At 62.7% G+C, this 56,574-nt stretch carries 52 protein-coding genes (1 of these 52 only partly in view); 25 read left to right on the top strand and 27 right to left on the bottom strand.

Going from position 1 to position 56,574, the window contains the following annotated elements:
* Together JNB89_RS03735 and JNB89_RS03730 are read left to right on the top strand one after the other, a co-directional pair.
* On the top strand, positions 1 to 550 hold the 3' portion of the coding sequence (locus JNB89_RS03735; protein WP_220361310.1) for a response regulator. It extends 98 nt beyond the left edge of the window; 550 of the gene's 648 nt are visible here — the last part of the coding sequence; its start codon lies off the left edge, out of view; its stop codon occupies positions 548 to 550.
* A 42-nt stretch (positions 551 to 592) separates the two neighbouring features.
* Positions 593 to 1,162, top strand: coding sequence for a hypothetical protein (locus tag JNB89_RS03730; protein WP_013342684.1), 570 nt, complete (start codon positions 593 to 595; stop codon positions 1,160 to 1,162).
* Positions 1,163 to 1,197: 35 nt separating this feature from the next.
* On the opposite strand, the gene JNB89_RS03725 is transcribed toward JNB89_RS03730, so the two are convergent.
* From JNB89_RS03725 to JNB89_RS03715, 3 genes are all read right to left on the bottom strand, one after another.
* Entirely contained in the window at positions 1,198 to 1,683 is a 486-nt protein-coding gene (locus tag JNB89_RS03725) for a hypothetical protein (protein ID WP_220361309.1), read from the bottom strand.
* Between the two features lie 22 nt (positions 1,684 to 1,705).
* Entirely contained in the window at positions 1,706 to 2,566 is an 861-nt protein-coding gene (locus tag JNB89_RS03720) for an H-NS family nucleoid-associated regulatory protein (protein ID WP_220361636.1), read from the bottom strand.
* Positions 2,567 to 2,822: 256 nt separating this feature from the next.
* On the bottom strand, positions 2,823 to 3,161 hold the full coding sequence (locus tag JNB89_RS03715) for a hypothetical protein (protein ID WP_135891276.1): 339 nt from the start codon (positions 3,159 to 3,161) through the stop codon (positions 2,823 to 2,825).
* Positions 3,162 to 3,410: 249 nt separating this feature from the next.
* On the opposite strand from JNB89_RS03715, the gene JNB89_RS03710 reads away from it, so the two are divergent.
* On the top strand, positions 3,411 to 3,719 hold the full coding sequence (locus tag JNB89_RS03710) for a hypothetical protein (RefSeq protein WP_135891275.1): 309 nt from the start codon (positions 3,411 to 3,413) through the stop codon (positions 3,717 to 3,719).
* A gap of 146 nt (positions 3,720 to 3,865) precedes the next feature.
* On the opposite strand, the gene JNB89_RS03705 is transcribed toward JNB89_RS03710, so the two are convergent.
* The 3 genes from JNB89_RS03705 to JNB89_RS03695 form a co-directional block, all read right to left on the bottom strand.
* Positions 3,866 to 4,939: a DUF6765 family protein gene (locus JNB89_RS03705; protein WP_220361308.1), complete on the bottom strand. Its 1,074-nt coding sequence runs from the start codon at positions 4,937 to 4,939 to the stop codon at positions 3,866 to 3,868.
* Between the two features lie 218 nt (positions 4,940 to 5,157).
* Complete coding sequence (locus JNB89_RS03700) at positions 5,158 to 5,508, bottom strand: FKBP-type peptidyl-prolyl cis-trans isomerase (RefSeq protein ID WP_218741235.1); 351 nt, start codon at positions 5,506 to 5,508, stop codon at positions 5,158 to 5,160.
* Positions 5,509 to 5,644: 136 nt separating this feature from the next.
* The gene (locus tag JNB89_RS03695) at positions 5,645 to 6,499 is read right to left on the bottom strand and encodes a carbon-nitrogen hydrolase family protein (RefSeq protein WP_220361307.1); all 855 of its coding nucleotides are present in this window, start codon (positions 6,497 to 6,499) and stop codon (positions 5,645 to 5,647) included.
* Positions 6,500 to 6,714: 215 nt separating this feature from the next.
* On the opposite strand from JNB89_RS03695, the gene JNB89_RS03690 reads away from it, so the two are divergent.
* From JNB89_RS03690 to JNB89_RS03675, 4 genes are all read left to right on the top strand, one after another.
* Positions 6,715 to 9,414 (top strand): ligase-associated DNA damage response DEXH box helicase, encoded by a 2,700-nt coding sequence (locus JNB89_RS03690; protein WP_220361306.1) that lies wholly within the window; start codon positions 6,715 to 6,717, stop codon positions 9,412 to 9,414.
* Positions 9,411 to 10,073 (top strand): ligase-associated DNA damage response endonuclease PdeM, encoded by a 663-nt coding sequence (pdeM, locus tag JNB89_RS03685; RefSeq protein ID WP_220361305.1) that lies wholly within the window; start codon positions 9,411 to 9,413, stop codon positions 10,071 to 10,073. Before JNB89_RS03690 ends, pdeM begins: the two co-directional genes overlap by 4 nt.
* Before the next feature lie 366 nt (positions 10,074 to 10,439).
* Positions 10,440 to 11,828, top strand: a complete 1,389-nt coding sequence (locus tag JNB89_RS03680) for an FAD-binding oxidoreductase (protein WP_013342674.1) — start codon at positions 10,440 to 10,442, stop codon at positions 11,826 to 11,828.
* A gap of 209 nt (positions 11,829 to 12,037) precedes the next feature.
* Complete coding sequence (locus JNB89_RS03675; RefSeq protein ID WP_220361304.1) at positions 12,038 to 12,628, top strand: BPSL1445 family SYLF domain-containing lipoprotein; 591 nt, start codon at positions 12,038 to 12,040, stop codon at positions 12,626 to 12,628.
* Between the two features lie 190 nt (positions 12,629 to 12,818).
* On the opposite strand, the gene JNB89_RS03670 is transcribed toward JNB89_RS03675, so the two are convergent.
* Positions 12,819 to 13,358, bottom strand: a complete 540-nt coding sequence (locus JNB89_RS03670; RefSeq protein ID WP_013342672.1) for a YbaK/EbsC family protein — start codon at positions 13,356 to 13,358, stop codon at positions 12,819 to 12,821.
* A gap of 199 nt (positions 13,359 to 13,557) precedes the next feature.
* On the opposite strand from JNB89_RS03670, the gene JNB89_RS03665 reads away from it, so the two are divergent.
* Together JNB89_RS03665 and JNB89_RS03660 are read left to right on the top strand one after the other, a co-directional pair.
* The gene (locus JNB89_RS03665; RefSeq protein WP_220361303.1) at positions 13,558 to 14,889 is read left to right on the top strand and encodes a YihY/virulence factor BrkB family protein; all 1,332 of its coding nucleotides are present in this window, start codon (positions 13,558 to 13,560) and stop codon (positions 14,887 to 14,889) included.
* 407 nt (positions 14,890 to 15,296) lie between these two features.
* Positions 15,297 to 16,469 carry a porin gene (locus JNB89_RS03660; RefSeq protein WP_220361302.1) on the top strand — a complete coding sequence of 391 codons (1,173 nt, stop codon included), beginning with the start codon at positions 15,297 to 15,299 and terminating at the stop codon, positions 16,467 to 16,469.
* Positions 16,470 to 16,596: 127 nt separating this feature from the next.
* Here JNB89_RS03660 and JNB89_RS03655 read toward each other — a convergent pair whose 3' ends face one another.
* The 7 genes from JNB89_RS03655 to JNB89_RS03625 form a co-directional block, all read right to left on the bottom strand.
* Positions 16,597 to 17,469: a proteasome-type protease gene (locus JNB89_RS03655; protein WP_013342669.1), complete on the bottom strand. Its 873-nt coding sequence runs from the start codon at positions 17,467 to 17,469 to the stop codon at positions 16,597 to 16,599.
* Between the two features lie 265 nt (positions 17,470 to 17,734).
* Entirely contained in the window at positions 17,735 to 18,535 is an 801-nt protein-coding gene (locus JNB89_RS03650; RefSeq protein ID WP_220361301.1) for a transglutaminase family protein, read from the bottom strand.
* A 10-nt stretch (positions 18,536 to 18,545) separates the two neighbouring features.
* Positions 18,546 to 19,496: an alpha-E domain-containing protein gene (locus JNB89_RS03645; RefSeq protein WP_135891265.1), complete on the bottom strand. Its 951-nt coding sequence runs from the start codon at positions 19,494 to 19,496 to the stop codon at positions 18,546 to 18,548.
* Between the two features lie 139 nt (positions 19,497 to 19,635).
* Positions 19,636 to 21,045 (bottom strand): circularly permuted type 2 ATP-grasp protein, encoded by a 1,410-nt coding sequence (locus JNB89_RS03640; protein WP_013342666.1) that lies wholly within the window; start codon positions 21,043 to 21,045, stop codon positions 19,636 to 19,638.
* 428 nt (positions 21,046 to 21,473) lie between these two features.
* Complete coding sequence (locus JNB89_RS03635) at positions 21,474 to 21,926, bottom strand: HU family DNA-binding protein (RefSeq protein WP_013342665.1); 453 nt, start codon at positions 21,924 to 21,926, stop codon at positions 21,474 to 21,476.
* 314 nt (positions 21,927 to 22,240) lie between these two features.
* A complete protein-coding gene (locus JNB89_RS03630) occupies positions 22,241 to 23,716 on the bottom strand; it encodes a PLP-dependent aminotransferase family protein (protein WP_220361300.1) in 1,476 nt (491 codons plus the stop codon).
* A 278-nt stretch (positions 23,717 to 23,994) separates the two neighbouring features.
* Positions 23,995 to 25,563, bottom strand: a complete 1,569-nt coding sequence (locus JNB89_RS03625) for a peptide MFS transporter (protein ID WP_220361635.1) — start codon at positions 25,561 to 25,563, stop codon at positions 23,995 to 23,997.
* 390 nt (positions 25,564 to 25,953) lie between these two features.
* On the opposite strand from JNB89_RS03625, the gene JNB89_RS03620 reads away from it, so the two are divergent.
* The 7 genes from JNB89_RS03620 to JNB89_RS03590 all read left to right on the top strand — a co-directional run bounded on the left by JNB89_RS03620 (position 25,954) and on the right by JNB89_RS03590 (position 33,990).
* Positions 25,954 to 26,526 carry a cupin domain-containing protein gene (locus JNB89_RS03620; RefSeq protein WP_013342661.1) on the top strand — a complete coding sequence of 191 codons (573 nt, stop codon included), beginning with the start codon at positions 25,954 to 25,956 and terminating at the stop codon, positions 26,524 to 26,526.
* Between the two features lie 169 nt (positions 26,527 to 26,695).
* Entirely contained in the window at positions 26,696 to 28,324 is a 1,629-nt protein-coding gene (locus JNB89_RS03615; RefSeq protein ID WP_220361299.1) for a peptide ABC transporter substrate-binding protein, read from the top strand.
* Between the two features lie 15 nt (positions 28,325 to 28,339).
* Positions 28,340 to 29,278: an ABC transporter permease subunit gene (locus JNB89_RS03610; RefSeq protein WP_013342659.1), complete on the top strand. Its 939-nt coding sequence runs from the start codon at positions 28,340 to 28,342 to the stop codon at positions 29,276 to 29,278.
* A 2-nt stretch (positions 29,279 to 29,280) separates the two neighbouring features.
* The gene (locus tag JNB89_RS03605; RefSeq protein WP_220361298.1) at positions 29,281 to 30,195 is read left to right on the top strand and encodes an ABC transporter permease; all 915 of its coding nucleotides are present in this window, start codon (positions 29,281 to 29,283) and stop codon (positions 30,193 to 30,195) included.
* Between the two features lies 1 nt (position 30,196).
* Positions 30,197 to 31,207 (top strand): ABC transporter ATP-binding protein, encoded by a 1,011-nt coding sequence (locus JNB89_RS03600; protein WP_220361297.1) that lies wholly within the window; start codon positions 30,197 to 30,199, stop codon positions 31,205 to 31,207.
* Entirely contained in the window at positions 31,204 to 32,244 is a 1,041-nt protein-coding gene (locus JNB89_RS03595) for an ABC transporter ATP-binding protein (protein WP_220361296.1), read from the top strand. Before JNB89_RS03600 ends, JNB89_RS03595 begins: the two co-directional genes overlap by 4 nt.
* Positions 32,245 to 32,403: 159 nt before the next feature.
* Complete coding sequence (locus tag JNB89_RS03590) at positions 32,404 to 33,990, top strand: OprD family outer membrane porin (RefSeq protein ID WP_220361295.1); 1,587 nt, start codon at positions 32,404 to 32,406, stop codon at positions 33,988 to 33,990.
* Positions 33,991 to 34,101: 111 nt separating this feature from the next.
* Here the strand turns inward: JNB89_RS03590 and JNB89_RS03585 are convergent, their stop codons facing one another.
* The gene (locus JNB89_RS03585) at positions 34,102 to 34,992 is read right to left on the bottom strand and encodes an IclR family transcriptional regulator (protein WP_220361294.1); all 891 of its coding nucleotides are present in this window, start codon (positions 34,990 to 34,992) and stop codon (positions 34,102 to 34,104) included.
* Positions 34,993 to 35,268: 276 nt separating this feature from the next.
* Between JNB89_RS03585 and JNB89_RS03580 the strand changes: the two genes are divergently transcribed.
* Genes JNB89_RS03580 through JNB89_RS03550 form a run of 7 tightly spaced genes read left to right on the top strand, consistent with a single transcriptional unit; the run spans position 35,269 to position 42,134 of the window.
* Positions 35,269 to 36,360: an ABC transporter ATP-binding protein gene (locus JNB89_RS03580; RefSeq protein ID WP_220361293.1), complete on the top strand. Its 1,092-nt coding sequence runs from the start codon at positions 35,269 to 35,271 to the stop codon at positions 36,358 to 36,360.
* Positions 36,353 to 37,267, top strand: a complete 915-nt coding sequence (locus tag JNB89_RS03575) for an ABC transporter permease (RefSeq protein ID WP_220361292.1) — start codon at positions 36,353 to 36,355, stop codon at positions 37,265 to 37,267. Before JNB89_RS03580 ends, JNB89_RS03575 begins: the two co-directional genes overlap by 8 nt.
* A 27-nt stretch (positions 37,268 to 37,294) precedes the next feature.
* The gene (locus tag JNB89_RS03570; RefSeq protein ID WP_013342651.1) at positions 37,295 to 38,089 is read left to right on the top strand and encodes an ABC transporter permease; all 795 of its coding nucleotides are present in this window, start codon (positions 37,295 to 37,297) and stop codon (positions 38,087 to 38,089) included.
* A 23-nt stretch (positions 38,090 to 38,112) separates the two neighbouring features.
* Positions 38,113 to 38,493, top strand: coding sequence for a (2Fe-2S)-binding protein (locus JNB89_RS03565; RefSeq protein WP_220361291.1), 381 nt, complete (start codon positions 38,113 to 38,115; stop codon positions 38,491 to 38,493).
* Complete coding sequence (locus JNB89_RS03560) at positions 38,490 to 39,923, top strand: NAD(P)/FAD-dependent oxidoreductase (protein ID WP_220361290.1); 1,434 nt, start codon at positions 38,490 to 38,492, stop codon at positions 39,921 to 39,923. Before JNB89_RS03565 ends, JNB89_RS03560 begins: the two co-directional genes overlap by 4 nt.
* A complete protein-coding gene (locus JNB89_RS03555; RefSeq protein ID WP_220361289.1) occupies positions 39,916 to 41,055 on the top strand; it encodes an NAD(P)/FAD-dependent oxidoreductase in 1,140 nt (379 codons plus the stop codon). The genes JNB89_RS03560 and JNB89_RS03555 overlap by 8 nt, the downstream gene beginning before the upstream one ends.
* Before the next feature lie 32 nt (positions 41,056 to 41,087).
* Positions 41,088 to 42,134, top strand: coding sequence for an ABC transporter substrate-binding protein (locus JNB89_RS03550; protein ID WP_013342647.1), 1,047 nt, complete (start codon positions 41,088 to 41,090; stop codon positions 42,132 to 42,134).
* A 76-nt stretch (positions 42,135 to 42,210) separates the two neighbouring features.
* Here JNB89_RS03550 and JNB89_RS03545 read toward each other — a convergent pair whose 3' ends face one another.
* The 11 genes from JNB89_RS03545 to JNB89_RS03495 form a co-directional block, all read right to left on the bottom strand.
* Positions 42,211 to 42,510 (bottom strand): hypothetical protein, encoded by a 300-nt coding sequence (locus JNB89_RS03545; protein WP_013342646.1) that lies wholly within the window; start codon positions 42,508 to 42,510, stop codon positions 42,211 to 42,213.
* Positions 42,511 to 42,559: 49 nt separating this feature from the next.
* On the bottom strand, positions 42,560 to 43,495 hold the full coding sequence (panE, locus tag JNB89_RS03540) for a 2-dehydropantoate 2-reductase (RefSeq protein ID WP_220361288.1): 936 nt from the start codon (positions 43,493 to 43,495) through the stop codon (positions 42,560 to 42,562).
* A 175-nt stretch (positions 43,496 to 43,670) separates the two neighbouring features.
* Positions 43,671 to 44,636 (bottom strand): nucleoside hydrolase, encoded by a 966-nt coding sequence (locus tag JNB89_RS03535; protein WP_135891251.1) that lies wholly within the window; start codon positions 44,634 to 44,636, stop codon positions 43,671 to 43,673.
* The gene (locus JNB89_RS03530) at positions 44,633 to 45,022 is read right to left on the bottom strand and encodes a cytidine deaminase (RefSeq protein WP_220361287.1); all 390 of its coding nucleotides are present in this window, start codon (positions 45,020 to 45,022) and stop codon (positions 44,633 to 44,635) included. The genes JNB89_RS03535 and JNB89_RS03530 overlap by 4 nt, the downstream gene beginning before the upstream one ends.
* 15 nt (positions 45,023 to 45,037) lie before the next feature.
* Positions 45,038 to 46,315 carry a NupC/NupG family nucleoside CNT transporter gene (locus tag JNB89_RS03525; protein WP_135891249.1) on the bottom strand — a complete coding sequence of 426 codons (1,278 nt, stop codon included), beginning with the start codon at positions 46,313 to 46,315 and terminating at the stop codon, positions 45,038 to 45,040.
* 75 nt (positions 46,316 to 46,390) lie between these two features.
* Entirely contained in the window at positions 46,391 to 46,600 is a 210-nt protein-coding gene (locus JNB89_RS03520; protein WP_013342641.1) for a hypothetical protein, read from the bottom strand.
* 273 nt (positions 46,601 to 46,873) lie between these two features.
* On the bottom strand, positions 46,874 to 47,506 hold the full coding sequence (locus JNB89_RS03515; protein WP_013342640.1) for a response regulator: 633 nt from the start codon (positions 47,504 to 47,506) through the stop codon (positions 46,874 to 46,876).
* Positions 47,503 to 49,134 carry a hybrid sensor histidine kinase/response regulator gene (locus JNB89_RS03510; protein ID WP_220361286.1) on the bottom strand — a complete coding sequence of 544 codons (1,632 nt, stop codon included), beginning with the start codon at positions 49,132 to 49,134 and terminating at the stop codon, positions 47,503 to 47,505. The genes JNB89_RS03515 and JNB89_RS03510 overlap by 4 nt, the downstream gene beginning before the upstream one ends.
* The gene (locus JNB89_RS03505) at positions 49,131 to 51,293 is read right to left on the bottom strand and encodes an ATP-binding protein (RefSeq protein WP_220361285.1); all 2,163 of its coding nucleotides are present in this window, start codon (positions 51,291 to 51,293) and stop codon (positions 49,131 to 49,133) included. Before JNB89_RS03505 ends, JNB89_RS03510 begins: the two co-directional genes overlap by 4 nt.
* A 156-nt stretch (positions 51,294 to 51,449) precedes the next feature.
* Positions 51,450 to 51,770, bottom strand: coding sequence for a hypothetical protein (locus JNB89_RS03500; RefSeq protein ID WP_013342637.1), 321 nt, complete (start codon positions 51,768 to 51,770; stop codon positions 51,450 to 51,452).
* A 144-nt stretch (positions 51,771 to 51,914) separates the two neighbouring features.
* Positions 51,915 to 52,817 carry a hypothetical protein gene (locus tag JNB89_RS03495; RefSeq protein ID WP_220361634.1) on the bottom strand — a complete coding sequence of 301 codons (903 nt, stop codon included), beginning with the start codon at positions 52,815 to 52,817 and terminating at the stop codon, positions 51,915 to 51,917.
* Between the two features lie 352 nt (positions 52,818 to 53,169).
* Here JNB89_RS03495 and JNB89_RS03490 point away from each other — a divergent pair, with 352 nt between their 5' ends.
* Positions 53,170 to 54,504 carry a class I SAM-dependent methyltransferase gene (locus JNB89_RS03490; protein WP_220361284.1) on the top strand — a complete coding sequence of 445 codons (1,335 nt, stop codon included), beginning with the start codon at positions 53,170 to 53,172 and terminating at the stop codon, positions 54,502 to 54,504.
* Positions 54,505 to 54,565: 61 nt separating this feature from the next.
* Here the strand turns inward: JNB89_RS03490 and JNB89_RS03485 are convergent, their stop codons facing one another.
* Positions 54,566 to 55,069 carry a universal stress protein gene (locus JNB89_RS03485; protein ID WP_220361283.1) on the bottom strand — a complete coding sequence of 168 codons (504 nt, stop codon included), beginning with the start codon at positions 55,067 to 55,069 and terminating at the stop codon, positions 54,566 to 54,568.
* A 256-nt stretch (positions 55,070 to 55,325) separates the two neighbouring features.
* Here JNB89_RS03485 and JNB89_RS03480 point away from each other — a divergent pair, with 256 nt between their 5' ends.
* Positions 55,326 to 56,492, top strand: coding sequence for an HPP family protein (locus JNB89_RS03480; protein ID WP_220361282.1), 1,167 nt, complete (start codon positions 55,326 to 55,328; stop codon positions 56,490 to 56,492).
* Positions 56,493 to 56,574: the final 82 nt, after the last annotated feature.

Here is a 56,574-nt window from a genome sequence, read left to right as displayed (position 1 = left end):
TCTCGAGGTGGTCGGCGAAGCAGGTAACGCGCAGGAGGCCCTCGCGCTCGCCGCAAGTCACGAACCGCATCTGGTGCTGATGGACGTCGGTATGAACGGAATGAACGGCATTGCGCTAGCCGGCATGTTCCATGAACGCTTTCCCGCCATCCGCGTGCTGATGCTTTCCATGCACGACAACCTGCAATACGTCACCCAGGCCGTGCGCGCAGGCGCCAGCGGCTACGTGTTGAAGGACTCGCCGGCAACCGAGATCATTCAGGCGATCAGCGCGGTGCTCGAGGGCAAGACGTATTTCAGCGCCGGGCTCGGCGCACGATTGATTCAGGCGTCGGCGATGCAGTCGCCGCTTGAACGGCTTACGCCACGCGAACGCGATATTCTTGATGCGCTAGCAGACGGCTTGTCCAGCAAGCAGATCGCGCAGCGCACGGATCTGTCAGTGCGTACAGTGGAAACGCATCGCCTGAATCTGAAGCGAAAGCTCGACATTGAAGGTCAGGCCGAGCTCATCAAGTTTGCGGTTGAGAACCGGCGCACGAGTCGCTAATGCAAAGCATGTCTCGCTGCGCAGTGAGTGGAGACAATCACGATGACACGCTTCATGCGGGCTCAGGCACGTACTCTGGAATGCGCCGCCTTAGGGTTATGTCTGTCGCTGACTTTCGTCGTGTCTGCGGCACAAGGCGAAGAACAGCGGATTAATCGTGGACATGATCCGTTCTTCCAGATTTCCAAAGCGATAGACGACTGTCCGGTTCCTTTGGGGCCGCTCGAAACGGAACAGGAATGGCTTGCCGACAGCCATTACCGCATTGAACGCGGCAACAGTTGCTGGATTGAAGGCCGTTGCCGCTTATCGAACGCATACTTGTACGATAAGGAAATTGCAGAAGCGGTGCAGCGTCGTCTTGCCAATATCAATGCCGCGACTCACTGGCGCGAACAGTCGACATTGTGGCTAACGCTGCAACGCCGGTTCATTTATGTGCAAGGCTGCGTTGCGTCAGGCTTCGACAAGCAGACGTTCCTCAGCGAACTCGCGAAGACCGCGGACGTGGAACGCGTGATCGACGACACCACAACGCAGCCGCGTGCCGCGCAACTGCCTTATAAAACGCGTGAAAACCCGGATCGGCCAGTAGTCGATCCGGGCAACTAGCTCACGGCAAAGATAGAGTCCAACAGCAAACAGAACTACCGTACGAGTGCAAATGCCTCGCGACTCGCTATTTCGGCAGCGCCATACACGCCCACCACCGTGTAATCCGACGCAACACACTCGAACGTGGATTCCATGAACGTAATGACGAAATGTCGCTTGCCCAACCCCGGCAACGACACGGTCGAGAGTTCATCCACGAGAGAGGAATGAATCACTTCATGCGCGCAGTAAGCCGTCAGACCGTTCGACGCCAGCGGATGAATCTGAAGATCGCGCTCCCCAGGCGGGCCGAGCCGGTGAAATACCGCGTCGGGAAATAGCACTGCACAGAAGGGATCATCGTCGGGATCAAATGGACCGAAGCGCTCGAAGTCGGACTCCGCTATCGGATAAGCGAGAATCACGCGGCGGTCGCTCGCGACAATGAATGGCTCGGCAGCGTCGGCTGCCGGATGAGGAACCGGCTCCAGCAGGAGAATCTGGTCCTCCTGCCGGGATGATTCAAGCGCGCTCGTCATGTGCTTCGCAATTTCCGTACGATTACGCGCTCGCCGCGGTCGAGGCCAGCGGAGCTGCCGCGCTCGTGGCAGGTACTGGAGCCGCGGCTTTTCTGCGGCCCGGCGCCTTAGTTGTGGCTTTAGTTGCGGCCTTGGTTGCAACTTTGGTTGCAGCCTTCGTTGCGGCTTTTTTAGCGCTGACCTTTCGCACTACCGCTTTCTTCGCAGCGGATTTTACTGCGGCCTTTCCACTTCCCACAGTTTGCTTGCCCGCCCTCGCCTTTTTCGCCACCGCTTTTTTAACGGCAGCTTTCTTGCTGACCGCGCCACTCGCAACGGAAGATTTCACGCTACCGGCCTTGCCCGCGGATGACGCCGCGCTCACGTCGATCAGAAACTTGCTGCGATCTTTCACCGATGCTAGCCAGGCAGGCGCCGGGCCACGTCCGCTCCACGTCGCGCCGGTAGTCGGGTGACGGTACTTCGGCGGCTGGGCGCCTTTCGGCTGGCCTTTGCCTTTCGCGCGCGTGGCGAGAATGCTGCTAGACGGCATGGACTGGCTCGCGCCATCGATCAGAAACAGGTTACGGTCTTTCGCAGCTGCGATCCAGCCAGGCGCGCGGCCGTGCCCTGTCCACGTTGCGCCGGTCTTCGGATCGCGATACTTCGCTAGCTTCTGCCCGCCTGCCGCGACCTTCGCCTTGCCGACTCCTGCATGGCCGTTCACACCATTGGCCGCGCGCCGCGCTTTTGCTCGTGCTTCGATATCCGCGGTGGTCAGGCCATGCTTGAGCATCAATTCGCGAATCTGGTCGATTGCGATTTGGGCTTTCCTTGCAATTAGGGCGTCAGCTTGCGCCTGAAGCTTCTTAAGCTTTGCCTGGATCTGTTCTAATGTGGACATTGGATTGCTCCTTATGTGGTAAGCGGTCGAACTATGCCATGAATAGCGAAAGAAAGGCATAGGCCATTGGCCGGAAAAACGCCAGTTCGTTTGCACAACGCATGCTGGAGTACGAGTTTTTTCTTTGATGCCTTGCATAGACGCCTTTTACCTGCCGTCGTTCTCTGCTGGTGCTTCTTTATGTCGTCTGTATTGCGCGTCGCTTCTTTCAGGCTATTTGCCTTCTCTCGTGTATTTCCAATTGTTGCAGGCCCGCTCAGGTCGGCGTAAAAACCGCAACCTGCCGATCGGCAATGTACCGGACACTGCGCAAGAAGCGGTATTGCTGGTCGTCGGCGGTTATCCGGTTGAGTCCTATGCGGGTCAGCGCCAGAATCTCGTCGGCCTGGCGGGAGTCGATTACGCCCTCGTCGCGCAGATCTTCGAGAGCGTGCGACGGATCGCCAACATAGACGCTGCGCACGTGTGCGCCGATTCTCATCAGAACCACGCTTGCACCCATGTCGAGCGCCAGTTCCAGGTAGACCGCCAGCGTTCGTAAAGACTCCGGCGTGCAAGTCTGGGCCTGATAGATCGCGGCATTCGATGGCGTCATGTCGGTTCCCCGTCACCTGTAGAGAAAAGGCGGCCACTGTGCATTGCGGCAATAGCCGCTTCTACTATAGGCAAGCATTCGGAGATTCAAAGCTTTCGGGTTCATTTTTTAACGCCGCATTGGCCGGTAATCCTGCGTTACCGATCTCGCAATGCTGTTTCACCTGTGTCGCAGGTGCCCTCCTACACTTCAGACGTCCATCGGGACAAAGAGCTTTGGTACCGCACATCAAGTGCAAGGAGAAGGGAAATGAACAAGAAGATCGTTGGCGCGGCACTCGGTCTGGCAGCTTTGGCGGTATCGTCGCTAGCTTCGGCACACGTGAACCTGGCCATCGGCGTGGGCGTTCCGGTCGGCGTGTATGCACCGCCGCCGCCCGTCTATGTTGCCCCTCCGGTTGCCTATGGCCCGGCTCCGGTCGCGGTGGCTTATGGCGGTTATCGGGCTTACGACGACCGCGGCGCGTGGCGCGAGCGGCGCGAATGGAGGGAGCGCGAATGGCGCCGCGAGCATTGGCGCGAACAGCAATGGCGCGAGCATGGGCGCTGGGGATATTGAACTAGTTGAACTAGTGCTAGCGGTTTTTACCGCTGACCGGTGGGTACTTGCAACTGAAAGTCAGGCTATAACGGAGCCGCCCAATGGCGGCCCGTTATCGTGGCCAGTTCCGGCCGGCCACGCGCGAGGCTTGCGCACGCAAAAAGTCATGCGATTCGCAGGCCATATGCCGGCAGAACTTCCTGAGTCGTCACGAAACGGTGCTGTTTCACCGCGTCGTGAAAAAGCCGGTAATCGCTTTTCTCGAATGCCTCGGTCCATACAGGTTTCTCGCCGGAATCGTCTTCTGCGCGAAGCCCGGTGGCTTTGTACTTCCAGGAGCCCACTCCTTTGGGCACATAGTCGGCAATGGTCTCTTTCAGACCGGGAATGCCGCCTTCCCGCACAAACTCGCAGATCGCGCGCAAGCGCTCGTTGTCGTCCATGATACGGTTCGTGTCGAGCAGTTCGGTGAGCGCCGCTTTTACGTTGTCCGGCATTCCCTCTTCGTTTTCGAAATCTTCGCGGCCGGCCACGTAAGCGCGCACCGCGCGGCACGCCATTTCGGCAGCCTCGACGAATTCGGGCAGGTTGTGCCTCTGTATGAACATATTCCTGCCGTCAATGTAATGCCACTTTGCCCACGGCTGATCCGGATAATGCAAAGCGGCCCCATGACCGACGGGTAGTGCGAGAGTGATCACGTCTTCCTCGACGTGCTGGATCAGGTGCTGCATCGCGAGCGTGAGGTTCTCCAGCCAGCCCGTGGGCGTGCAGTCTTGCGCCTCCAGAGAATGGACCCGGTTGCCTGGACTTTCTATGCCGGCGAACCCCTGGTGCGCCCACGTATCCACATACGTATGCAGCGTCACGCCGAGGCGGTGCAAACCGGTGTCTGTGCCGCGCTGCCGGATGGCGCGCCGCACGACCTCGCGCGCAACCGCGCTGTCCGCCCGGCATACGGCTTTTTCTTCGAGCGTCGCGCCTTCTCCTGCGGGCAGAAAATGAAACGGCGCCCACACGAGCCGGTTCTGGTCGTTCTCGGTATTCGCGTAGTCGAAGGTCTTGTGCGCTGTGGCAAAGCGCTCGAAAGTTTCGCCGCCCTGGAACCGCAAGATGCCCGGCGTCGTCGCGTCGTCGACATACTGGCACGCGTGGGCGACGGTCAGCGCCTCACGCTCTGTCATTCCGGCCACCCGCGCGACAATGTAGATCACGCCGTAATGGAAGTCGATATTCATGGCAGACGCTCCTCATGCACGTTGAATGACAACATCAGCATTGGTAAACGAGCGGGTGCGCGGCGAGTTGAAAAAGATGTTGTTGTGGGTTGCCGTACGCTCTGCTCTTCCGTCCTATTCCATCTTCCATTTGGGTGGCGGAAAACGCCACGGTCATAAAAAAACCCCGCTGCGTTGCTTCGTAGCGGGGTTGCATTTCAGCGCACGTGGGCGGCGCCTTATTTCACGATGTCGAGCAGCTCGACTTCAAACGTCAAGTCGCTGTTCGGCGGAATGGTGCCCACGCCACGGCTGCCATAAGCGGTGGCGGCCGGGCAGGTCAGTTTGGCCTTGCCGCCCACTTTCATGGTCTGCACGCCCTGAGTCCAGCACGGAATCACGCGGTTCAGCGGAAACGTTGCCGGACCGCCGTGTTTCGCGGACGCGTCGAATTCAGTGCCGTTGGCAAGCGTGCCGCGATAGTTGACCTTGACGACATCCGTGGCCGCCGGCTGCGCGCCAGTGCCTTGCACCAGATGTTCGACCACCACGCCCGAAGGCAGCTTCTCAGTAGTTGAAGCGGCAGCCATGGCCGTCGAGGAAAGTACAGTAGCGGCGAGCAGAGCAACGATAGATTTCAAAACCAGTCTCCAGATGGGTAGGACAGCTCATTCTAGCGCACCGCTCAACGCGCGCCGCTCAAAGCGCACCGCCCAATGCGCGCCGTCAATTCAGCCGCAGCACTGAGACGGTGCTCGTGGCCTCGCCACGCGCGAGAAAATCGGCGAGTGCGGTTTCGCGTTCGCGGACCTCGGCGAGAGCGGCTGGATCGAGCAGCGCGGTAATCACTTCCTCCCGCTCGCGGCTTGCCTGCGCGATCACGTCGCCATAGGGGCTCCAGATCGCGCTTGCGCCGCAGGTGTCCCAACCGCCGGTCGTGCCGACGTGATTCGACAGCAATACATACAGCGTGTTGTCGAACGCGCGTGCGGGGAACCAGATGCGCGACTGGTGATAGCCGGACTTGACGCTGAAAAGTCCGCTGACCAGATAGGCGTGAGCACCGTTCACTGCGGCCGTTCGTGCATGCTCGGGAAAGCCCGAGTCGTAGCAGACGCCCAGCGCGAGCCGCCATCCGTCGAGTTCCAGCATGCAGCCTTGCGTGCCTGGCCGGTAGATCTGCGCTTCGCTTCTATATAGATACTGCTTGTGATACGGCGCGCCGTCTTCGCCGCGGCAGTCGAATATCAGCGAAGAAATACGCAGGCCGTCCGCGCCATGCGTGGCCGCGCCGACGACTGCTGCAATGGAGTGCCGGCGGCATGTCTCCCGAAGCGGATCGAGGCGAGCATCCAGTGCTTCGAACGCGTATTTTGCAGGGTCGCCGGAAATCAGGCCGGGCTCATAGCCGCTCAGGAATTTCTCGGGAAAAACCACCAGTCTTGCGCCGCGCTCAGCCGCAATAGCGGTCAATTCGACCGCCCGGGCGATGTTCGCCGCCGTATCCCCGCAAACCGGCTGTGCCTGCGCGGCCGCGATCTGCAAGGGCACTTGGGGCAACGCCGAGAGCTTGTTATCCACGTAAACTCCTTTATCTATCGAAGCGCGACGCCGTGCGCCGACGCGATAGCCGATGGCGTCGAGCCAGGGCGGGTGCAAAGCTCCGGCATTTGAACACGGCGCGTTGCGACCTGTCAGTGCAATTCTTGTGAACCCGCGCTTCGCGCACGCGGTCCATAGGGAAGATGCAGTGACTAGTCGCCGTGCGCGAACCCCGATGCCAACGAACGCTTGCAATGAACGAACCGCTAGACCCCGATGACCCGGACGTTGCGTTGCCGGCGGCCGCGCCAGAACGGCGCCGCGCGCCGCGCCCGCGACGCATTCCGCGCAGCCGGGAGCAGCAGGCGCGGCTCGACGCTCGTGAGCCGGGTTTCGAACCGCTGCCGTTTTCGATCGACCAGGACGAGGCGCGCCGCCCGTTCGCCGCGAAGCTCAAAGAGTGGTTCGAGACACGCCGCTGGCAACCGTTCGATTTTCAGCGCGAAGTGTGGCGCGAAATGGAAAGAGGCGCGAGCGGCCTGTTGCATGCCACCACGGGTGCGGGAAAAACGTGGGCGGTGTGGTTCGGCGCGCTCGCAGCGTTTACGCGAGCCACGGGCGAGATCGCCGGCAATGAGCCGACCGCCCGGTCCACGCCTGCGCCCCGCTCCGCGCTCGCGCGCAAGCGGCCCGCTGTCGTGCAGCCCGAGCCGCTCACCGTGCTCTGGATTACGCCAATGCGCGCGCTCGCAGCCGACACGGCCCGCGCATTGCAAAGCTCGGCCACGGAACTCGCCGTGCCCTGGACCGTGGGCTTGCGAACCGGCGACACCTCCACGGCCGAACGCGCGCGGCAAAACCGGCGCATGCCGTCCGCACTGATTACCACGCCGGAGAGCCTGTCGCTCATCCTCACGCGGCCGGACGCACGGGACGTGCTCTCGCACGTGAGGCTGGTCATCGTCGACGAATGGCATGAACTGCTCGGCAACAAGCGCGGCACGCAAACGCAGTTGGCGCTCGCGCGGCTCGCGCATTGGCGGCCCGATTTGCAGGTATGGGGTTTGTCGGCGACGCTCGGCAATCTTCCTTTCGCCGCCGACGTGCTGCTCGCGCCCGTCAGGACACCGCGCGTGAGCGTGCACGGTCAGTTGCCGAAAGCATTGATCGTCGACACGGTCATTCCCGACACTATCGAACGCTTTCCGTGGGGCGGTCACATGGGCATGCGCCAGGTCGAGGCAGTGGCGGATGCAATCGGCGAGGCGCGCACATCGCTCGTCTTCACCAACACACGCTCGCAATGCGAAGTCTGGTATCAGGCTCTGCTCGAAGCGCGGCCCGAATGGGCCGGATCGATTGCGCTGCATCACGGCTCGCTCGATCAGGAGGTGCGCGAATGGGTCGAGCGCGGCCTGAAAAACGGTCTGCTCAAAGTCGTTGTGTGTACATCGAGTCTCGACCTCGGCGTCGACTTTCTGCCTGTAGAACGGGTCTTTCAGATTGGCTCGCCCAAAGGCGTCGCACGTTTGATGCAGCGCGCGGGCCGCTCGGGTCACGCGCCCGGGCGGCCGTCGCGCGTGACGATCGTGCCCACGCACGCGCTCGAACTCGTCGAAGCGGCAGCCGCGCGCGAAGCGGTCGACAAGCGCCAGATAGAAGGCCGCGAAACGCCTGAGAAACCCTTCGATGTTCTGGTGCAGCATCTGGTGACCATAGCGATTGGCGGCGGCTTCGAGCCGCATGATCTGTTCGACGAAGTGCGCAGCGCTTACGCATACCGGCAACTGACGCAGAGTGAGTTCGACTGGGCATTGACCTTCGTTGAAGGCGGCGGCACCGCGCTGCGCGCGTATCCGGACTATCACCGCGTGGTGCGCGAAAGCGACGGCCTGTATCGCGTGCCTCGCGAAGATCTCGTGCGCCGGCATCGCAACAACGTCGGCACGATCGTCGCCAACGGCACGCTGAACGTCGCGTATCTTGCCGGCGGCCGCATAGGCGCAATCGAGGAGTCGTTCATCTCGCGACTCAAACCCGGCGACATCTTTACGTTCGGCGGACGCACGCTCGAACTGATCCGGGTGCAGGACATGACCGCCTGGGTCAAACGCGCAACGTCCTCGCGCGGCGCGATGCCGCAATGGGCAGGAAGCCGCATGCCGCTCTCGTCCGAATTGGCGGACGCCACGCTCACCATGCTCGCGCGCGCCGCGGGCGGCATCTATGACGAGCCCGAAATGCGCGCGGTTCGACCGCTGCTCGAATTGCAGCAGAAATGGTCGGCGCTACCCGCTCCCGGCGTGCTGGTCGCCGAAGTACTCAAATCGCGCGAAGGGCATCACTTCTTCTGTTATCCGTTTGCGGGGCGCACCGCGCATATCGGTCTCGGTGCATTGCTCGCATGGAGAATTGCGCGCGACAAGCCTGGCACTTTCTCTATTTCAATGAACGACTATGGCTTCGAGTTGTTGTCCGCGCAACCATTCGACTGGGCTGACAAGCTTGAGAGCGGTTTGCTCTCCGAGGAGGAACTGGATCACGACATACTGGCAAGCCTGAATTCGTCGGAGCTATCGCGGCGCCGCTTCCGCGAAATTGCGCGCGTGTCGGGACTCGTGTTCCAGGGGCACCCCGGGCAGCAGAAAAGCGCCCGGCAACTCCAGGCTTCCAGTGGCCTCTTCTACGAAATATTCCGCAATCATGACAGCGGCAATCTGCTGCTCGACCAGGCCGACACGGAAGTCCTGCTGCAAGAACTCGACGCCAAACGCATTCGCACCGCGCTGCAACGGATGAACGCCAGCCGCCTCGTTCTCACGCACCCTAAAAAGCCGACGCCGTTTGGGTTTCCGCTGATTGTCGGCCGTCTGCGCGAGAAAGTCAGCACTGAAAAGCTCGCAGATCGCGTAGAGCGGATGCTCGCGGAACTCGAGAAGGCGGCTCGCGTATGAAGCCAGTTTCGTTGGCAGTCGATATTGCGGGCCACGCGCTTGTGCTGTCGAGCCTGCGCGCGGCTTTCGATCCCGCGCTGCGCTGCCTATTCGTCGCCGATGCGCATTTCGGCAAGGACGCGGTATTTCGCGCGCGCGGCGTGCCCGTGCCGGTCGGCTCCACTGCCGACAACCTGATGCGTCTGGACATACTGATCGCCACGTTCGAACCCGCCACGCTGGTTTTTCTCGGCGATCTGCTGCATGCACGCGAGGCACACGCGGAGGAAACGCTCGACGCGTTGCACGTCTGGCGCGCCCGGCATGCGGGTCTGCGGACCGTGCTCGTGGAAGGCAATCATGACCGGCATGCGGGCGCATTGCCGCCGACCCTGCGCGTCGACTACGTGCAGGAGCCGTGGCGGATTGGCCCGTGGGCGCTATGTCATCATCCGCAGACGGTTCAGGGTGCCTACGCACTCGCCGGTCATCTGCACCCGGTCTATCGCGTCGCGACGCGCAACGACTCGGTCCGCGTTCCGTGCTTTCGTTTCGGCCCGCAATATGGCGTGTTGCCCGCGTTCGGCAGCTTTACCGGCGGTGCACGCGACGACGGACGCGAAAGCGACGAACGAGTCTTTGTCGTGGCTCACGACAAGGTCATTGAAGTGCCGCGCTAGATCCATATACAGCATCTGGGCAGAGCGCTTTCGCCATACTTTTGGCGGCACGGCTGCTGCCCCAGCGCATTTGCGCATTTGCGCATCTACGCATCAACCAACACTCCCCACACGAACTTTTCCGCAAGCACATGCACCATTCGCCGCGCTAACGCCGCGAATCGCGCAACTGACGCGCGCCGAAGCCCGCCCCGCAAGGCTCACAGGAAACGGCTAGCAGTACGCGGGTTTACGTGTGTTTGACTCCGTTGAACAGCTTCGTTTACTGGACGCTGAATCAGCCTGTCGAATTTCTTTCGGTCTGCTTCGGTTATTCAACGGTGCTCGCAGAGCGCCTCTCCCCTCACAACCTCCAGGAGACAAGCCATGCCTCAAGTGTCGAGCAGCGCCATCGACGAACTGAAAAGTGCCATACGCGGACAACTCGTGCTTCCCGAAGATGCCGGCTTCAACGAAGCGCGCAGCATCTGGAACGCGATGATCGACTGCCGTCCCGCGATGATTCTGCGCTGCGCTGGTGTCGCCGACGTGCGTCGCGGTGTAGCCTTCGCGCGCGCTCACAATCTGCCGCTCGCGCTGCGCGGCGGCGGTCATAACATTGCCGGCAGCGCACTGTGCGAAGACGGCCTCGTGATGGACTTTTCGCGGATGAAATCGGTGCGTATCGATCCCGTGGCGAGACGCGCGTACGTCGAGCCTGGCGCGACGCTGGCCGATTTCGATCATGAAGCACAGGCCTTCGGGCTCGCGACGCCGCTCGGCATCAATTCGACTACCGGCGTCGCGGGTTTGACGCTGGGCGGCGGCTTTGGGTGGCTCAGCCGCAAATATGGCATGACCGTAGACAATCTGATTTCAGCAGACGTGGTGACGGCCGAAGGCGAGCTGCTTCGCGCCAGCGCCGAATCGAATGAAGATCTGTTCTGGGCGATTCGCGGCGGCGGCGGCAACTTCGGCGTGGTGACTTCGTTCGAGTTCGCGCTGCATCCGGTGGGCCCGATGGTGTACGGCGGACTCGTGGTCTTTCCGTTCGCTCAGGCAAGGGAGGCGCTCGTCAAATATCGCGCGGCGTCCACGCAGATGCCCGACGATCTGAGCGTGTGGGCGGTTCTGCGGCTCGCGCCGCCCCTGCCCTTCCTGCCCGCCGAGGTGCACGGCCAGCCGGTGGTCATCTTCGCGAGCTGCTACACCGGGCCGAGCGCGAACGGTCCTGCGGCACTCGCGCCAGTGAAGACATTCGGCACGCCGGTGGGCGAACATCTGGGCGAAATGCCCTATGTAATGTGGCAACAGGCATTCGACCCGCTGCTCGCGCCAGGATCGCGCAACTACTGGAAGTCGCACAACCTCGCCGGCATTGACGATGGGCTGATCGACGCGCTGCTTCAGTCGATTGAAAACCTGCCTTCGCCACAGTGCGAGATTTTCTTCGGGCAGATCGGCGCCCAGACACAGCGCGTGCCCGTCAATGCAACTGCCTATTCGAGCCGCGATACGCAATATGCGATGAACGTGCACGGTCGCTGGGACGATCCTGCCGACGACGAACGTTGCATCGCCTGGGCTCGCGCATTCTTTGCCGCGGCAGCGCCATATTCGCTCGGCAGTGTGTACGTCAATTTCATGACGCAGGAAGAAGCGAGCCGTGTGGCCGACGCTTATGGCCCGAACTACGAACGGCTGGTCGCGGTGAAAGGGCGCTACGACCCGCAGAATCTGTTTCGCCACAACCAGAACATTCGTCCGTCCATGTGAGTGTGATGCGAGTTTGAACAGCGAGGAGTGGGCGCGCGGGCTCGCGCCCACTCCTCGCCTCATGCGCTCATGTGCCTCTGCGCGGCCGGCATGAGTCAGGCACGGCAAATGCTGCCTTATCATAGACCTCGGTCATTATGGCCGGCGTCACAGCATTACCTTTATTCGATAAAGAAAAACCGCCTCGATAACGTAAAAGGATAACTATCATGCGCAGACGACAATTCATCACGACGGCCGGCGCGGCTTTCGCAACGGCAGGCCTTGGCCTCGCAGGTTGCACCACCACGTCCCCGTCTTCGAGCGCATCGGCGTCCGCCAACGCCAACAAGCGCGACACGATCAATGCGGGAGTCGACTCCACGCTTTCGCGTTTGTACGCCAATGTCGGCGGCTCGCGCGAACTCGTGGCCAAAGCGCGCGGCGTGCTGGTGTTCCCGTCAGTGATTTCGGCGGGCTTCTGGGTGGGCGGCCAATACGGCGAAGGCGCGCTGCGCGTAGGCGGTCGCATCACCGGCTACTACAGCACGGTGGCAGGATCGTTCGGCTTGCAGATCGGCGCGCAATCGAAGGCGCTTGTTTTCCTGTTCATGACGCAGGAAGCACTCGACAAATTCCTCAATAGCCAGGGCTGGGCAGCGGGCGCCGACGCGACCGTCGCCGTGCTGAAGGTCGGCGCGAACGGTGCAATCGACACGTCGACGGCAACGAGCCCCGTGGAGGCATTCGTGCTGACCAATGGTGGGCTGATGGCCGGCGTGTCGCTGGAAGGCACGAAGGTCTCGCGCCTCATCATCTGACCTTCGTGTAAGCCGCGCGGCGGCTTGTCCGACCGCGTGGCGTGGCGTGGATTGGCTCGCGGGCGCGCTCAATGCGGCGCGTTCGCTTCCGCGGTCGTCGCTGCATCCGCTGCTGCGTCTGCCTTCCCAGCCGATGCGCGAGTCAATGCGCCAACCGCTGCGCAAGTAACCACAACAGACACTGCGCAGCTCATTGCGCCGCGAGTGTCATCTGTGCGACTTCGCAACGCGGCCACTGACGCAACACGTCCGGCGCCAGCAGCAGCTTGGCCGCGCGAATGCCGGCCCCCATCACGATCTGCGTGCGCTCCATCACGGCCGTATCGACAAGAATGCGCCAATCTTCAGGCAAACCGAATGCCGTAATGCCGCCGAACTCCATTGCGCTCAACTCGACCGCCTGTTCGCGCTTCGCAAACGAAAGGCGCTGCGCGCCGAGCGCCGCCTTGACCGCGCCGTTGATGTCGAGCCGCAAAGAGCCAAGCGACACGAGCGCCGCGTAGTGCTCGGCACCGTCCTTCTTGTAGCGCACCACGATAGTATTCGCGCAGTCCTCGAGACCGAAGCCGTAGCGCGCGCTGAAGGCGGCGGTGTCCGATGCGTCGTCGGCGACGGAAAAAACCGTGACGCCCTGTTGCGGCAACTGCGCGAGCACTTGCGCCGGCAAACACGCGGCGAGTTGTTCAGGGGGAATCACGTCCAGCTGTTTCAAGGCTTCGTGCGAATGCATGGCTGTTATTGGATGAAGACGATAGAAAGGGCCATCGCATTCTAGCGGCCCGCACGGCTCGCCGCACGGGCGCGCCGGTGGCACGCTTGTTATAGTCACAGGCACAAGGTTTGCGAAAGACTCATCACGAAGGCTGCGTCTGGCCAGCCGAGCGGCCTGCGCACGCCGACCGGCGCCCATTCCCATCGAGACTTCGACCATGGACATCGATACGCTTTCCGCCGAGAACCTCCAGCACGTGGCGCGCACGCAGGCCAATTGGGCGATCGGAGCACTCAAGCAGTTCTCCGAAAACCGTTGCACCGCGATGGCGGCCAGCATTGCGTTCTACGCTGCCTTTTCTCTCGCGCCGACACTCGTCATGGTGATCGCGGTGGCCGGCTGGTTCTTCGGCGCCGAAGCCGCGCGCGGCGAATTATTCGACCACATCCACGGACTGCTCGGCGACCAGGCCGCGGCAGGCGTGCAGACCATTGTCGAAAACGCGCATCACAGCGGCAGCGCAGGCGGCGTTGCGGCCATCATCTCGTTCACGATGCTGGCGATCGGCGCGTCGGCCACGTTCTCGTCGCTCAACAGTGCGTTGAACGTCGTATGGCCGTACACAGGTCCGCGCACCTCGAGCGTGATCGCGCTCGTGCGGGTGCGGCTCATCTCGTTCGGGCTCGTACTCGGCGTCGCCTTTCTGCTGATCGTTTCGCTCGTGCTCGACACGGTGATCACGTTTATCGGCAAGTGGCTGTGGGGCGACTCGCCTTATGTGGTGATCGGCAATCTATTGCAGCTTGGCGTCGGCTTGCTGGTGCTTGCGTTTGCATTTGCCGGGCTGCTCAAATTTCTCCCCGATGCGAAGGTGCGGTGGCGCGATGCGCTGGTGGGGGGCGCGGTCGCAGCCGTGCTGTTTTCAGCAGGCAAGAAACTGTTCGCGCTCTACCTGGCGCACGCCGGGATGGCGAGTTCGTTCGGCGCGGCGGGGTCGCTCGCCGTGCTGCTGATGTGGCTGTACTTCTCGGCCGCCGTGTTGCTGCTCGGCGCGGAGTTTTCGGCAGCGCGCGGCCGGCTCAACGATCCGCGCGGCGGTTGGGGCGTGCAGGCGGATTCGCCGCCCGGAAGCCGCGCGAAACTCGCGTCGGTGCTCGCGGCGTCCACGGTTCCGGCGAGTGCCGCATTGCATGCAGGCGAGCCCAACGTGCATCCGTTCGGGCACGTGCAAGCTTCCGACACGGGCAGCGCCGTTTCCACGGAGAAGCGCGGCGCTTCGTCCGTCTTCGCGCTGCGGCGAACGCAAGCACGCAAAAAAGCGTCCGTCGTGGCGACGGCGGCCAAAGTCGGGCGCTCGGTAATCTCCGCGGAAGCCGAGGCGACGCATCTGGCAGCGCTCACGCTGCTCGGCGCGAGCCGCAAGGCAGTGGCCGCGGACCGCTATGTGCGCAAGCACCCGTGGAAATCGGTGGCGCTGGCCGCAGCCGCGGGCCTCGCGGCTGCGAGCATGGCGCGGCACGCGCGCTCGCACGACACCGCGCAGGACTAATTACACGAGGACTAACTTACACTGCAATCGCACCGCACCTTCCTGGTGCGTGTGGATCACAATCGCCGAAGCATGTCTAGTCTGCTTATCGGCCAATCTTCATCGCCTTGCTCTAACGCAACGCAGCCGACGCATCGCCGGTTAGACGACTACATTACATATTCATTACAAATAAATGCCGAAAACGCGCAAGCTGAAACGTTTACAATCAACAAAACAACAATAATGCGAATGCAACGAATCAATATTGCAAAAACAGAAACAATCGGCAATCCGCTTTAAATACAAGGCTTAGCGGCGAATGTAGGTTTTTGGCGACACTCTTTTTTTTCCAGTTCTTACCGATTGACGCGTGAGCTATTCTCCCTTCCGCAACAAGTAAACTAATCATCTGCGTGGAGAAATGGATGAAACGAATCGCACTGTCTACCCTCTCGCTGGCGCTGCTGGGCGCTACCGGCGTCGCACACGCTCAAAGCAGCGTGACCTTGTACGGCTTGATCGATGAATCGATCCAGTTCGCGCACAACACCGTCGACGCAACGGGCGCCAACAAGAACCAGGTTGGTCTGGTCGCCGGCAACCTGCAAGGCAGCCGTTGGGGCTTGAAGGGCACGGAAGATCTGGGCGGCGGTCTGAAGGCGATTTTCCAGTTGGAAAACGGCTTTGATCCGAACAACGGCCGTCTGGGCCAAGGCAGCCGCATGTTCGGTCGTCAGGCATATGTCGGTTTGACCGGCGACCAGTGGGGTACGGTCACGTTGGGTCGCCAGTATGACCCGCTCGTCGACCTGGTCCAGCCGCTGACGGCAGACAACTACTTCGGTTCGACGTTCACGACGCCGGGCGACGTGGACAACAACGACAACTCGTCGCGTACGAACAACGCCGTCAAGTACACCTCGCCGGTGTGGGGCGGCTTCCAGTTCGAAGGCATGTATGCATTCGGCGGCGTCGCAGGCCAAACGGGCGCAGGCCAGACGTGGTCGGGCGCAGCAACGTATGCAACGGGTCCGTTCAGCATTGCTGCCGGCTACTTCCGCGCAGAGAACCCGCACACGGCCGCCCCGACCCGTGCGGCCTTCGGCAGCAGCAGCACGTCTGACGGTACGTTCGACAACCAGATCAACGGCGCGTACGCCGCTGCCAAGTCGATCGGCATCGCTTCGGTTGCTATTCAGTACGTAGCAGGCCCGTTCACGGCTAACGCACGTTACAGCAACGCACAGTACAAGCCGGACGCACAGTCGGGCTTCGGTTCGACCGAGAAGTACAACGTCGCAGGCGCGTACCTGGGCTACCAGGCAACGCCGGCACTGCTGGTTGGCGTGGGCTACACGTACACGAAGGCTAGCGGCGACGCGAGCGCAACGTATCACCAGGTTTCCCTGGGCGGCGACTACAACCTGTCGAAGCGCACGGACATCTACCTGGTCGGCGCATACCAGCACGCAAGCGGCGACCAGCGCGCTGCAAACGGCGCACTGGTCAGCGCAGGCGCAGCAGTCGGTTCGTACAGCTACAACTCGGCTTCCAGCTCGCAAGAAGTGGTCAGCTTGGGTATCCGTCACAAGTTCTAATCGGACTTGGCGAACTGCTGAAGCTCAAGCAGTTTGAAAACAGCCACGGGCGCAAGCCGGTGGCTGTTTTTTTTCGCCCGTCGCTTTTGCCCGCCGTACCTTGCGGCAACGGCGTACGAACTCGATCCTAGCGCCGCTGCGCCTTGCCTTTTTCAGCCTCGGCGAGTGTCTGCGCCGGCTTCACATCGAATTCATGCTCGACGCCGTCAGCGCCCACCGGCGCGCGATACAGCACGAGCGCCCGCTCGCCGTGCAGCGTCGGCACACGAGGCGACTCCTGCCAGTCCGGATCGGGAATCTCGCCGAACACCTGGCGCAGCCGCTCGCCCCACGTGCGATGAATCATCTCGAAGTAGGCGTTATCGTGATCGATCGAAACGAAACGCGTGACGCGCAACGCGTCCTTCTCGTAGACCAGCAGATCCAGAGGCAGCCCGACCGAGAGATTCGAGCGCAGCGTCGAATCCATTGAGATCAGCGCGCACTTTGCGGCTTCGTCGAGCGGCGTGGAGGGCGTGAGCACCCGGTCGATAATCGGCTTGCCGTACTTGGCCTCGCCAATCTGGAAGTACGGGTTGACCGCCGACGCCTCGATGAAGTTGCCCGCTGCATAAATCATGAAAAGACGCGGCCGGTTGCCCGCGATCTGCCCGCCAAGAATGAAGCTGCAATTGAAGTCGACGCCGAATTCCTGCAGCGCCGCCGCCTCGCGCTGATGGACCGAGCGCACCGCGCGGCCTATCACGCGGGCGGCGTCGGCCATGGTAGGTGCGTTCCACAGCGTGGGCTGCGACGCATCGCCCGGCTCGGACAGCTCGTGCAGCACGGCTTGCGTGAGCGACAGGTTGCCCGCGCCGAGGAGCACCAGCATGCGCTCGCCCGGCTGCTCGAACACCGACATCTTGCGTGCGGTGCTAATGTGATCGACGCCCGCATTGGTACGCGTGTCCGAAAGAAACACGAGACCTTCGTCGACGGTCATCGCTACGCAGTAGGTCATAGGGAAGGGTCCCGCAAAAAACAACTGAACGGCGCTATTGTAATGCGGCGCGGATACGCCTCTTTACCGTATTACGGCCGCTGCGGGACGGTTCTTGATAGCGCTTTGCCTGCGGCCGCAGCGAGGCCGCGGCAAGACCGCAGCGGGTTACTGCCAGCAGGTTGCTGCCAGCCTGTCGCCAGCGGTGCAGCCTCTGCGTGACCTGTCGCGCCTTGTTATGGGATATGCGGAGGACTTCGCGCCCCACCGCGCCCCTACTCGCGAGCTACTGCCCCATCTGCGCGCTGACGGTCACCGACACGTCCAACTGCTCTTCCATGCCACCGATCCGCCGCCCGCGCACCGGCGCCGCGGCCTCGTAATCGCGCGCGACGGCGAGCCTGCAGTAAATCTCGCTGGCGAAAGCGGCATGCGTGACGTCGACCGAAACCCAGCCCGTGCCGTCGAGCCAGACGTCCACCCACGCGTGGCTCGCCGCATGCGGCACGTCCCCCGGTTCGATGTAGCCGCTCACGTAGCGCGCCGGCACGCCCCGCGTCCGGCAACAGGCGAGCATCAGGTGCGCATGGTCCTGGCACACGCCATTGCCGAGCGCGAGCGCCTGCGTCGCGGTACTGGTCACTTCGGTAATGCCGGGGTTGTACCTGACCTTTTCGACGATCCGCTCGGACAGCGCGATCAGACTCGAGGCGCTGGCAAGCTCGGGCACCGATGCGGCGAGTTCGCGAATTGCAGCGTCCGCTTCGGTCAGACGCGTCGCGCAAGTGAAGTGCTCGAGTGGAATCGGACCGGCGTCGTCGGGCAGGAGGCCGTCTTTCAGCGCAATCGTGTCGACTTCACCGGCTACATGCAGGCGGATTTCGCGGTGCGGCTTGTTGATGACGAGCGTGTGCAGCGCGTTGCCATACGCGTCGAAGGCGGCGTCGAGCTTGCCCGGCGCGTCGATGCTCCAGCGCCGCACGACCTGCGAAGCGCCGCTTGCCGGCGTGAGCCGCAATTGCTGGATCGAGTAATGGACAGTCGCTTCGTAACGATAGGACGTCTCGTGGCGGATCGTCAGGTACATAGGAACTCCGTCAGGCGACTGGCAGCATGAGATAGGTACGCGCGACGAGATTGCCAAGCTCGAACACGCGAGCAAGGAATTGCGTCAGATACGCGTGCAGACCGGCTTCGAAAATCTGCCGGATGTCGGCATACAGAAGCTCCGCGCGCAGTTTGCCGGCGAACCGTTCGCACTGGTTCGAGCCCGAAGTGCGCAGCATCGCCAGATTCGCGCAGACGCCTTCGAGCGAAGCCAGCAGCGAGCGCGGCATCTGCTGGTTCAGAATCATCAATTCGACGACGCGCGCCGGCGTGACGACATCGCGATACACCTTGCGGTAGATTTCGAGCGCCGACACCGAACTCAGAATCGACGTCCAGTAATAGAAGTCCTCCAGTTGACGCGCGGCGTCGCGCGAATTCGGCTCCACGTCGGCAAAGCGCACGTCGAGAATGCGCGCCGTATTGTCGGCGCGCTCCAGAAATGTGCCGAGCTGCGTGAAGAAAAACGCGTCGTCCTGCAACGCGGTGCCGATCGTCACACCGCGCGAAAGGTGCGAACGGAACTTCACCCATTCGAACAGCGCGCCAGGATTGGCCGCCGCCTGGCCGGACGAAATGCGCTCGTTGAACTCGAGCCACGTATCGTTGATGGTCTCCCACCATTCGGTCGTCAACGTGCCGCGCACTGCACGCGCGTTTTCGCGCGCCGCGTGCAGGCACGAGTGAATGCTCGACGGATTGGCCGCGTCTGCCACCATGAAATCGAGCACGTGTTCGCGGGTCGGCTCGTCATAGCGCTGTGCGAAGGCGGACTCCAGTTCGGAGATGCGCAGCACCGAACGCTGCGCGCGCGCCTCCTGCTCTGGCGTCTGCGGCAGCAACAGCGCCTTCAGGTTGATGTCGAGCATGCGGGCGGTGTTCTCCGCGCGCTCCATGTAGCGGGCCATCCAGAAAAGGTGATCGGCGGTGCGGCTTAGCATGACGACGTTCCGTGTCTGATGACGCGAGGCTGTAGAGAAAAAGGCTCGCGCTGGTTATCCGTATGCGCCGGCGGCTCTCATGCCGGCCCCGGCGCGCTGGGTTGCGGGAGCGGCTAACGGCGGCCGCGCTCGAACCGCGTCAGTCGACCATCCACGTATCTTTGGTCCCGCCTCCCTGCGACGAATTGACGACGAGCGAGCCTTCCTGCAGCGCGACGCGCGTCAGTCCACCCGCAACCATCGTGACGGCCTTGCCCGACAGCACGAACGGACGCAGGTCGATATGGCGCGGCGCGATGCCGGATTCGACGAACGTCGGGCAGGCGGAGAGCGCCAGCGTCGGTTGAGCGATATAGCCCGCCGGCCGCGCGATCAGACGCTCGCGAAAGGCTTCGATTTCGGCCTTCGTCGAAGCGGGCCCGACGAGCATGCCGTAGCCGCCCGCGCCATGCACTTCCTTGACGACGAGTTCCGGCAGATGCGCGAGCGTGTACGCAAGATCGTCCGGTTTGCGGCACTGGAACGTGGGCACGTTGTTCAGGATCGGCTTCTCGCCCAGGTAGAACTCGATCATGTCGGGCACATACGGATAGATCGATTTGTCGTCGGCAATGCCGGTGCCCATTGCGTTGGCAAGCGCCACACGTCCCGCGCGATACGCGGTCAGCAGCCCCGGCACGCCGAGTGCCGAATCGTTGCGAAACGCGAGCGGGTCGAGAAAATCGTCGTCGACGCGGCGATAAATCACGTCCACCCGCTTCGGCCCCTGTGTGGTACGCATGAACACATAGTTGTCGTCGACGAACAGGTCTTTGCCTTCGACCAGCTCCACGCCCATCTGCTGCGCGAGGAACGTGTGCTCGAAATACGCGGAGTTGTACATGCCCGGCGTCAGCACGACTACCACTGGATCGTCGACGCCTTCAGGCGCCACCGAGCGCAGCGTATCGAGCAGCAGGTCGGGGTAATGTGCGACCGGCGCAATGCGGTTTTGCACGAAGAGCTCAGGGAAAAGCCGCATCATCATCTTGCGGTTTTCGAGCATATAGGACACGCCCGAGGGCACCCGCAGGTTGTCTTCGAGCACGTAGAAGTCGCCGTCGTCGCCTGCGCGTACCACGTCGACGCCTGCAATATGCGCGTAAACACCAAGCGGCACATTGACACCCTGCATTTCCGGCCGATATTGCGCGTTGGTATAGACCTGCTCGGCGGGCACGATGCCGGCGCGCACGATCTTGCGATCGTGATACACGTCGTGGATAAACAGATTGAGCGCCTGCACCCGCTGTCGCAAACCGGCTTCGAGCGTCTGCCATTCGCCGCGCGGAATGATGCGGGGAATCAGATCGAAGGGAATCAGCCGCTCCGTGCCGGACAGGTCGCCGTTCACGGCAAACGTGATGCCGACCCGGCGAAACAGCAGGTCTGCCTCCGCACGCTTGCGTGCGATCGCTTCATTACCCTGCTTCGAGAGCCAACGCTCAAAGCGCGCGTAATGAGGCCGCACGGCGTCGTCATGATGACGCATCTCGTCATAGCATCGCATGTCACGCCCCGCTCTTGTTGTCGGATAGAAGGCGAATGCGCTGCGCATTCGGTGTTCAACTTCGTTCAAGCAAGCGCTATGCCATTGAGCATTAGCGCGCGAAACCGGCAGACATGCACATGAAGCGCGCATCGGGCAGCGTGGCGCTTCTTCGCCATCGTACTGCCAGGGCACACGATGCGCTAGTACAGTGCATGCGCGGCATGAGCGATGCACCGCGTCGAACGTCGCGCATCGAATGTCGCGGTCAGGCGCGCAACAGCCGGGCGAGAAGCAGGCAAGAGGCACGCAAGAGCCACGCAAGAGCCACGCAAGAGGCGGACGAAAGCCGGACGAAAAAAATCCCCGCGGATTTGCATCCGCGGGGATTCAGGCGTCTTGCAGTGCGAGGCTCGAAGCGCAACTGCTTCGAGCGATGCATGAAGCGCTTAGCCTGCTGCAGCGTCCTTCAGCTTCTTCAGCGCGCGCGCCTTGATGCGCACGCTAGCCGGCTTGGCCGGGAACCAGCGCTCTTCGCCCGTGAACGGGTCTTTGCCGAAGCGCCGCTTCTTGGCCGGCACGGCTTGCACGACGATCTTCAGAAGACCCGACAGCGTGAATTCGCCAGCGCCCTTCTTGTGCACAGCGCCGAGGATCGTGTCTTCGAGCGCAGCCAGGACAGCCTTGGCAGCCTTCGGCTCGACCGCAGCGCGTTCAGCAACGTGTGCAGCCAGCGAGGCCTTCGTGAAGGTGTCCTTGATCGGCGACGGTGCGCTGGACGCCTTCACGGCGACCTTCTTAGCTGCGGGAGCTTTCTTCGCAGGGACTTTCTTTGCAGCAACCTTCTTGGTCGGTACCGGGGCAGCAGCCTTCTTGGCCACCTTTTTTGCGGAAGTCGGCATGTTTCTCCTACCTGTTGTGGTCAATGAATTGCACGAAGCGCACACCGTATGTGCACGCTTCAAGGCCGGATTCTACAAGCGCTGATGCGATTTGCGCGACTCTTTTTGTACAACAGCGCAGGTTTGTTGCGCGGCGCAGACTCCCAAACGCGTTTTGAGCCTTGTTTCAGGGGCTAAAGTGCTTGTATGGACGTTGCACTAGCAGCGCGTAAAGTGCGTTACAAGCGGTTTCAATCCCTGTGTAGCGGCATATTCTGAGTGCGGGTCAGTGCGCGCGCCGACATTGCCGATACATTTTTAACGCTTTTGCGGCTCTAGGAAGCGACGCGTGGCAGGATGTCCGCGAGCTTCTTCATCGCAGCGTCGATGTGTTGTTCGGCTATGTTGCCGTAGCCGAAGATCAGACCGGCCTGCGGTTTCGCGCGCTGATAGAACGGCGCAAGCCCGTACAGACCAATTGACGCCTCGCGCGCGGCCGCCGTCACCGCCTGCTCGGTCAGCGGCGCCTTCAGGCGCGCCGCCAGGTGAATGCCGGCCGTCGGCACAATCGGCTCGAACCACGGCGCAAGCGCGCCTTGCAGATGCGCGAGCAGCGTCGCACGCCGCGCCGCGTACGTCTTGTGCATGCGCCTAAGATGCTTCGCGAAGTCGCCGTTCAGCATGAACGAGGCAAGCGCGGTTTGCGTAAGCGTGCAGCCATGCCAGTCCGCTATCTGTCGTGCCTTGACAAGCGGCTTGAACAGCGAGGCGGGCGGCACAACGTAGCCCACCCGGAGCTCGGGGAAAATGGTTTTCGAAAACGTGCCCACGTACGCGACCAGACCGGCGCGATCGAGGCTTTTCAGCGGCTCCATCGGCCGGCCTTCGAAACGGTACTCGCAGTCGTAGTCGTCTTCTATGATCACGGCGCCGCGTTTTTGCGCCCACTCCAGCAGTTCGACGCGACGCTCCAGGCTCATCGGCATGCCGAGCGGAAACTGATGCGACGGCGTGACATAAACGAGCCGCGCGTTGTCCGGCAGCTTGCCGACGATCAAACCCTCGCGGTCCACCGGCACATGCGCGACCCGCGCGCCGGTTGCGCTCAGGCATGCATGCGCGGGCGGATAACCGGGATCTTCGATAGCCGCGACTTCGCCGGGACCGAGCGTGATGCGTGCGAGCAGATCGAGCGCGTGCTGCGCGCCTTGCGTGACGATCACCTCTTCCCAGTTGCTGGCCACCGCGCGATTGAACGCCAGGTAGCGCGAGATCGCGAGCCGCAGTTCCTGCTCGCCCGCTGCGTCGCGATAAGTGCCGGTGCCGCGCGCCTGCGCACGCAGCGCGTGATTGACGCAGCGGCGCCAGGCGTCGAAGGGGAACAGGGTCTTGTCCGTCGCCCCGCCGACGAAGTCCTGAACCGACGCGACCGAAGGCCGCGGCAACGGTAAGCCGTCGGACATCTGTTCCCAGAGCGGCTGGGCGCGCGCCGCGTCTTTCCTTGCTTTCGCACGTTCGCGCGACGACTGCGCCGCATGCGCATGAGGCGAGCGTTCGGCGGGCAGGCGCTCGAGACCGTCGGCGACGAATGTGCCCGAACCCGCCCGCGCGGTGAGATAGCCCTCGGAAATGAGCCGCTCGAAAACGTCGAGCGTGGTTTTGCGCGACACGCCCAGTTGCGTCGCGAGATCGCGCGTGGACGGCAGACGTGTGCCGCCGGTGAGGCGCCCTTCGAGAATGCCGGCTCGCAGTTGCCGATAAATCTGCCCGGACAGATCGTGATGGCCTTCGACGGCGATGTGAATTTCCATTCTGACTGGCTACCGGTTATGACCACGCCATGATACTTCCGCGTGGCCAGTTGCAAGTGCCAGTTGCAAGTGCGAGTTCCCAGCGCTGGTTGCAAGCGCCAATTGCAAGTGCCAGTTGCAAATGCCGGTTACCAGTGCCAGTTACCAGTGCCAGTTACCAGTGCCAGTTACCAGCGCCAATTGCAAGTGCGAGTTCCCAGCGCAGGTTGCAAGTGCTGGTTGCCAGCACCAGCTGCCAGTGCCGGCTCGATGCGTCGCCCAGTGCCGCGCGCAACCGCCTACTGCTGCGCCACCGCCTGGCGTTGCACGGTTGCCTCGTTTGCGGCCTCGTTTGCGGCCCCCTTCACGGCGTCGTTTGCGTCAGCATTGCATCGCTGATGCTCGCGCGAGAGCCTACGCATGAGCGGCAACAGCAGCACGGCCACCACCGCGCCAACGGCGGCGAGCCAGCCCAGGCCGGTAAACAGCTTCGTATAAAGCGGCAACGATTCGAGCGGGTCCATGTCGCCCGCCGGCATCTGCGCGAAATTGGCGACCACGCTGCCCAGATACTGCGACACGCCGGTCGCCACGAAGTAAGCGCCCATCATGAAGCCGCTCATGCGCACGGGCACATAGCGAGCGATCATCGCGAGGCCGAGGCCGCTCACCAGTAGTTCGCCAAGCGAGTACAAGCCATAGCCGCCGACCATGAACCACGACGACACGCGCCCGTTCACCGCATAGCGGCCGCTTGCCGCGTAGACGAAGAAGCCCGCCGCCACGACCGCAAAACCGAATGCGTATTTGACCGCGACCGGCATGTCCTTGCCGCTCCTCGCGAGCCGCGTATAGAGCAGCGCGAGCAGCGGGCTGAGGATCATGATCCAGATCGGGTTGAGCGCCTGGAACTGCGCCGCGCTCCAGGTAAAGAGCGTCTCGCCGAACAGCGTGAAGCGCGGATCGACATTGCGCAGCGCGAACAGCGTGAGCGAGGTCGACATCTGCACATAGAAAACGAAGAACAGGATCACCTGAGCCGTAAGGATCAGCGCAGCGACCATACCCGCGCGCTCGGAGCGTTCGCACCTGAGCAGCATGTAGCCGAAAATCGCCAGAATCGCGACGCCCGCCGCATACACGCAAGCCACGGCAAGCGCCTTGTGTTGCAGCACGAACATGGTGGCCGCGCCAAGCGCGATGCCGCCGAGGGCAACCGCACCGACCCGCTTCCAGCGCACAGGCTCGGCGTCCGGCGCCGAGCCGATATGCGCGAGCGTGCGAAACATCACGAAGTAGTTCGCCACCGCCAGCAGCATCCCCGCGCAGCACACGGCGAAGGCCGTGTGCCAGCCCCAATGGTCCTTGATCCACGGGGTCGCCAGCATGGACGCTGTCGAGCCGAGATTGACGGCCATGTAGTAGATCGTGAACGCGCTGTCGATGCGCGCGTCGTCGCCCTCGTAGATGCGCCGCACGAGATTGGCCGCGTTCGCCTTGAACAGACCATTGCCGACGACGATCACGCCGAGCGACGCACACATGAACGAGAGCCGGTCGTCGGGCAGCGCGAGCATCAGATAGCCGGCGGCCAGCACGATCGCGCCGAAGATCATGGTGCGGCGCGTGCCGAGAATCTTGTCGCCGATCCAGCCGCCGATCGACGGCGACGCATACACGAGCGCTGTAAATGCGCCCCACGTGAGCGTGGCGCGGCTGTCCGCGAAATGCAGCTTGTCGATCATGAACAGCACGAGCAGCGCCGCCATGCCGTAGTAGCCGAAGCGTTCCCACATTTCGATCAGGAACACGGTTGAGAACGAGCGGGTCTGCGAGACCTGCGCGCGGGAGCGTTGCGGTGAATCCATCATTAACCTCTTGTTCAAACTATCGGGCGACGGTGGGACTGCCGCGCGCCGCGAACCATCGGATTGCGAGAACGGCCGCGTCTCCACAAGCGAGCGCCACCGCTGTGCAGCATCGTCTTGCACGTCGTGCATATACCGCCGCGATATTCAGCGCGCATGATTCGGACGCCGCTCAATGTATGCACGCCCTTGTCCGAATGAAGGCGCGGCGTGTCCGCGCCGCCCGCCGAATTGGCGGAGCGGCCTGTAGCTTCTGGCAACATAGCGACCTGTCTTGAAAAATGCAGTCAGTTTGAAGCCGGGGGCACAGGCCCGCAGCCTCCGGCAAGGCGTCATCAAACCATATTTACTTATATCAAACAAATTTTGACGGGCTAATTTCCTCCTGCTATGGTCACGACAATTCATAAGAGCAATACGGCACTCGAAGTAGGCAGCAAGATCCGCGCGCTGCGGCAACGTCTAAAGCGCACGCTGGACGAGACGGCAACCGCGGCGGGAATTTCCAAGCCGTTTCTGTCGCAGGTGGAACGAGGCCTGGCCTCGCCGTCCATCACGTCGCTGGCGGGCATCGCTCACGCGCTCGGGGTCACGGTGCAGTATTTCGTCGACACCCCTAGCGAAGAGCGCTCGGTGAGTCGCGGCGATCAGCTGAAGTTTTTCGGCTTCGCGGACTCGGCCAACCTCTTCGCGCGCTTGACGAACGTGGCAGGCGGCCGCCAGCTCGAGGCGATCCTCGTGAAGATGCCGCCGGGGCAAAAGCGCTCGGAAGTCACGACGCATGCCGGCGAAGAGTTTATGTATGTGATCGACGGCGAAGTGTCGTTGACGCTGGAAGGCAAGACGTTCGTACTGCGTGCAGGAGACAGCGCGCATTACGAATCCACGGTGCCGCACAGCTGGCTGAACACCGCTCGCGTGGAGTCGGTGGTCGTCTGGGTGGGCACACCGAGACTGTTTTAAGCAAGCGGGCTCCTTTCCGGTTCATCCGGCAGGACAGCCTGCATTACGAAATGTAAGGATTCCTGCATGTCTGACAAACAACAAGGGCCGCCCAAGCCCGCAATAAGCAGATAGCCGGGCGCATCAGCGCCGCGCATTCTTCTCTCGACCTTTCCTGCGATCTGAACCGATGAAAACCCCGTTTGCGTACGCGACGGCGCTGAGCGCGCTCGTCCTCACCCTTACCTCGTCGCTTGCTGGTTCTGCGTTCGCCGTGACCGTGCCGGCCGGCGTGACGCTTGCCGCGAGCCAGGAAATCACCCGCCAGGTGCCGGGCGAAACCGAATCGCTCGACCCGGCACATGTCGAATCGTGGACCGGCAACACCATCGCGCTCGACATGTTCGAAGGCCTCACCCGCATCGACGCGGCCGGCGCCGTGGTGCCGGGCGTCGCGCAGTCATGGACGCGCACCGGCCCCGACACCTGGGTCTTCAAGCTGCGTCACGACGCGCGCTGGAGCAATGGGCAGCCCGTCACCGCAAACGATTTCGTGTACGCGTGGCAGCGCGTGCTCGATCCAAAGACGGGCTCGAAGTACACCGTGCTGGTCGAATTCGTGAAGAACGCGAAGGCGATTCTCGTGGGCAAAGCGCCGCTCACGAGCCTGGGCGTTCGAGCCACGGATCCCTACACGCTCGAAGTGACCACCGAGGTGCCCGCCGCCTTCTTCCCGCAACTGGCCGCCATGCCGACCATGGCGCCGGTCAACCGAGACGTGATCACGAAGTTCGGCGGCGACTGGACGCGGCCGGGCAACTTCGTCGGCAATGGTCCTTACGTGCTGGCCGACTGGCAGCCGGGCAACCGGCTTGTCGGCACGAAGAGCAAGACATACTGGAACGCAGGCAAGGTGGTGATCACGAAAGTGACCTACCTGCCGATTGAAAACGACGAAACCGCAATGCGCATGTATCAGGCCGGACAGTTCGACTACACGTATTCGATTCCGTCGGGCATTTACGCGCAGGTGAGCAAGCAGTTCGGCAGCGAGCTGAAAACCGGCTTGCAGATCGCCACCTACTACTACAGCCTGAACAACGAAGATCCGCTCTTCAAGGACAAGCGCGTGCGCCAGGCGCTTTCCATGGTGCTCGACCGCGACCTGCTCACGCAGCGCCTGACCGCCGACGGCGAACTGCCCATGTACGGCCTCATCTCCAAAGGCACGCAGGGTGCAGCGGTTTTCAAGCCCGACTGGGCAAGCTGGCCGATGGCCAAGCGCGTCGACTATGCGCGCAACCTGCTGAAAAGCGCCGGTTATTCCGAGGCGAAGCCGCTCTCGTTCACCCTCACCTACAACACGAACGATCTGCACAAGAAGGTGGCGCTTTTTGCAACGTCCGAATGGCGCACCAAGCTGGGCGTGAACACGAAGCTCGAGAACGTCGAGTACAAGGTGCTGCTCAAGCAGCGTCACGACGGCAAGGTGCAAGCATCGCGCGACGGCTGGTTCGTCGACTATAACGACGCCATGTCGTATTTCGACCTGATCCGCTGCAACAGCGTGCAGAACGATCAGCGCTACTGCAATCCGCAAGTGGACAAGATCGTCGAAGAAGCCAACCAGCAGCTCGACGACGCGAAGCGCGCCGAACTGCTCACGAAGGCACACGACATGGCGATGAACGACTACCCGATGGTGCCGCTCTTCCAGTACTCCGCGGTGCGGCTCGTCAAGCCCTACGTGGGCGGCTACACGTCGACCAACTACGTGGACCAGCGGGCCACGCAGGATATGTATCTGATCAAGCACTAAGCGCGGAGCATCGACATGCTGGCCTATACGCTGCGCCGCACGCTGTGGGCGGTTCCGACGATCCTCGCCGTGATCACCGCCTGCTACCTGCTGCTGCATCTCACGCCGGGCGGGCCGTTCGACACTGAGAAGCAACTGTCGGCGGCCGTGCTCGCGAACCTCAACGCGAAGTATCACCTCGACGAACCGTTGTGGCTGCAGTACGTCCACTACCTGGGTTCGCTGCTGCGCGGCGATCTCGGGCCGTCGTTTCGCTACGCCGACTGGTCGGTCAACGACCTCGTCTGGAAAGCGTTGCCGGTCAGCCTGGGTGTCGGCGGCGTATCCGTGCCGATTGCCGTGGTGATCGGCGTCACGCTCGGCACGCTCGCGGCCGTACGCCGCGACCGTTTTGTCGATCACGCGGTCATGGTGCTGGGCAATATCGGCAACGTGGTGCCGCCGTTCGTGCTCGGGCCCGTGCTCGTGTGGGTCTTTGCGATTCTGCTAAAGCGTTCGGAAGGCACCGGCTGGCTGCCCGCCGGTGGCTGGGGCGAAGGCGAATGGCGTTACCGCGTGCTGCCTATCGTGCTGCTCACGTTCATCAACGTCGCGGCCATTGCGCGTGTCATGCGCGGCAGCATGATCGAAGTGCTGTCCGGCAACTTCATCCGCACAGCCCGCGCGAAGGGGCTGCCAGGTCGCACGATCGTGCTGCGGCACGCGCTCAAGCCTGCGTTGATGCCCGTCGTGTCGCTACTCGGTTCGATCTGCATTTCGTCGATTACCGCCGCGGTGGTGACCGAGTCGGTATTCGCGTTGCCGGGCCTCGGGCAACTGGTGGTGAACGGCGCGATCAATCGCGACTACACGCTCGTGCTCGGCCTCGTCGTGCTGACAACCGCCGTCGCGGTGCTTTTCAATCTGCTGGTCGACCTCGTGTATGCGTGGCTCGACCCGCGCATCCGGTACTGATCATGGCCCGCTCTCTTGAATCGACTGCCGCGGCGCGCGACCCGCTTGCCGCCGTGGCCAGCGCGCCGCGCTCGCGCGGTCCGCTCGCCAGCGCCGCCGCGCGCTTCGCGCGCAACCGCGCGGCGTTGGCCGGCTCCATCGTACTGCTGCTGATCGTCGTGGCATGTGTCGCCGGTCCGTGGCTGCTGCCCAATGGTCCGATAGACAGCGATTGGTCCGCAACGAGTCTGCCGCCGACCCTGCAAAACATGCACTGGTTCGGCACCGACGAGCTCGGCCGCGACCTGCTCGCGCGCACGCTGCAAGGCGGGCGCGTGTCGCTCGAAGTCGGCTTGCTCGGCACGCTGGTGTCGGGGCTGATCGGCGTCGCGTATGGCGCGACCGCCGGTTACCTGGGCGGGCGCGTCGACGCTGTGATGATGCGCATCGTCGACATGATGTACGCCATCCCCTACATGCTGATCGCCATTCTGATGATGACGATGTTCGGCCGCGCGTTCTATCTCGTCGTGCTCACTATCAGCGCGTTTTCGTGGCTCGACATGGCGCGCGTGGTGCGCGGCCAGACGCTGTCGCTGCGCACGCGCGAATTCATCGATGCGGCGCGCGCCATCGGCGTGAATTCGCGCTGGATCATCGCGCGGCATATCGTGCCGAACCTGTTCGGCGTGGTGGTCGTGTATGCGAGCGTGACGGTGCCGAACATCGTGCTCACCGAGTCGGTGCTGTCGTTCCTCGGCCTCGGCGTGCAGGAACCCATGACAAGCTGGGGCGTGCTGATCCAGGACGGCGCGCAGAAGCTCGAGTCCATGCCCTGGCTTTTGCTGTGCCCGGCGGTAATGCTGTGCGTAACGCTCTACTGCGTGAATTTCGTCGGCGACGGTCTGCGCGACGCATTCGATCCAAAGGACCGCTGACATGCCGCTCCTCGAAGTCAAAGATCTCAGCGTGCGCTTTACGCGCCGTGAAGGCGCGCCCGTCGACGCGGTGCAGCGCGTGTCGTTTTCGCTCGAAGCGGGCCGCACGCTCGGCATTGTCGGCGAATCGGGCTCGGGCAAGAGCCAGACGGTGATGGCTCTGCTAGGCCTGCTTGCAGGCAACGGCAAAGTGTCCGGCGAAGCGCTCTATCGCGGCGAGAACCTGCTCGCCATGAACGAGGCCGCGCTGAACAGAATCCGCGGCGACCGCATCGGCATGATCTTTCAGGACCCGATGACCTCGCTCAATCCGTTCCTGACCATCGAGCGGCAGATGACGGAGACGTTGCAACTGCATCGCAAGATGTCGCGCCGCGAGGCACGCCGCCGCGCCATCGAAGCACTGGAATCCGTACGCATTCCCGATGCCGCGCGGCGCATCGGCATGTATCCGCACGAGTTTTCCGGCGGCATGCGGCAGCGCGTGATGATCGCGATGGCGCTGCTTTCCGAGCCCGAAATTCTGATTGCCGACGAGCCCACCACCGCGCTCGACGTAACGGTGCAGGCGCAAATCATCGAGTTGCTGCGCGAACTGAACCGCGAGCGCGGCACCGCGATCATCCTGATCACGCACGACATGGGCGTGGTCGCGGGCCTGTGCGACGACGTGATGGTGATGTACGCCGGCCAGACCGTCGAACAGGCGAGCGCCTCCACACTATTTGCCGCGCCGACGCATCCGTACACGCTCGGTCTGCTCAGCGCATTGCCGCGCCTGAATGACGACAGCGAAGACAGCGACGACGATCGCCCGTTGCAAACCATCCCCGGCAATCCGCCGCTGCCCGGCGAAGTGGCTTCAGGCTGCGCATTCGCGCCGCGCTGCTCGTATTGCCTCGACACATGCCGCGAGGCGCGTCCGGCGCTCGTTGCCGTCGCCAACGACCCGCAAGCGCGACGCGCCTGCCACCGTCCGGTGGGCGAAATCCTGGAGGCACAACACGTATGAACGCGACTCCCCTTGCAGGCGAAGAAGCCGGCACGCTGCTCTCGGTCGAGCAACTCAAGGTGCAGTTCGGCGTGCCGCGCGGCGGCTATCCGTGGTCGGGCAAGGCCACGCTGCGCGCGGTGGACGGCGTGTCGTTCAGCGTGCGGCGCGGCGAGACCGTGGGTCTCGTCGGCGAATCGGGCTGCGGCAAGTCCACGCTTGCCCGCGCGATCATCGGCCTTGCACCGGTGGCAAGCGGCAGCGTGCGCTGGCTCGGCAACGAAACGGTGCTGACGCCCGCGCGTCGCAGCGCCACGGTGCCGCAACGCGATACCACGCTCCTGCGCCGCGACGTGCAGATGATTTTCCAGGACCCGCTCGCGTCGCTCGATCCGCGCATGACGATCGAACAGATCGTCGCCGAGCCGCTCGTTGCACAGGGCAGGAACCTCGCGCGCGCGGACGTACAACGCCGCGTGCTGACAATGCTCGAACGCGTGGGCCTGAACGCGCAGCACCTGCGCCGCTATCCGCACGAGTTTTCGGGTGGCCAGTGTCAGCGGGTCGGCATTGCGCGCGCGTTGATTGGCGAGCCGCAACTGGTGATCTGCGACGAACCCGTGTCCGCGCTCGACGTTTCCATCCAGGCGCAGATCGTCAATCTGCTGCGCGATCTGCAACGCGAGTTGTCGCTCTCGCTGCTGTTCGTCGCGCACGATCTCGCGGTGGTAAAGGCCATTAGCCACCGCGTGCTCGTCATGTATCTCGGGCGTGTAATGGAATTCGGCGACAAGCGCGATGTGTACGGCACGCCGCGTCATCCCTACACGCGCGCGTTGCTCTCCGCCGTGCCGGTGCCCGACCCGGCGGTCGAGCGCGCGCGGCGCCACCTGCTGTTGCGCGGCGAGATTGCGTCACCGCTGAATCCGCCTTCCGGCTGCGCATTTCGCACGCGCTGTCCCGACGCGATAGACGCGTGCGCGGCGCAGATTCCGCAGCCCGTCACGCACGGTGCCAGCGCGACGCGCGTGGCGTGCATTCGCGTCGGCGACGGCTAAAGCCAGCCGCCTCACCCCAGGACAGCAACCTCATTCCCCGGCACGGCGGTCTCGCCGCGCCGTTGGATTCGCTCGCCCTGCAATCCGCATGACGAGCGATCACCGTGGACTGGCTAACCGCCGGCCAAAGTTCAATTACAAAAGTCGAGACATCCCATCATGAAAAATAACTCAACAAAAATCCGCTCAAAAATCCGGTCAAAGCAGTCCGGAGTCACTGTCGCGATTTACTGCGCCTTCACCCTCCCCGCACTGGCCGCCGCCGCAAATGCCTATGCCGACGACGCGCTCACGCAGCCCGCAGCCGACGCTGGCAACGCCGCGCCCGCCGCGCAAACGTTGTCGTCCCCGCAAGCAGCGCAGCCACAGTTGACGCAGGCACCGCCCGCGAACAAGCGCCGTGCGGAGAAGGGCGCCCAGATCCGCAACGATCAGCCGGATACCACGAATGCCATCGTCAACGCCGAGGCATCGCAAGTCGTCACCCCGCCCACGCCGCCGTCGAGCCAGGCAGCGAGCAAGGGCTTCATCGCCGATAGTCATCTGAATCTGCAATTCCGCAACTACGCGGACTACTTTCAGGCGCCGAACACCATCTATCGCCATGCGTGGGTGCAAGGCGCGCAGGTCAACTACGAATCCGGCTTCACGCAAGGGCTGGTCGGCTTCGGCGTGGACGCGTCGCTATTCGCTGCGCTCAAGCTCGACGGCGGCAATGGCGCGGGCAACATGGTGCACGTGGGCAAAAGCGGCGGGGGCTCACAGCAACTCGCATGGGCGTACCCCGGCATGTACGACATCAAGGGACGCATATCGGAGACGGTCGTCAAATACGGCTTGCAGGACGTGACGAATCCTTTTCTCGAACCGCACGACAACCGCGCGCTGCCGCCCACCTTTCTCGGCGTCTCGCTCGTCAGCAACGATCTGGCTCACACCACGCTCGAGGCCGGCAGCTTCACCAAGGTCGACGCACGCGGCCACACCAATCTGAGCAACCTGACCACCTCGTACGGCGGCACGCGCATCGACCGGCTGACCTATCTGGGCGGCACCTGGCACTATGCGAAGAACGGCGAAATGTCGCTCTATGTCGACCAGGCCGACGACGTCTGGCGTCAGTACTACGGTTCGGTTTCGCAGTCGTTCGGCGATCCGACCACCATCAAGTGGAGCGGCCTTGCCAACATCTACTCGACGCACGACACCGGCGCATCGCGACAGGGGCATATCAACAGCAACGCATATAGCGTGTCTGTGTCCGCGCAACACGGGCCGCATGGGTTGCTGCTCGGCTATCAGCAGGTGCTCGGCGACCAGTTCTTCGACTATGTGAACGAGACCAACGGCATCTATCTGACCAACTCGATGGACGTCGACTACAACGCACCGCATGAGCAATCACTGCAATTGCGCTATACGTTCGACGGAAAATACGCGGGCGTGCCGGGACTCAAGGCAATGCTGTGGGGCGCGTATGGCTGGGGTGCCGATGCCTCGGCGGCAGCGGCGGAAAATGCCGCGCCGGGTGCAGCGCTGCATGATCTGTACTGGAAGAACGGTCAGCCGGTGCACGGTCATCATCACGAGTTCGGCTTCATTCCGAGCTATACGCTGCAAAGCGGCCGCTTCAAGGACACGAAAATCACATTCATCGCGATGTGGCACAACGGCAGCGCTTACTATTCGGACGGCAACAACATGGAGTACCGTCTGGTCGTGAATGTGCCGGTGAAGGTGTTCTAAGCGCTCGTCGTTCGCAAGGCGAAAAGGCGTCACGTTGCGCAGCTTCGCGCGTGACGCCCGCCGCGCGGCCGCGGCGGCCCTGCTCTACCGCGCGGCCGGCGCAGCCCTGCTCTACTCCTGTTCCGCGCCCGCAATCCGCACGCTCGTCATTGCGCGCGAGAGGCCATGCATGGGCCGGCGCAACGCCACGTCGAACGGATTGGTTCGCGGGCCGATTGCCTCTGCCTGACGGCGCAGCAACTCCACCACCATCGGCAGGCGGTCGTCGCTCAAGCGCGCGGCCAGCGTGCCCACGCTCAACGCGGCCACCGCTACCCCGGTGCGGTCGAGAATGGGCACGGCCACGCCCGCCATGCCGTCGAGCACGCCGCTATTGCGGCCCGCGTAGCCCAACTGCCGCACGCGTTCTATCTCCGTGCGCAAATACACTTCGTCCAGCACGCCATAGCCGCGAATACGCGGCACGTTAAAGCGAATGATCTCCTCGCGCTCCGCCTCGGGCAGAAACGCGAGAATCGCAAGACTGCCCTGTCCGACGCCCAGCGCGACGCGTCCGCCAATGTCGCCGGTGAACGAGCGAATCGGAAACGGTCCTTCGCAGATGTCGAGGCACACTGCGTCGAAACTGCTTTTCACGAGCAGAAAGATCGTATCGCCCAGACTCGCGCACAGCCTCAGCAACGCGGGACGGCACAGCGTGCGCATGCCGCTCGGGTTGCCCGCTTGCGCGGCGAGCGCAAAGAAATCCACGCTGAGCCGGTAGAGTTTGGAGCTCTCGTCCTGTTCGACAATGCCCTCGGCAATCAACGCATGCAGGATGCGGTGCACCGTGCCCTGCGTCAGTCCCACTGCTTTGGCGAGCCGCGTGACGCGGCTTCCTTCGGGCTGCGCCTCGGAGAGCGCGCGTATCACGGCAAAGGCGCGCTCCAGCATGCCGGTGCCGGGCGCTGCGCCGGCTTCAGCGCTATGGCTGTCGGTATCTCGTTTGGCGGCAGCATTCATCGTTTTAACTCGCATTTATTTCACTGATCGGAACGTCGGCAGGAACACCGTCCGGACCTCGAATGATGCCCGAGTTTCCTTTGCAGTTGCACTGTAGCCAAAAACATAGGGGTTTTCCGGAGCCCGTGCAACGGAACGCCTGCGGCCGCATCACGCACATGCATTCCGTTGATCGGAATTTTTCGCAAAGTTATACCGGCAAACGGAATTCTTCATTGACGCTTCATAATTTGGCTGGCTAGAGTCGGCTCCATCGAGGTATCCAGAGGCCACACCATGTCGTTCCTCACACTCACAGACGTAGCCAAATCGTTCGGCGAGCTTCAGGCCGTGGCGGACCTCAACCTGTCGGTGGAAAAGGGCGAGTTCGTCTCGCTGCTCGGGCCGTCGGGTTGCGGCAAGACAACCACGTTGCAGATGATCGCCGGCTTCCTCGAAACGACTCGCGGACGCATCACGCTGGACGGCCGCGACATCACGCATATGAAGCCGAACCGGCGCGGTCTCGGCGTGGTGTTCCAGAGCTACGCACTGTTCCCACATATGAGCGTGGCCGACAACGTCGGCTTCGGGCTCGAAATGCGCAACGTCGACAAAGCCGAGCGTAAGGAGCGCGTGCGCGAAGCGCTGTCGCTCGTGCGGCTCGATCAGCTGGCGCATCGGTTTCCGCGCGAACTGTCGGGCGGTCAGCGGCAGCGCGTTGCGATTGCGCGTGCCATCGTGATCGCACCGCCCGTGCTGTTGCTCGACGAACCCATGTCCAATCTCGACGCGAAGCTGCGCGAGGACATGCAGTTCGAACTGCGCGGCATTCAACGCAAGATCGGCACGACCACCATCATGGTCACGCACGATCAGTCAGAAGCGCTCTCCATCAGCGACCGCGTGGTCGTGATGGAGGCCGGCCGCATCACGCAGATCGATACACCCTACGAAGCGTACGAGCGGCCGGAGAATCGCTTCGTTTCGCAGTTCATCGGCAAGGCGAACATGCTGCCTGGCAAGGTGATAGCGCGCGACGGCGACGCGATCCGCGTCGATCTTGGACACGATCTGTGCGAGACCGGCCGCACCGCGCAACTGCCCACACGCGAGCGCATGCTCGGCGTAGGCGACGCGGTGACGCTGTGCATCCGCCCGGAAAAGCTGCGCCTGTGCGCGCCCGACGCGGGACGCGTGCCCGCCACGGTGACGAGCCGCTTTTTCCTGGGCAGCCAGTGGCTTTATCGGCTCGACAGCCGGCTTGGCGAAGTGCTCGTCTGTTGCCAGAACGAAGGCAACGAGCCGCTGCCCGAAGGCGCGGCGGTCGGCGTGGACTGGAACAGCGAAGCAATCCGCTTCATTCAACGGGACGCGCATCATGGATAGCACGCTGCCCGCAACCGAAAACGGCAAGACCGAAACAGGGAGCGCACGGCGCGCGCCGTGGCGCGCGTTCGTGCCGCTCTGGCTGATGTGCCTGCCTGCGTTTCTGCTGTTCGTCGCACTCGTGCTCGTCCCGCTTCTGATGACACTAGTGCTGAGTTTCTATCGCTTCGATCCGGCGAGCGGTCCGCTTGCCGCGTTCCAGTTCGGCAACTATGCGGAAGTACTCGGCTCAGCGTATTTCCACACCATCTTTTTGCGCACGTTCGGCATTGCGTTTCTCGTTACGCTGCTGTGCGTGGTGATCGGCACGCCCGAGGCTTATGTGCTCTCGCGCATGCGCGACCCGTATCGCTCGATGTTTCTGCTGGTGATTCTCGCGCCGCTCCTCGTTTCCGTGGTGGTGCGCGCGTTCGGCTGGAGCATGCTGCTCAACAGTAACGGGCTTGTGAATCAGGCATTCGCGCTGTTCGGCCTCGGGCCGTACAAGCTCGAGTACACCACCTTCGCGATTGTCATCGCACTGGTGCACGTGATGCTGCCGTTCATGGTGATTCCCGTGTGGACCGCGTTGCAGAAGCTCGATCCGCAAACGGAAAACGCAGCGCTTTCGTTAATGGCTTCGCCCGCCACGACGCTGCGCCGCATCGTATTGCCGCAACTCACGCCGGGCATTCTGTCCGGCAGCCTGATGGTGTTCGGCCTGTCGGCGAGCGCATTCGCGATTCCGGGTCTGCTCGGCGGACGCCGCCTGAAAGTTGCCGCCACCGCTGTGTACGACGAATTCCTCGGTTCGCTGAACTGGCCGCTCGGTGCAACCATCGCGCTGCTGTTGCTGGTCGCGAACCTGATCGTGATGCTCACCTACTACCGGGTTCTGGAGCGCAGGTACACCAGAAGCCTGGGTTGATACAACGGCTCAAGCGCGAAAAACATCATGAGAAAGAACGGTCCCATTGCGCTGCTCTTCCACACGCTCGTCATTGCGTTCGTGCTCGCGCCGCTCGTGATCGTCGTACTGGTTGCGTTCACGCCCGACGAAACACTCACGCTACCGACACACGGCGTATCGCTGCGCTGGTTTCGGGCGATCCTCAATTACCCCGACTTCATTGCGGCATTCGTCAACAGTTTGAAGCTTGCGTTCGCCTCCGCCACGCTCTCGCTGCTCGTCGCGCTGCCCGCCGCGCTCGCCATTGGCCGCGCACGCTTCCCGGGCCGCGCTTTCCTGAACGGTCTGCTGCTTTCGCCGCTCGTCATTCCCGGCCTCGTGCTCGGCATTGCGTTGCTGCGCTTTTTTGCGCTGATCGGCGCAACCGGTTCGTTCACGTGGCTGATCGTCGCGCACATGATCATCATCACGCCGTTCGTCATGCGGCTCGTGCTGGCTTCGGTCAGCGGGCTGGATCGCAGCGTCGAGCATGCGGCGCATTCGCTCGGCGCAGATCCGTGGACCACCTTTCGCCGCATCACGCTGCCGATGATCCTGCCTGGCATTACCGGCGGCTGGCTGCTCGCGTTCATCAACAGCTTCGACGAACTGACGATGTCGATCTTCGTGACCTCGCCGCAAACGGTCACCTTGCCGGTACGCATGTACATGTACGCAACCGAATCCATCGACCCGATGATGGCCTCCGTTTCCGCGCTGGTGATCTTCATTACCGCGGGGGCGATGCTGCTGCTCGACCGCGTGTACGGCCTGAACCGCATTCTGATCGGCCAGCACTAATGCCTTCTACTGTCCACGCTCTCATGCCGTCCAATTTGCCGTCGTCCCAAGCTCCACAGTCCGCGTGCGAGGCGCAGTTCGTGCGCGTTGCCGAAACGCGGCGCGACCCGCTGCGCTTTTTTATCGACGGCCATGAAGTCTGCGCGTTGCAAGGCGATACCTTGCTGACCGCCGTATTGATGCATCAACGCCGCGTGCGCGACAGCGAATTCAGCGGCGCGCCGCGCGCCGGCTTCTGTCTTATCGGCGCGTGCCAGGACTGCTGGATGCGCACCGAAGACGGCAAGCGCGTGCGAGCCTGTTCGACGCTCGTCACCGAGGGCATGCACGTGCTCACGCGCAGCCGTGTCGCGCCGCCTCAAGCCGCGAGCGCGGAACTCGCCGCGAGCGGAGACGCGCAATGAGCGACGCACGGCAGGTAGTGATTGTCGGCGCGGGCCCGGCCGGCGTGCGCGCTGCGCAAACTCTGGTGGCGGCAGGCGTGCGCCCAGTCGTGATCGATGAAAACGCGCGCTGGGGTGGGCAGATCTATCGGCAACCACCGGCCAACGGCGGCTTCGAGCGCTCCAAAAGAGTACTGTACGGTTTCGAGGCGCAAAAGGCCGACGCATTGCATACGACGATGGCAGCGCTGCTGACGCACATCGACTATCGCCCCGACACGCTCGCGTGGGCCTGCGAAGCCGGGCGGCTCGACACGCTGGCGGCGGGACGCGAAATCAGCGTGCCCTTCTCGCATCTGATCATTGCGAGCGGCGCGACCGACCGCGTGCTGCCGCTGCCCGGCTGGACTTTGCCGGGCGTCTTTACGCTCGGCGCCGCGCAGGTCGCGTTGAAAGCACAGGGCTGTGCAATCGGCCGGCAGGTCGTGCTCGCGGGCACAGGGCCGCTGCTGTACCTGGTCGCCTATCAGTATGCGAAAGCCGGTGCACGGGTGGCCGCTGTGCTCGACACGAGCCCTTTCTTCCGGCAGGTCGTCGCCGCACCCAAGCTCGCGCGCATTCCGTCGACGTTCGCAAAAGGGCTCTATTACGTCGGCTGGCTCAAGGCGCATGGCATACGCATCGAGCGCGGCGTGACGCTGGTCGCCATTCAGGGCGAGCAAAACGTGGAGAGCATCGAGTGGCGCGCATCCGTTGGTAGTTCGACATCCGAAACAATCAGATGCGATGCGGTCGGAGTTGGTTTTGGGCTGAAGCCTGAAACGCAGCTTGCCGATCTGGCGGGCTGCCGTTTCCGCTTCGACGCGCTGAACCGCTGCTGGCTGCCCGAGCTCGATTCGGGCGGACGCAGTTCCGTGCGCGGCATCTATGTGGCCGGCGACGGCGCCTGCATCGCCGGCGCGGACGCCGCCGAACTCGCCGGACGACGCGCCGCCCTCGCCTTGCTCGACGACCTCGGCATCCGCAATCCGCGCGGGCCGGGCATGCCCGCAGCGGCCTCGCTCGAACGCGAACTACAACGTATCGCCGTGTTTCGCGCGGGCATCGAAACAGCGTTCGCGCCGCCCGCACACTGCGACGCGCAATGGCCCGACGACATGACCGTGTGCCGCTGCGAAGAAATCGACGCGGGCACGCTGCGGCGCTGCATCCGCGACGGCGAGGCCAACGAGATCAACCGCCTGAAGGCGTTCACCCGCGTCGGCATGGGACGCTGCCAGGGCCGCATGTGCGGCGAAGCGGCGTTGCAACTCCTTGCGCACGAAACCGGCCGTCCTCTCGAAGCGGTAGGCCGCTTGCGCAGCCAGCCGCCCATCAAGCCGATTCCGCTCTCGCCTGCGCTGTATGCGGACGACGTTGCTGAAGTTCCCGAGGAGGCGCGCGATGAGTGACGCCGTGCACTACGACGTGGCGATTGCAGGCGGCGGGCTCGTCGGTTCGTCGGCGGCGCTCGCGCTCGCGAAGCGCGGCTTGCGCGTCGGCCTGTTCGAGCGGCGTTTTTGCGGCGCGCAGGCAAGCGGCGTGAATTACGGCGGCGTGCGCTGCCAGGGCCGCCCGGTCGAACAGATGCCGCTCGCCATGCGCGCGCGGCGCATCTGGAGCCGCTTGCCGGAGTTGATCGGCATAGACGGCGAATTCACCGTGTCCGGACATTTGCGTCTTGCGCGCAGCGAAAGCGACCTCGCCGCGCTCGAGCAATGGGCCGAGATGGCGCGCGATTACGGACTGCATGCGCAATTGCTGAGCGGCGAATCGTTTCGCCGGCGCTATCCGTGGCTCGGTAAGGCGGCTATCGGAGGCTCGTTGTGCGCGAGCGACGGTCACGCGAATCCGCGGCTGGTGTCGCCGGCATTCGCGCGCGCCGCGCGTGCAGCGGGCGCGGACGTGCGCGAGCAGACCGAACTGGCCGACATTCGTCACGACGGCAGACGCTTTCACATGCGCGCGGGCGACACGCACGTTAGCGCGGACTGGCTCATCAATTGCGCCGGCGCATGGGCCAACACCGTAGCGGGCTACTTCGGCGAGCGCGCGCCGATGAAGCCGATCTACCCGAACATGTGGGTCACCGAACCGCTGCCGCTATTCATCACGCACAACCTCGGCGTGTACGGCGGCGGCATCTACGCGCGGCAAGTGGCGCGCGGCAATTGTGTCATTGGCGGCGGACGCGGCAGTGGCGACGGCGAATATGGCCGGCCGTCGACGGAAACCACGCGCGCCGTGATGCGCGACGCCTGCGCGTTGCTGCCCCAGTTGCGCGAGGCATTGCTGATCCGCACGTGGAGCGGCGTGGAGGGCGAGACGCCCGACAACAACCCGATTATCGGTTCGAGCCGCGCGGTGCCGCGTCTTTTGCATGCATTCGGTTTTTCGGGCGGGGGCTTTCTGCTCGCGCCCGGCGTCGGCGAAGTGCTCGCCGATCTCGTTATCGACGGCGCCACGGCCACGCCTCTCGACGCTTTTTCGATTGGCCGCTTCGGGCAGCTTGCTGCTTCGTCTATCGCTTTGAACCACGCCTGAAAACCCACATTCATCAAAGCAGGAGATCAACAATGAAACTGTTCAGGACGATCGCGGCACTGGCCGCATTGTGTGCCTTCGGTGCCGCCGCACCGGCCTGGTCGCAGACAAAAACAATCTACATCGGCATGAATGGCGGGCCGATGGAGAAGGCCTATACGAGTCAGGTGCTGCCGGAGTTCGAAAAGGCTAACAACGTGAAAGTAGTTGTGGTGCCGGGCACGTCGTCGGACATTCTCGCGAAGCTGCTCGCCAACAAGGCGAATCCGCAGATTCACGTGGTCTTTCTTGACGATGGCGTGATGGCGCGCGCGGTCAGCATGGGCGTATGCAAGAAGCTCGACGACTCGCCGGTCCTTAAGGAACTCTATCCGTTCGCGCGCATGAAAGACGACATGGGCGCAGGCGTGCAGCTCGGCATGACGGGCATTGCGTACAACAAGAAGCTGTTTGCCGAGAAAGGCTGGGCGCCGCCCACTTCATGGATGGATTTCGCCGATCCCAAGTACAAAGGCAAGGTGGTGTTCCAGTCCGCGTCGAGCAGCACATTCGGCCTGCACGGCTTTCTCGCCATCAACCGTTTGATGGGCGGCAGCGAGCAGAACGTCGAGCCTGGCTTCACGAAATGGGCGAGCACCGTGGGGCCGAACGTGGTCGAATACGTGCCGAACTCGGCGAAGATTTCGGAAATGGTGCAGACCGGCGAAGCAGGCCTCTTTCCGTTGACGCCGACTGCCGTCGGCGATCTGTCCGACAAGGGCATTCCGGTCGGCTATGTCAATCCGAAGGAAGGTCCGGTGCTGCTGCTGGTTGACCTGTGCGTGGTGAACAACAACCCTGACCCGCAGCTTGCGCAAAAGCTCGCACAGTTCCTGTTGTCCGCGCCGGCGCAGACCAAAGCCGCCGAAGCGGGCAAACAGATCCCGACCAACCGCCTCGCGAAAATGACGCCGGCCATGCAGCAAAGCCTCGGCAATCTCGAAGACCTCGTGCGCAAAGTCACGGTGGTCGACTGGGACACGATCAACGCGCATCGCGCGCAGTGGGATACGCGCTGGAACCGGCAGATCGAGCGTTGAACGCGCAGTTCTGATCTGAACGAAAACGCGCGCCTTGCCGTTGCAGCAAGGCGCGCGTTTTCCGGCAACTGTCTGCTCAAAAGACCACCGACACGGCCACCGCAAGCCAGATCGCCGCTACGCCCGCCAGAAACAGATGCCGCGCCACGCGTATCTTCGCGTCGCTGGTTTCCGGCTCGACTGGCGTCGTGGCCACCCACGGCACCAGCCCGAGGCAACCAAAGCCGATCAAGGCAAGGATAAACACGACCACATCCGCTGCGCGCCAGTGCGTCGGCTCATACATTCCCCAATAGCCGAGAAACGCAATACCGATCGAGAAGATAGTGGCCGACGCGGCGCTCAGCGCGGGCACTGATCCGATTGGAGCCGGCATGTTCACCTCCGGTCGCGAAGCGACGACTCAGAACTTGTCGCCCGTTACTTCAGGACGTACGCGTTTGCCTCGCTTCATACGTCTTCAGATGGCTATAGGCGATACGCAGTAGCGACAAACCTTGCTCGGTCTTTTGCGCCTTGCCGCCGCGCGAAATCAGATCGCCGAGAATATGATCCGCTTCGGTGTGCGAGTGGTTTTCCACGTCGCGCAACATGGAGGCCGTGAGCGGCGACGGCGTAAACAGCGTTTGCGCGGCGCGCACATCGAAATCCGGCGCCATGACGAAGCCGCTCTGCTGCGCCACCGCGCGTGCTTCGCGCAACAGCGTTTCGATCACGCGCCTGCCGTCGGGCGCGGCAAGAATGTCGCCGATGGAGCCGCGCATCAAACACGTGCTCGCCGCGAGCGTGGCAAGGAACACCCACTTTTCCCACATGCGCAGCAGAATGTTTTCGCTGACGGCCACGTCGAAATTGGCATCGGCCATTGCGTCGGCAATCGCCTGCACGCGTTCGGAAACGCCGCCCGCCAGTTCGCCGAACGTGACCGCGTGCATGTCGTTCAGATGCACGATCTGCTGGTCGGCGTTGAGCGTTGCGGCTATCACGCATTGGCCGCCGAGTACGCGTGCTTCGCCGAACTTTTGCGTGAGCACGTCGATATGCCGCATGCCGTTGAGCATCGGCAGAATCAGTGTCGATTCGCCGACGAGCGGTGCGAACGAATCGATTGCGTCGTCGAGACTGTATGCCTTGCAGCTCAGCAGCACGAGGTCGAACGGTTCGGCGCTCACGCCGGCCAGGATCGTCTTGACGTCATGCAGCGTGAGGTCGCCGCGCGGGCTTCGGATCACCAGTCCGTCGCGCTGAAGCTTTTCCGCCCGGCCAGCGCGCACCAGAAAAGTCACGTCCTGTCCCGCCGCTGCAAGCCGTCCGCCGAAGTAACCGCCCACGGCGCCTGCCCCTACAACCAGAATCCGCATCTTTGGCCTCTCGAATAATGAATGTGGTCCTCGAAGCAATGTAGCAAAGATTGGCGCACTACATCGGTCAGACACGCAGGCTGAGTGCTGCCGCGCCGCGCGACGACGCGTGCTCGACGATGCGCGGCGCGCGTGCCTACATTCTGCGTCCTGCGTTAATTCATCGCCCAGGCAGTCACGGCTTCGCGCAAAGCGTTGCCTCGTACAGCGCGAGCATGCCGGGAACGTCTACGCCGACACATACCTTGCATGCGGGCCGCTCGTCCCAGGCGGGCGCGGGCACCGGCATGGTGGAGGGTTTCTGGATGGTCTGCCCGACCGCGATGCCCTCGGTCAACACACGCACAGGACCGCTGCGCGTGGTGTACAGATGCGGCGCCAGCACATATGCCACTGCGGACGAATCGTGCACGTAAATGCCCTTTAGCTGCGCGCTTTGCTGGTGGAATGCCTCGTAGTGCCTCGACACGTCCCAGACGAAGCGGCCCGCCGCACCGCCGCGATCGCGGATCGACGCAAGATAGTCCTGGCTCATCACCGTGCGCTGCGTGACGTCCAGCCCGACGATAGTTACCGGCCAACGCGCACCAAATACGATGTCCGCGGCGTCGGGGTCGCCCAGAATGTTCGCCTCGGCTGCGGGCGTAACGTTGCCGGATACGCCGTCGGTGCCGAACGCGCCGCCCATGATCACCACCTGCTTAACGAGCGGCGCAATGTGCGGATCGTCGGCGAGCGCGAGGGCGAGATTGGTGAGCGGGCCGACTGCCAGCAACGTGACCTCGCCAGGATGCGCGCGCACGGTGTCGATAATGAATCGGTGCGCGGGCCGCGAATCCAGCGGTGCAGCGGCTGAGTTGTCCAGCACCATGTTGCCGAGGCCGTTGTCGCCGTGAATCCATGCGAGCGGCTGCGGCGCCGCGCGTTTGAGCGGCGCGCCGGCACCCTGCGCGACCGGCACGCCGGGCGCGAAACGGCCCGCGAGAAAACGCGCGTTATGCGTGGTCGTTTCGATTGTCGCGTTGCCGAACACGCTGGTCAGCCCGAGCAGTTCGATATCCGGATGCAGCGCCTGGAACACGAGCGCCATTGCATCGTCGACACCTGGGTCGGTGTCGTAAATCACCTTGTGCGTGGTCATAGATAGAAGGCGTCCGGCAGTTGTTCGCGCGCGGTCGTGTCGCGCACCGCGCCTTGCAGATTGCCAAGGCGAATCGGCAGCTCTGGGCCTCCCAGTTCGATGATCACCTGACGGCACGCGCCGCATGGCGCAATCGGCCCTTCGGTATCGCCGACCACTGCCAGGGCGGCAAACTGATCGCGCCGGTAGCCTGCTGCAATCGCACTGAAAAACGCTGTACGTTCAGCGCAATTGCACAAACCGTACGACGCGTTTTCGACGTTGCAACCGTCGAACACGTGTCCGTCCTTTGTGAGCAAAGCGGCGCCCACCTTGAATTTCGAATACGGCGCGTAGGCCTTTTCTCGTGCAGCGCCGGCGCGCTGCAGCAATTGTTCCATGTCCATGCAGATGTCCTCGACTCAATTGAGCGTAATGAACATGCCCGCGATAGTCGCGCTCATCAGGTTGGAGAGCGTTGCCGCGAGCACCACACGCAAGCCGTAACGCGCGACCTCCGCGCGGCGTTGCGGTGCGACGGCGCTAAAGCCGCCGGTCAGCACGGCAATGGACGCAAAGTTCGCAAAGCCGCATAACGCAAACGAAAGGATAGCAAGGGTGCGCGGATCGAGCGCGTGCAGGCCCGCCGCGCTCACGCTCGCGGCATCCTTCAGATAGGGCGACAACGATGCGTAGGCAACGAACTCGTTGAGAATGATTTTCTGACCGAGAAAGTTGCCGGCAATCGCCGCCTCGCTCCACGGCACGCCGATCAGCCAGGCGAGCGGTGCAAACACCACGCCGAGAATAGATTGCATGGACAGATCCGGGCGGCCGAACCACCCGCCTATGCCGCCCACCAGTCCGTTGAGCAACGCAATGAGCCCGACGAACGCGATCAGCATGGCGCCCACCATCACCGCGATCTTGAGTCCCACCGTGGCGCCCGAACTCGCGGCCTCGATCACGTTCGCGGGACGCTTCTCGTCGAAGTTGAGATTGTCGAGATGCACGCGGCTTGCTTCCGTCGACGGATGAATGATCTTTGCGAACAGCAGTCCACCGGGCACCGCCATGAACGACGCCGCCAGCAGATATTCGATGCGCACGCCCAGTCCCGCATAACCTGCCAGCACGGAGCCCGCCACCGCGGCCATGCCGCTCGACATCACCGCGAACAGTTCGGCGCCCGTCATGTCGCGGGTAAACGGTTTGACCACTGCGGGCATTTCGCTCTGCCCGAGAAAGATGGTCGTGACGGCGGAAAACGATTCGAGCTTCGACACGCCGAGCAGTTTCTGGAAGACCGTGCCGAGCACGATCACGATCCAGCGCATGACGCCGAGGTAGTACAGCACGGATATCAACGCGGTAACGAAGATAATGGCCGGCAGCACGCGCACCGCGAACACGAAACCCCCGTTGCCGAATACCTCGAACATCTTCGCCTGCACGAGTCCGCCGAACAGGAATTCGATGCCGGCATTTCCATAGCCAAGCACGTTGTTCACGCCGGCCGCCGCGGCCGCCAGAATCGTCTTGCCAAGCGGTACGAACAGAATGAAGGCGCCGATACAGATTTGCGCGAGTAACGCGCTACTTACAGTCCGTAAGCGAATGGCGCGCCGGTTAGTGGAAAAGATAAAGGCGATCAGCAGCAATACGGCAATGCCGAGCAGGTTGCGAGCGATAAGTGCCATGTCTCGAGTTCTTCATATGAAATGGCACCGATGCTAAACCAAACCGCTGGGAGAGAGAACGCTTTGAAGACCGAATCAGTGTGATTTGGAAAAAAATACGACAGCGCCTTCCTCGGGCGTGAGCCCGAGACTGAAATAACCTTCGAGCCGTTCCGCGTCGGCGTCATTCAGTTCGAATGGCGCGCGAATGAAGCCCGACACGACAGCATGGTCGTACCACACACTCATCCACATACGCAGCGCCAGCACTTCCGGCGACGCCCAACCCCATTCATGCTGGGTCATGATTCAGCCTCCGTCACGCAGCTAGTGGCCCAGGCGACCGTGGTAGTTGTTCTCATGTCCGACCGTGCGCACGCCGCCCATGCCGCGCCCGTCGCATCAGGCCGCTTCTCGATGAGTTCGCGCAATGATTGCTCTGACGCCGCCATATGTCCTCCGCCGGTTCCCATCATGCATCGTAGGAGTGCGGTGGCAATGCTTCCATCGGCGGCGGCCGAATGTAGGTTCAGGATTGCCTGCTTTGCGATTCAGGTTTTCCTGACGTGTCACGATTACCTATTCGGCCACCAGACCGTGCCGGATCGCGTAGCGGATCAGGTCTGCATTATTGGCCAGCCCGAGCTTCTGCATGAGCCGCATCTTGTGCGTGCTGATGGTTTTCGCGCTAAGCGCAAACGCTTCTGCTATTTCATTCAGGCTCTTGCCGAGTGCGAGCATTTGCAGCACCTGGAACTCGCGGTCCGAAAGAATTTCGTGCGGCGGGGCGTCGCCCGAATAAGTTTCGAACACGATTCCTTCAACCAGTTTCGGGTCGATGAAACGGCCGCCTTCCGCCAGCCTGCGAATTGCCGCAAGCAATACGTCCGGGTTGCTGTCTTTCGTGACATAACCCGTTGCGCCCGCACGCAACGCGCGCGAGACGACCTGTGCCTCGTTATGGATGCTCAGCACGAGCAGCGGCAGCGACGGACGCTCGGCGCGCACGCGCCGGATCAGGTCCACGCCGCTAATGCCCGGCATTGTCATGTCGAGCAACAGCAGATCCACCTGACAGGTGCGCAGTTTCTCGATGACTTCGGAGCCTTGCGCTGCTTCCCCCGCCACCACGATATCGGGCGTGGTTTCGATGATCTGCTTGAGACCTCCGCGCACCAGCGGGTGATCGTCGGCAATCAAGAGGTTGATCATGTGTGGAGCCCGTTGTTAAGCGGTATATGAATCGAAACCGAGGTGCCCGTGCCCGGCGCGCTGTCGATCAGCAACGTGCCGCCGATCAAACGTGCCCGCTCGCTCATGCCGAGCAACCCATAAGAATAGTCCCTGCGCGCGGCTTCCTGATCGAAACCGCAGCCGTCGTCGCTCACGTGCAGATCGAGTGCCGTTGAAGTGCTCGTGAGCGTGACGTCCGCGCGCGTCGCGCGGGCGTGGCGGGCGACATTGGTGAGCGAAGCCTGCACGATGCGAAACATCGCGGTTGCGTGTGCATCGGAAAGCACCGGTTCGCCGCCGTTCAGCCGGAACTGGCAGGCCAGCCCGCTGCGCCGTCCGAAATCGTCGACGAGCCATTCGAGCGCGGACACAATACCGTAGTTGAGCGCGGCGGGCCGCAAATGGCTCGCGACATTGCGCACCATCCATATGGTTTTTTCGACCAGCTCGCGCATGTCGTCGGCCCGCTTTGCCACTTCCTGGTCGCCCGGAAGACGCATCTTCAGGAGCGAGACATCCATTTTCAATGCGGTGAGAAGCTGGCCCAGTTCGTCGTGAATTTCCATCGCGATGCGCTTTCTCTCCTCCTCGCGAATGGCCTCCATATACGCGGACAATTCACGCAATTGCTCGCGCGACTCCACCAGTTCCTGCTCGATCCGCTTGGGCTCCGTAATGTCGTTCAGCCCGACGAAGATGGCGGGTGCATCGTCGTATGTTGCGACACGCGCGGTTGCCATGGCCCAGAACACAGTGCCGTCCGGTCGCCTGAACTTCACTTCGGTATTGCGAAAACTGCCTTCGTTACGCAACTGCTCGACAAGCCGGTCGCGATCCGTGGGGTCCGCATACAATTCGCCAATATTGGCCACATGCGTGGTCACGTAGTCGACGCCGAACAGTTCGCGCAGCGGCTTGTTCGTGTACAGAATGTACCCCTCGGGCATCGACGTGATGCAAAGCGGCACCGGACTCGTCTCCACGATGGTGCGGAAGCGGAACTCGCTCGCGAGGAGCTGCGCTTGCGCGCGTCGCCGTTCCTCGATTTGCGACTGCAGCGTGGCATTGGCCCGCGCCAGTTCATCCGTGCGCTGCGCGACGCTTGCCTCGAGCCCGTCGCGTACCCGCGACAACGCGGCCTCGGCCCGCTTGCGCACCAGTACCTCTTCCTGCAACTGGCGGTTCTGCGCGATCAGCTTCTGGTGCATGCCTCTTAGCGCGAGATGGGTGCTGATGCGGGCCATCATTTCGTCGACGTGCACGGGCTTGGTCAGATAATCGACACCGCCCGCCGAGAAGCCTTCGACCATGTCCTCGCTGCCGGTGAGCGAAGTCATGAAGATCACTGCGATGTTGCGCGTGCGCTCATCGGATTTCAGGCGCCGGCAGGTTTCGAAACCATCGATGCCGGGCATTCTCACGTCGAGCAGAATCAGATCGGGCTGCGAGAATTGCGCGCGCTGGATCGCCTCCGGACCGTCGAGCGCGACCAGCACCCGGAAGCCGCGCGCCACCAGGCTTTCCACGACGACAGCAAGATTCGCGGGATTGTCGTCCGCGATCAATACGGTGGGCGATTCGTCGTCGGGCAAGGACATCTCGTTCATCGGACCGTCCTGCTTTCCAGTTGCTCCTCGACCAGATGCAGCAGCGCCTTCGACTGATAGCCTTTGGCGAGAGAAAGAATGCGCGTGGTGAACGCCTGATATTGCGGGCCGTGCTTCGCGACGCGCTCCGCCCACAGCGCGATTTCCTGCATGTCGCCAAGACGGGCGAGCAGATGCAATTGCTGCAGTTCCTTGTCCGGCACGGCCGCAAACGCTCCATTCGACACCTCGGGCGCGCGTTGCAATTTTTCTGCGTGCGCGTAGGTCCATTCGAGATCCAGCAAACGCGCAATCTGCGCGAGCAGTTTGTCGAAATCAATCGGCTTGGGAAGGAACGCATTGGCGCCCGCCTGCAGACTGCGCTGCTCGTCGGCACCGGAGGGACTTGCGGAGGTCGCAATTACCGGCACCTGCGCGAAGCCGGGAATCTGCCGCAATCTGCGGGTCGTTTCGAGTCCGTCCATATCCGCCATCACGATGTCGGTCACGATCAGCGCCGGGCGCTCGCTCAAGGTTTTGGCGAGCCCTTGCCGGCCACCTGTCGCCTCGACGATCTGAAAGCCAAGGTGGCCGAGAAAATCGACCATTAACGCGCGGTTCATCGCGACGTCGTCGATCACCAGCACCTTGCGGCGCGCTCCCTTGTAGCCCGTCGTCATGCGCGGCTCGGCGACTGCGGCGCGCGCGGCAGGCGGCGCGCCCGCCGCGGGTTCCAGTTCGAACCAGAATACACTGCCGCGGCCCGGCTGGCTCTGCAAATGAATTTCGCTGCCCATTGCGCGAAGAAACTGCTGACTGATGGTGAGGCCGAGCCCGGTGCCGCTCGTGCCGCGTTCCGTATGCACGATCTGTTCGAACGGCTCGAAAATGGTCTGGAACTGATCCGCATCCATGCCAATGCCGGTATCTCGCACTTCGAAACAGACCTTGCCTGACGCGCTCATTTCGATCAGCAGGCTCACGCTTCCCTGATCGGTAAAATTGAATGCGTTCGCAAGCAGATTGAGCAGCACCTGTCGCAAGCGCCGCTCGTCCGCGCGCACGGCGTCGGGCACATCCGGCGCGACACGCCAGACAAAATCGACGTGCTTTTGCGCCACCTTCACTTCGATGATCTCGCGAATGACGTCGAGCGTGCCGGCAAGCGGCACGTCGTTCATCTCGATGCGCAGACGGCCGGCTTCTATTCGGGCAAAGTCCAGTGCGTCGCCGATCAGTGCGAGCAGATGTTCGCCGCTGCGTTGAATGACGCCGACGCGTTCGCGATGACCTGCGCTCAGGCTCGCGTCGCGTCGCAAGATCTGCGCATAACCCAGAATCGCGTTCAGGGGCGTGCGCAGTTCGTGGCTCATATTCGCGAGGAACTCGGCTTTTGCGCGATTGGCCGCTTCCGCCGAGCGGCGCGCTTCGCGTTCCGCCGCCGCATCGCGCTCGTCGAGGTATGCACGGTGCAGTCGCGCGCCCATCGAATTGAAGGCGGTGACTACGCGCTCGAGTTCGTCGGGCTCGCGCGGCGCGCGCCGGTTCAGCTTCAAGGGCTCGGCCGGCTCGCGAAAGTCGTAGTCTTCGACGGTTTGCGCGAGCACCATCAGATGACGCGTGACGAGCCGCGTCAAAATGTAGAACACAAAAAGCGAAACGAGAAAGATGTTGGCGGCCTGTGTGACGAGAATGAGCAGTGCCGTGTGGGTCAGATCGTCGTACAGATCGGTCAACGTTGCCTGAACATGCAGAGTGCCAATGCGTTCTTCTTTGCCCAGCACCCGATGCACGAGCGGGTAATCCCGCGCGATGGCGGGGCCACTTGCCGGCTGGCCGGCAGACACCAGCAAGGGAGCCGCGCCGCTGCCGGACTGCCGCACCTGAGCGGTGCTGACATCCGCCAGGCGCACAATGCCCCCGAGTTCCAGCCGCAGTTGCGCCTCGTCGAGCCGCCACAGGGCCTCGCCAAGGCTGTCGCGGTAGCTTTTGTCGATGTCCGCGAGACGGTTCTCGATCAGCGCGATGCCCGCGCTGTAGTCTCGCTCGATCTGCAGCGCGGTCAACAACAAGGTGAGCACGCAACTAAACAGAATGGTGATCGCCAGAAGCCGAAGCACGACACTGTGCCGCAACCGCCTGAGCGGATACCGCGACTCTCCGTTGAGGTTGACAGCCATATTGCCCCCGCGAGCATGGTGTTGCCAGTTCGCAGTGCACGCGTTGGACATGCGACTGCTGTTTTTCGGCACGCGCGTTCGAGAAACGGCCAATGCCTGGTTATGACGCCATGCTAGAGCGTTGCCAGTTTGCGTGTCCGACCTGCCGGAGGCGATTCACGAAGACAACCGGATGCCCCTTAGCGCGGGCGGTTCTGGAACGACGCGCAGCAGCACCTCGTCCACGCAATCGGAGAGCTCCCGCAGCATGGCGGCGACGTCGCTATCGAGTTCCGCCTGATGCCACTTGCGCAACTCCCGCAGCGTTTCGCCGACCCGCCGGACAGCCTTTGGTCCGCTATCCACCAGCGGCCAGCAATGCATCAGATACCCCAGCGGCGTCACGCAACGCCGTTCACACCAGATATCGAATAGCCGGAAGCAGATCGAATTGATATGCTCCACCTCGTTTTCGCGCTGCGACAGATACTGAATCATTTCTGCTCATCCGGTTGGCCCATTTTGACGCCCCAATCATAGAACGAAGGCCGTCGCGCAACAGTCAGGCAGCACGCAGAATCCACCAAGGGTATCCCGATTTCAGCGTAAGGAAATCCTGACCCCTGCGCAAGCTTGCGACCCCTAACGGCTTTGCGCCGCAGTTGGCCACTGCATCCAATACTCTTGCGGAATCTCGCGGTCGGCCGCGGACAGATAGCGATTGTCCACTTCGATCACTCGGCGCTCGCGCAACCTGCTTTGCGTCAGCGCGTTCTGAATGACCGGATGGGTATTGAAAAGCCGCAGATACGAGCCGTTTCTATAAGCCGCGGTGAACCCGCGCTCGATGGTCCACGCCAATGCAGGGGCGCTACGGGCAACATAAAAGATGAAATCGGAGCGGTATTTCAGCAGCAAACGTTTTTCCACTGTCAATTCAGGGTCGGTCTGGTCGCGTGCTTCCATTTCAGGAAATGCCTCGATCAAACCCCGGGGGTAATAGTCGACTCGCCCGGCGCGTGTCATCGCAAACAGCGTGTCGGTACTGGACGTTTCCACTTTCAGGCCGGCGTCGAGCAAGATGTCCGTGTCGACCCAGCCAAGTCCCTGGCCCGCTGTCAGACGCCGCAGGTCAGCGAGATCGTCGACGCGGTCGAACTCAGGTTGCCGGTCCTTCCTTATGATGAACACGCGGTATCCAATCAGACCGCGGTTCACTGGAATACGGACCACGTTAAGGCCGGTTTCCGCGCGGCTGTCCATGCTGGTCCACAGAAGGTTGATCGAGTTGCCCCCGGCGAGCTCGGCCAGAGCGCGACCACGCTCCATCGCGACATCCGCCTGACGAATCGTGTAGGGGACGTTGGCCGTTTTCATCGCCAGTTCCAGCACCGCGAGGGCGAACGTCGCACGTGCCTCGCCACCGGTACGGACGCGCGGATGCACGATGTCGAAGCCGGTTGTCGGCATGGCCCGCGGCGAGCCCGGCATGCCAGCGATGCCTGCCATGCCCAATGCCGCGATTACAAGGCGCCTGCGCTGCATGATGTATCGACGTCTGATGAAAAGCGCCGGAACGTCCCCGTTGGCGTTCGGCATGTGTAAGCATCGTGTCACTGCAATGAAAGCTTTGCAATTGGGGGAAATGCACACTAAAGAACCTGTTCGGGATGCCGTGTGGCCCCGTCGGCTGTGGAATCCAGCGCGCGCCCCACGGCAGGGAATGATCTGATGGGCATCGCAGCTTGCGAACGTCGGTAAAAATCCGGATAGCTAAATGTCATTGCACCGCCTAGTGATTGAACTACGCGGCGCGCTGCCGTCGTCGCGGAACTGATTGTGACGGCATGAATGATGTTCGGCAGAAACGCGGCCGTTTTTGCAAGGGATCGACGCCATGATGCTCTGGAGCCTTTTGCGTTCGCCCGCCGAGCAACGGATTGCTGGCGTGCCGGTGCCCTGCTCGGTCGCCCTGCCCGACGGTCAGCGCATTGGCTCACGAGAGCCACGCCTGCTGTTCGAGATTCGCGACATGCGGGCGCTGCTGCATTTGCGGCAGGGAGCGATCGGGCGCCTCGCGCAAGACTACGTGGAAGGCCGGCTGGACATTCAGGGCAATCTGCACGATCTGATGGCGGCCGCGCCCGCGCTGCTGCGCGGCGATCCCACTCACGAAACGCACGGCTGGCTTCTCGGCCGCGTGAGCCGCACGCGCCGCGCGATCTGGGAGCGCACGCACCACAGCCGCGCAAAGGACGCCGCGCAAATCCAGCATCACTACGATATCTCCGACGATTTCTACGCGCTATGGCTCGACCCGTTGCGCGTCTACTCGTGTGCTTACTTTTCTTCGCCGGATATGTCGCTTGCCGAAGCCCAGCAGGCAAAGCTCGACCACATCTGCAAGAAGCTGATGCTGCGCTCCGGCGAGCGCTTTCTGGACATCGGCGCAGGTTGGGGCGCACTGTTGCTGTGGGCTGCTGAACATTATGGCGTGAACGCGACCGGCATCACGCTGTCGAGAAACCAGCATGCGTACGTCAACCGGCTCATCGACGAAAAGGGACTGCAAGGGCGCGTGAAAATGCTGCTCCAGGACTATCGCGATGTCGACGAATCCGCGCCTTTCGACAAGATCGCTTCGGTTGGCATGTGCGAGCACGTCGGCCGGCCCAACCTGCCTTCTTACTTTGCGAAAATGCGGCGGCTGCTGCGGCCCGGCGGTCTCATGATGAATCACAGCATTACGGCCGGCGGCGTCGAGAACGGCGAAGTGGGCGGCGGCATGGGCGAGTTCATCGACCGGTACATTTTTCCCGGCGGCCAGCTCGTGCATGTGAGCGTGATGATGGATGCAATGACACGCGGCAATCTGGAACCCGTCGACGCCGAATGCCTGCGTCCGCACTACGCGCGCACGCTATGGCATTGGGCGGATGCGCTGGAAGCGCGGCTCGACGAAGCTCGCCGCGTTCTGGGCAATGACGCCGAGAAAATCATTCGCGCATACCGGCTGTATCTCGCCGGGTCCGCAATGGGATTCGAACACGGCTGGACTTCGCTCTTCCAGATACTCGCAGCGCGTCCGGCGGAGTGCGTGTCGACAGACGACAGTTCAGCGGACCGCATGCCCGGGGCCCGCAGCGACTATCCGTACAACCGCAGCTACATGTATGCCGGCAACACTGCGATCGATCCGGTCAAAGAAGTCGAACATGCGAACGGCGAATAGCACGTCAGTTGAAACAGTTCTTTTTGGCGCATGCCGGAGTGCCCGCTTATGACTGCTCCGTTCACGGTGCAGTTTCACCTGGAGCCGATGTCTCGCCTTTGTCTCTGTCCGCTTCGATTGGCGCTGCGGTTTCCGGACCCATCGTCACGAGCACGCTGCAACTCACTCTGTCCAGCAACAGGCCGTCGGTCCTGCCAGCCCACCATCGCGCGAGCCTGCCGGCACGGTGATGCCCCACCACGATCAGATCGACGTTCAGTTCCTTCGCGAAGTGCGGAATCTGATCCAGCGGATCGCCGATCGCAAAGTGCCCAGTTGCGTGTACACCTTTTGCGGCCAGTTTTTTCAGTCCTTCTTCGAGCACGCTTTTAACAGAGTCGTTGATGATATCCACCGGTATGGCGGACGTCATATCCGCGCCCTGCACCCAGGCTGAACTATTGACGACGGAAAGCACATGCACTTGCGCCGCGAGTTGCTGTGCGAGACGGGCGCCGTCGGCAAGCGCATGCTGCCCTTGGCGTGTGCCGTCATAACAGAGAAGAATGCGCCTGAAGGCCGACATGTCGCTCTCCTGTTGGTGCGCCCGGTCATGCATTGAGCGCAATGCATGCAGGCTGGAAGACCGGTGTACTTCACGCAATTCAGTATATGTCGCTTTGCGGCAGGCGCTCATCGCGCGTTACTGCCGCCACAGGCGCGCCGCGCTTTTATATCATATTGGCATATAATTATGACCAGACGGTATTCGCGTTCATACGCGTTTTCCCGGTATCTTCACTGTCCAGCACGATCCGCTCACTCCCTCTTTTTTCAGCACCTTGTCCCGCTCACCTATCCTGCGCTGGCTGGCCAGCTTCATTCCCGTACCCGTCACCGTGCAATGGCAGGAGCGCGCGCGTTCATGTCTTGGAGCGCTGCTCGGCATTGCGTTTACGGGCGGCTCGATGTATTTGCTGCTCGGGCCCGGCGCGAACATTCCTCTGCTGGTTGCACCCATGGGCGCGTCTGCGGTGCTGCTCTTCGCGGTACCGGCAAGTCCGCTCGCGCAACCGTGGTCCATCATCGGTGGGAATCTGGTTTCGGCGACCATCGGCGTAACCTGCGCAAACGTCATTGCCGACCCGACACTGGCGGCCGCCCTTGCCGTTGCGCTCGCCATTTGCGGCATGTTCGCGCTTCGCTGTGTGCACCCGCCGTCAGGGGCGGTGGCGTTGACCGCCGTGTTAGGCGGCCCGGCCATTCATGCGCTCGGCTACCGTTTCGTGCTGGAGCCGATCGCGATACAGTCCGCCGCGCTGCTTGCCGCCGCCCTCGCCTATCACGCGGCGACCGGCCACCGCTATCCACACTCGGCCCGCGCGGCGCGCGGCGCGGCGGGCAAGGCGGCCGAAGCCGACGCGCGTGCGGGCTTCACCCGCGCCGATCTGGAAGCAGTGCTCAGGCGCCGCAGTGAAATGCTCGACATCGACCCAGACGACCTCGAATCCCTGCTGCGCGAAACGCAGCTTCAGGCGTTCTCGCGCAGCTTCAACGAACTGACCTGCGAGAACATCATGTCGCGGCACGTCGTGTCAGTCTCGCCCACCACGCGCGCGGTCTCGGCGTGGGCGCTGCTCAAGCGCAACAAGGTGAAGGCGCTGCCGGTTATCGACGCGGACCGCACTTTGCTCGGCATCGTGACGCGCGCGGACCTGGTGGACAAACGAATCTTTGGCCAGTTCGCGCCGTTCATGACTTACATAGACGGCTGGCTGCGCGGCGACGCATTGCGTGCGCCAACCGTAGGCAACGTGATGACCAACGACGTGCGCACTGTCAAAGCGAACGCGCCGATCACCGACCTCGTACCAATGTTCGCGAACTACGGCCACCACCATATTCCCGTGCTGGATGCAACCGGACATGTAGTCGGCATGATTACGCAGGTCGATCTGATCTCCGGGCTATACCGGCAGACCGTAGTGAAGGCGCAGCGGGCTGCTTGAGCTTTGCACCGCCACCCGTGCGAGCGCTGAAGAACCAGACGCAAGCGGCCCGCCGGCGCAGGGGGCGCAGGGGGCGCAGGGG

It is taken from the genome of Paraburkholderia phenoliruptrix (genome assembly GCF_019511605.1).
GTDB classification, from domain to species: domain Bacteria; phylum Pseudomonadota; class Gammaproteobacteria; order Burkholderiales; family Burkholderiaceae; genus Paraburkholderia; species Paraburkholderia phenoliruptrix_A.
The sequence above is the reverse complement of the archived record's forward strand: the minus strand, read 5'-3'. Positions and strand labels throughout refer to the sequence as shown.

Bases quoted from the DNA above. Each gene is read 5' to 3' on its own strand.
- JNB89_RS03660 (WP_220361302.1), top strand. From the start codon at position 15,297: ATGAAACGAATCGCACTGTCTACCCTCTCGCTGGCGCTGCTGGGCGCT.
- JNB89_RS03650 (WP_220361301.1), bottom strand. From the start codon at position 18,535: ATGTACCTGACGATCCGCCACGAGACGTCCTATCGTTACGAAGCGACT.
- JNB89_RS03535 (WP_135891251.1), bottom strand. From the start codon at position 44,636: ATGACCACGCACAAGGTGATTTACGACACCGACCCAGGTGTCGACGAT.
- JNB89_RS03580 (WP_220361293.1), top strand. From the start codon at position 35,269: ATGTCGTTCCTCACACTCACAGACGTAGCCAAATCGTTCGGCGAGCTT.
- pdeM (WP_220361305.1), top strand. From the start codon at position 9,411: ATGAAGCCAGTTTCGTTGGCAGTCGATATTGCGGGCCACGCGCTTGTG.
- JNB89_RS03545 (WP_013342646.1), bottom strand. From the start codon at position 42,510: ATGCCGGCTCCAATCGGATCAGTGCCCGCGCTGAGCGCCGCGTCGGCC.
- JNB89_RS03590 (WP_220361295.1), top strand. From the start codon at position 32,404: ATGAAAAATAACTCAACAAAAATCCGCTCAAAAATCCGGTCAAAGCAG.
- JNB89_RS03520 (WP_013342641.1), bottom strand. From the start codon at position 46,600: ATGACCCAGCATGAATGGGGTTGGGCGTCGCCGGAAGTGCTGGCGCTG.
- JNB89_RS03600 (WP_220361297.1), top strand. From the start codon at position 30,197: ATGCCGCTCCTCGAAGTCAAAGATCTCAGCGTGCGCTTTACGCGCCGT.
- JNB89_RS03505 (WP_220361285.1), bottom strand. From the start codon at position 51,293: ATGGCTGTCAACCTCAACGGAGAGTCGCGGTATCCGCTCAGGCGGTTG.
- JNB89_RS03625 (WP_220361635.1), bottom strand. From the start codon at position 25,563: ATGGATTCACCGCAACGCTCCCGCGCGCAGGTCTCGCAGACCCGCTCG.
- JNB89_RS03565 (WP_220361291.1), top strand. From the start codon at position 38,113: ATGCCGTCCAATTTGCCGTCGTCCCAAGCTCCACAGTCCGCGTGCGAG.
- JNB89_RS03690 (WP_220361306.1), top strand. From the start codon at position 6,715: ATGAACGAACCGCTAGACCCCGATGACCCGGACGTTGCGTTGCCGGCG.
- JNB89_RS03575 (WP_220361292.1), top strand. From the start codon at position 36,353: ATGGATAGCACGCTGCCCGCAACCGAAAACGGCAAGACCGAAACAGGG.
- JNB89_RS03530 (WP_220361287.1), bottom strand. From the start codon at position 45,022: ATGGACATGGAACAATTGCTGCAGCGCGCCGGCGCTGCACGAGAAAAG.
- JNB89_RS03510 (WP_220361286.1), bottom strand. From the start codon at position 49,134: ATGAACGAGATGTCCTTGCCCGACGACGAATCGCCCACCGTATTGATC.
- JNB89_RS03485 (WP_220361283.1), bottom strand. From the start codon at position 55,069: ATGTCGGCCTTCAGGCGCATTCTTCTCTGTTATGACGGCACACGCCAA.
- JNB89_RS03725 (WP_220361309.1), bottom strand. From the start codon at position 1,683: ATGACGAGCGCGCTTGAATCATCCCGGCAGGAGGACCAGATTCTCCTG.
- JNB89_RS03640 (WP_013342666.1), bottom strand. From the start codon at position 21,045: ATGCGATGCTATGACGAGATGCGTCATCATGACGACGCCGTGCGGCCT.
- JNB89_RS03615 (WP_220361299.1), top strand. From the start codon at position 26,696: ATGAAAACCCCGTTTGCGTACGCGACGGCGCTGAGCGCGCTCGTCCTC.
- JNB89_RS03710 (WP_135891275.1), top strand. From the start codon at position 3,411: ATGAACAAGAAGATCGTTGGCGCGGCACTCGGTCTGGCAGCTTTGGCG.
- JNB89_RS03630 (WP_220361300.1), bottom strand. From the start codon at position 23,716: ATGGAAATTCACATCGCCGTCGAAGGCCATCACGATCTGTCCGGGCAG.
- JNB89_RS03655 (WP_013342669.1), bottom strand. From the start codon at position 17,469: ATGACCTACTGCGTAGCGATGACCGTCGACGAAGGTCTCGTGTTTCTT.
- JNB89_RS03700 (WP_218741235.1), bottom strand. From the start codon at position 5,508: ATGGCTGCCGCTTCAACTACTGAGAAGCTGCCTTCGGGCGTGGTGGTC.
- JNB89_RS03500 (WP_013342637.1), bottom strand. From the start codon at position 51,770: ATGATTCAGTATCTGTCGCAGCGCGAAAACGAGGTGGAGCATATCAAT.
- JNB89_RS03550 (WP_013342647.1), top strand. From the start codon at position 41,088: ATGAAACTGTTCAGGACGATCGCGGCACTGGCCGCATTGTGTGCCTTC.
- JNB89_RS03620 (WP_013342661.1), top strand. From the start codon at position 25,954: ATGGTCACGACAATTCATAAGAGCAATACGGCACTCGAAGTAGGCAGC.
- JNB89_RS03715 (WP_135891276.1), bottom strand. From the start codon at position 3,161: ATGACGCCATCGAATGCCGCGATCTATCAGGCCCAGACTTGCACGCCG.
- JNB89_RS03560 (WP_220361290.1), top strand. From the start codon at position 38,490: ATGAGCGACGCACGGCAGGTAGTGATTGTCGGCGCGGGCCCGGCCGGC.
- JNB89_RS03645 (WP_135891265.1), bottom strand. From the start codon at position 19,496: ATGCTAAGCCGCACCGCCGATCACCTTTTCTGGATGGCCCGCTACATG.
- JNB89_RS03585 (WP_220361294.1), bottom strand. From the start codon at position 34,992: ATGAATGCTGCCGCCAAACGAGATACCGACAGCCATAGCGCTGAAGCC.
- JNB89_RS03730 (WP_013342684.1), top strand. From the start codon at position 593: ATGACACGCTTCATGCGGGCTCAGGCACGTACTCTGGAATGCGCCGCC.
- JNB89_RS03670 (WP_013342672.1), bottom strand. From the start codon at position 13,358: ATGCATTCGCACGAAGCCTTGAAACAGCTGGACGTGATTCCCCCTGAA.
- JNB89_RS03705 (WP_220361308.1), bottom strand. From the start codon at position 4,939: ATGAATATCGACTTCCATTACGGCGTGATCTACATTGTCGCGCGGGTG.
- JNB89_RS03720 (WP_220361636.1), bottom strand. From the start codon at position 2,566: ATGTCCACATTAGAACAGATCCAGGCAAAGCTTAAGAAGCTTCAGGCG.
- JNB89_RS03595 (WP_220361296.1), top strand. From the start codon at position 31,204: ATGAACGCGACTCCCCTTGCAGGCGAAGAAGCCGGCACGCTGCTCTCG.
- JNB89_RS03495 (WP_220361634.1), bottom strand. From the start codon at position 52,817: ATGCAGCGCAGGCGCCTTGTAATCGCGGCATTGGGCATGGCAGGCATC.
- JNB89_RS03570 (WP_013342651.1), top strand. From the start codon at position 37,295: ATGAGAAAGAACGGTCCCATTGCGCTGCTCTTCCACACGCTCGTCATT.
- JNB89_RS03555 (WP_220361289.1), top strand. From the start codon at position 39,916: ATGAGTGACGCCGTGCACTACGACGTGGCGATTGCAGGCGGCGGGCTC.
- JNB89_RS03490 (WP_220361284.1), top strand. From the start codon at position 53,170: ATGATGCTCTGGAGCCTTTTGCGTTCGCCCGCCGAGCAACGGATTGCT.
- JNB89_RS03515 (WP_013342640.1), bottom strand. From the start codon at position 47,506: ATGATCAACCTCTTGATTGCCGACGATCACCCGCTGGTGCGCGGAGGT.
- JNB89_RS03665 (WP_220361303.1), top strand. From the start codon at position 13,558: ATGGACATCGATACGCTTTCCGCCGAGAACCTCCAGCACGTGGCGCGC.
- JNB89_RS03525 (WP_135891249.1), bottom strand. From the start codon at position 46,315: ATGGCACTTATCGCTCGCAACCTGCTCGGCATTGCCGTATTGCTGCTG.
- JNB89_RS03605 (WP_220361298.1), top strand. From the start codon at position 29,281: ATGGCCCGCTCTCTTGAATCGACTGCCGCGGCGCGCGACCCGCTTGCC.
- JNB89_RS03610 (WP_013342659.1), top strand. From the start codon at position 28,340: ATGCTGGCCTATACGCTGCGCCGCACGCTGTGGGCGGTTCCGACGATC.
- JNB89_RS03675 (WP_220361304.1), top strand. From the start codon at position 12,038: ATGCGCAGACGACAATTCATCACGACGGCCGGCGCGGCTTTCGCAACG.
- JNB89_RS03635 (WP_013342665.1), bottom strand. From the start codon at position 21,926: ATGCCGACTTCCGCAAAAAAGGTGGCCAAGAAGGCTGCTGCCCCGGTA.
- JNB89_RS03680 (WP_013342674.1), top strand. From the start codon at position 10,440: ATGCCTCAAGTGTCGAGCAGCGCCATCGACGAACTGAAAAGTGCCATA.
- panE (WP_220361288.1), bottom strand. From the start codon at position 43,495: ATGCGGATTCTGGTTGTAGGGGCAGGCGCCGTGGGCGGTTACTTCGGC.